General features: G+C 55.1%; 52 protein-coding genes (2 of these 52 cut by a window edge). 31 read left to right on the top strand and 21 right to left on the bottom strand.

From position 1 onward, the window contains the following. Both glyS and glyQ read right to left on the bottom strand, forming a co-directional pair. Positions 1-1,461, bottom strand: the 5' portion of a protein-coding gene (gene glyS / locus JWF83_RS03420) for a glycine--tRNA ligase subunit beta (RefSeq protein WP_413648684.1). Its footprint begins 609 nt before the window's first position; only the first 1,461 of its 2,070 coding nucleotides appear in the window; the start codon lies at positions 1,459-1,461; its stop codon lies beyond the left edge, outside the window. 9 nt (positions 1,462-1,470) lie between these two features. Beyond that, entirely contained in the window at positions 1,471-2,382 is a 912-nt protein-coding gene (gene glyQ, locus JWF83_RS03415) for a glycine--tRNA ligase subunit alpha (RefSeq protein WP_413648682.1), read from the bottom strand. 252 nt (positions 2,383-2,634) lie between these two features. Between glyQ and JWF83_RS03410 the strand changes: the two genes are divergently transcribed. Together JWF83_RS03410 and JWF83_RS03405 are read left to right on the top strand one after the other, a co-directional pair. After that, positions 2,635-4,035 carry a dihydroorotase gene (locus tag JWF83_RS03410; RefSeq protein WP_413648681.1) on the top strand — a complete coding sequence of 467 codons (1,401 nt, stop codon included), beginning with the start codon at positions 2,635-2,637 and terminating at the stop codon, positions 4,033-4,035. 136 nt (positions 4,036-4,171) lie between these two features. Continuing rightward, the gene (locus tag JWF83_RS03405; protein WP_413648679.1) at positions 4,172-5,167 is read left to right on the top strand and encodes an acyltransferase; all 996 of its coding nucleotides are present in this window, start codon (positions 4,172-4,174) and stop codon (positions 5,165-5,167) included. On the opposite strand, the gene JWF83_RS03400 is transcribed toward JWF83_RS03405, so the two are convergent. The 4 genes from JWF83_RS03400 to xylA form a co-directional block, all read right to left on the bottom strand. Then, the gene (locus JWF83_RS03400) at positions 5,168-6,088 is read right to left on the bottom strand and encodes a GlxA family transcriptional regulator (protein ID WP_413648678.1); all 921 of its coding nucleotides are present in this window, start codon (positions 6,086-6,088) and stop codon (positions 5,168-5,170) included. It abuts the gene before it with no gap. Position 6,089: 1 nt separating this feature from the next. Further along, the gene (locus JWF83_RS03395; RefSeq protein ID WP_413648677.1) at positions 6,090-6,632 is read right to left on the bottom strand and encodes a cysteine hydrolase family protein; all 543 of its coding nucleotides are present in this window, start codon (positions 6,630-6,632) and stop codon (positions 6,090-6,092) included. 166 nt (positions 6,633-6,798) lie between these two features. After that, positions 6,799-8,262 (bottom strand): xylulokinase, encoded by a 1,464-nt coding sequence (xylB, locus tag JWF83_RS03390; protein WP_413648676.1) that lies wholly within the window; start codon positions 8,260-8,262, stop codon positions 6,799-6,801. Between the two features lie 20 nt (positions 8,263-8,282). Continuing rightward, entirely contained in the window at positions 8,283-9,605 is a 1,323-nt protein-coding gene (gene xylA, locus JWF83_RS03385) for a xylose isomerase (RefSeq protein WP_413648675.1), read from the bottom strand. A gap of 311 nt (positions 9,606-9,916) precedes the next feature. On the opposite strand from xylA, the gene xylF reads away from it, so the two are divergent. From xylF to xylR, 4 genes are all read left to right on the top strand, one after another. After that, a complete protein-coding gene (gene xylF / locus JWF83_RS03380; protein WP_413649161.1) occupies positions 9,917-10,909 on the top strand; it encodes a D-xylose ABC transporter substrate-binding protein in 993 nt (330 codons plus the stop codon). A gap of 70 nt (positions 10,910-10,979) precedes the next feature. Further along, entirely contained in the window at positions 10,980-12,506 is a 1,527-nt protein-coding gene (locus JWF83_RS03375; protein WP_413648674.1) for a xylose ABC transporter ATP-binding protein, read from the top strand. Further along, a complete protein-coding gene (gene xylH, locus JWF83_RS03370; RefSeq protein WP_413648672.1) occupies positions 12,499-13,683 on the top strand; it encodes a xylose ABC transporter permease XylH in 1,185 nt (394 codons plus the stop codon). The genes JWF83_RS03375 and xylH overlap by 8 nt, the downstream gene beginning before the upstream one ends. Before the next feature lie 167 nt (positions 13,684-13,850). Further along, complete coding sequence (gene xylR / locus JWF83_RS03365) at positions 13,851-15,029, top strand: D-xylose utilization transcriptional activator XylR (RefSeq protein ID WP_413648671.1); 1,179 nt, start codon at positions 13,851-13,853, stop codon at positions 15,027-15,029. Here xylR and JWF83_RS03360 read toward each other — a convergent pair. Then, positions 15,024-16,010, bottom strand: coding sequence for a glycosyltransferase family 2 protein (locus JWF83_RS03360; protein ID WP_413648670.1), 987 nt, complete (start codon positions 16,008-16,010; stop codon positions 15,024-15,026). The genes xylR and JWF83_RS03360 overlap by 6 nt on opposite strands. A gap of 252 nt (positions 16,011-16,262) precedes the next feature. Here JWF83_RS03360 and ampH point away from each other — a divergent pair, with 252 nt between their 5' ends. Beyond that, positions 16,263-17,372 (top strand): D-alanyl-D-alanine-carboxypeptidase/endopeptidase AmpH, encoded by a 1,110-nt coding sequence (gene ampH / locus JWF83_RS03355; RefSeq protein WP_413649160.1) that lies wholly within the window; start codon positions 16,263-16,265, stop codon positions 17,370-17,372. A 119-nt stretch (positions 17,373-17,491) separates the two neighbouring features. Here ampH and dnaC read toward each other — a convergent pair whose 3' ends face one another. The 4 genes from dnaC to JWF83_RS03335 all read right to left on the bottom strand — a co-directional run bounded on the left by dnaC (position 17,492) and on the right by JWF83_RS03335 (position 21,674). After that, positions 17,492-18,232 (bottom strand): DNA replication protein DnaC, encoded by a 741-nt coding sequence (gene dnaC / locus JWF83_RS03350; protein WP_413648668.1) that lies wholly within the window; start codon positions 18,230-18,232, stop codon positions 17,492-17,494. A gap of 2 nt (positions 18,233-18,234) precedes the next feature. Then, positions 18,235-18,780 (bottom strand): primosomal protein DnaT, encoded by a 546-nt coding sequence (gene dnaT / locus JWF83_RS03345; protein ID WP_413648667.1) that lies wholly within the window; start codon positions 18,778-18,780, stop codon positions 18,235-18,237. 133 nt (positions 18,781-18,913) lie between these two features. Continuing rightward, positions 18,914-19,561, bottom strand: a complete 648-nt coding sequence (locus JWF83_RS03340; protein WP_413648666.1) for a hypothetical protein — start codon at positions 19,559-19,561, stop codon at positions 18,914-18,916. A gap of 115 nt (positions 19,562-19,676) precedes the next feature. Next, entirely contained in the window at positions 19,677-21,674 is a 1,998-nt protein-coding gene (locus tag JWF83_RS03335) for an autotransporter outer membrane beta-barrel domain-containing protein (RefSeq protein ID WP_413648664.1), read from the bottom strand. A 157-nt stretch (positions 21,675-21,831) separates the two neighbouring features. On the opposite strand from JWF83_RS03335, the gene JWF83_RS03330 reads away from it, so the two are divergent. The 11 genes from JWF83_RS03330 to JWF83_RS03280 all read left to right on the top strand — a co-directional run bounded on the left by JWF83_RS03330 (position 21,832) and on the right by JWF83_RS03280 (position 32,897). Then, positions 21,832-22,395 (top strand): DNA-3-methyladenine glycosylase I, encoded by a 564-nt coding sequence (locus tag JWF83_RS03330; RefSeq protein ID WP_413648663.1) that lies wholly within the window; start codon positions 21,832-21,834, stop codon positions 22,393-22,395. A 114-nt stretch (positions 22,396-22,509) separates the two neighbouring features. After that, complete coding sequence (locus tag JWF83_RS03325; protein ID WP_413648662.1) at positions 22,510-23,169, top strand: OmpA family lipoprotein; 660 nt, start codon at positions 22,510-22,512, stop codon at positions 23,167-23,169. A gap of 106 nt (positions 23,170-23,275) precedes the next feature. Then, complete coding sequence (locus JWF83_RS03320; RefSeq protein ID WP_413648661.1) at positions 23,276-24,298, top strand: LacI family DNA-binding transcriptional regulator; 1,023 nt, start codon at positions 23,276-23,278, stop codon at positions 24,296-24,298. A 188-nt stretch (positions 24,299-24,486) separates the two neighbouring features. Beyond that, positions 24,487-25,236 carry a sugar phosphate isomerase/epimerase family protein gene (locus tag JWF83_RS03315; protein ID WP_413648659.1) on the top strand — a complete coding sequence of 250 codons (750 nt, stop codon included), beginning with the start codon at positions 24,487-24,489 and terminating at the stop codon, positions 25,234-25,236. 4 nt (positions 25,237-25,240) lie between these two features. Then, positions 25,241-26,197 carry a sugar kinase gene (locus JWF83_RS03310; RefSeq protein WP_413648657.1) on the top strand — a complete coding sequence of 319 codons (957 nt, stop codon included), beginning with the start codon at positions 25,241-25,243 and terminating at the stop codon, positions 26,195-26,197. Between the two features lie 91 nt (positions 26,198-26,288). After that, the gene (locus tag JWF83_RS03305; RefSeq protein WP_413648656.1) at positions 26,289-27,572 is read left to right on the top strand and encodes an MFS transporter; all 1,284 of its coding nucleotides are present in this window, start codon (positions 26,289-26,291) and stop codon (positions 27,570-27,572) included. 73 nt (positions 27,573-27,645) lie between these two features. Next, positions 27,646-28,620, top strand: coding sequence for a glyoxylate/hydroxypyruvate reductase GhrB (gene ghrB, locus JWF83_RS03300; protein WP_413648654.1), 975 nt, complete (start codon positions 27,646-27,648; stop codon positions 28,618-28,620). Between the two features lie 73 nt (positions 28,621-28,693). After that, the gene (locus tag JWF83_RS03295; RefSeq protein WP_413648652.1) at positions 28,694-29,380 is read left to right on the top strand and encodes a helix-turn-helix transcriptional regulator; all 687 of its coding nucleotides are present in this window, start codon (positions 28,694-28,696) and stop codon (positions 29,378-29,380) included. A gap of 100 nt (positions 29,381-29,480) precedes the next feature. Continuing rightward, the gene (locus JWF83_RS03290) at positions 29,481-29,861 is read left to right on the top strand and encodes a VOC family protein (protein ID WP_413648650.1); all 381 of its coding nucleotides are present in this window, start codon (positions 29,481-29,483) and stop codon (positions 29,859-29,861) included. Between the two features lie 124 nt (positions 29,862-29,985). Continuing rightward, positions 29,986-31,239 carry a valine--pyruvate transaminase gene (locus tag JWF83_RS03285; RefSeq protein WP_413648648.1) on the top strand — a complete coding sequence of 418 codons (1,254 nt, stop codon included), beginning with the start codon at positions 29,986-29,988 and terminating at the stop codon, positions 31,237-31,239. A gap of 275 nt (positions 31,240-31,514) precedes the next feature. After that, positions 31,515-32,897, top strand: coding sequence for an amino acid permease (locus tag JWF83_RS03280; protein ID WP_413648646.1), 1,383 nt, complete (start codon positions 31,515-31,517; stop codon positions 32,895-32,897). Positions 32,898-32,934: 37 nt separating this feature from the next. Here JWF83_RS03280 and JWF83_RS03275 read toward each other — a convergent pair whose 3' ends face one another. Further along, positions 32,935-34,386, bottom strand: coding sequence for a PLP-dependent aminotransferase family protein (locus tag JWF83_RS03275; protein WP_413648645.1), 1,452 nt, complete (start codon positions 34,384-34,386; stop codon positions 32,935-32,937). Positions 34,387-34,586: 200 nt separating this feature from the next. On the opposite strand from JWF83_RS03275, the gene JWF83_RS03270 reads away from it, so the two are divergent. The 6 genes from JWF83_RS03270 to JWF83_RS03245 all read left to right on the top strand — a co-directional run bounded on the left by JWF83_RS03270 (position 34,587) and on the right by JWF83_RS03245 (position 40,377). Beyond that, complete coding sequence (locus JWF83_RS03270; protein ID WP_413648644.1) at positions 34,587-36,056, top strand: hypothetical protein; 1,470 nt, start codon at positions 34,587-34,589, stop codon at positions 36,054-36,056. A 17-nt stretch (positions 36,057-36,073) separates the two neighbouring features. Then, positions 36,074-37,351 (top strand): ATP-grasp domain-containing protein, encoded by a 1,278-nt coding sequence (locus JWF83_RS03265; RefSeq protein WP_413648642.1) that lies wholly within the window; start codon positions 36,074-36,076, stop codon positions 37,349-37,351. After that, complete coding sequence (locus JWF83_RS03260) at positions 37,339-38,046, top strand: class II glutamine amidotransferase (protein WP_413648641.1); 708 nt, start codon at positions 37,339-37,341, stop codon at positions 38,044-38,046. The genes JWF83_RS03265 and JWF83_RS03260 overlap by 13 nt, the downstream gene beginning before the upstream one ends. A 3-nt stretch (positions 38,047-38,049) precedes the next feature. Continuing rightward, the gene (locus JWF83_RS03255; protein ID WP_413648640.1) at positions 38,050-38,850 is read left to right on the top strand and encodes a hypothetical protein; all 801 of its coding nucleotides are present in this window, start codon (positions 38,050-38,052) and stop codon (positions 38,848-38,850) included. A gap of 90 nt (positions 38,851-38,940) precedes the next feature. Further along, positions 38,941-39,438 (top strand): YbaK/EbsC family protein, encoded by a 498-nt coding sequence (locus JWF83_RS03250; RefSeq protein WP_413648638.1) that lies wholly within the window; start codon positions 38,941-38,943, stop codon positions 39,436-39,438. A gap of 24 nt (positions 39,439-39,462) precedes the next feature. Next, positions 39,463-40,377: an EamA family transporter gene (locus JWF83_RS03245; protein WP_413648637.1), complete on the top strand. Its 915-nt coding sequence runs from the start codon at positions 39,463-39,465 to the stop codon at positions 40,375-40,377. 68 nt (positions 40,378-40,445) lie between these two features. Here the strand turns inward: JWF83_RS03245 and ibpA are convergent, their stop codons facing one another. After that, positions 40,446-40,862 (bottom strand): small heat shock chaperone IbpA, encoded by a 417-nt coding sequence (gene ibpA, locus JWF83_RS03240; RefSeq protein ID WP_413648635.1) that lies wholly within the window; start codon positions 40,860-40,862, stop codon positions 40,446-40,448. Positions 40,863-41,170: 308 nt separating this feature from the next. On the opposite strand from ibpA, the gene JWF83_RS03235 reads away from it, so the two are divergent. Further along, positions 41,171-41,539 carry a YceK/YidQ family lipoprotein gene (locus tag JWF83_RS03235; protein WP_413648634.1) on the top strand — a complete coding sequence of 123 codons (369 nt, stop codon included), beginning with the start codon at positions 41,171-41,173 and terminating at the stop codon, positions 41,537-41,539. Here the strand turns inward: JWF83_RS03235 and JWF83_RS03230 are convergent. From JWF83_RS03230 to dnaA, 6 genes are all read right to left on the bottom strand, one after another. Then, positions 41,520-42,788 carry a DUF3748 domain-containing protein gene (locus tag JWF83_RS03230; protein ID WP_413648632.1) on the bottom strand — a complete coding sequence of 423 codons (1,269 nt, stop codon included), beginning with the start codon at positions 42,786-42,788 and terminating at the stop codon, positions 41,520-41,522. The two genes, JWF83_RS03235 and JWF83_RS03230, sit on opposite strands and share 20 nt — an antisense overlap. Positions 42,789-42,883: 95 nt before the next feature. Then, the gene (yidA, locus tag JWF83_RS03225) at positions 42,884-43,693 is read right to left on the bottom strand and encodes a sugar-phosphatase (RefSeq protein ID WP_413648631.1); all 810 of its coding nucleotides are present in this window, start codon (positions 43,691-43,693) and stop codon (positions 42,884-42,886) included. A 157-nt stretch (positions 43,694-43,850) separates the two neighbouring features. After that, the gene (gyrB, locus tag JWF83_RS03220) at positions 43,851-46,259 is read right to left on the bottom strand and encodes a DNA topoisomerase (ATP-hydrolyzing) subunit B (protein WP_413648629.1); all 2,409 of its coding nucleotides are present in this window, start codon (positions 46,257-46,259) and stop codon (positions 43,851-43,853) included. A 17-nt stretch (positions 46,260-46,276) separates the two neighbouring features. Beyond that, positions 46,277-47,362 carry a DNA replication/repair protein RecF gene (gene recF, locus JWF83_RS03215; RefSeq protein ID WP_413648628.1) on the bottom strand — a complete coding sequence of 362 codons (1,086 nt, stop codon included), beginning with the start codon at positions 47,360-47,362 and terminating at the stop codon, positions 46,277-46,279. Positions 47,363-47,479: 117 nt separating this feature from the next. Continuing rightward, the gene (dnaN, locus tag JWF83_RS03210) at positions 47,480-48,580 is read right to left on the bottom strand and encodes a DNA polymerase III subunit beta (RefSeq protein WP_413648627.1); all 1,101 of its coding nucleotides are present in this window, start codon (positions 48,578-48,580) and stop codon (positions 47,480-47,482) included. 4 nt (positions 48,581-48,584) lie between these two features. Continuing rightward, positions 48,585-49,982 (bottom strand): chromosomal replication initiator protein DnaA, encoded by a 1,398-nt coding sequence (gene dnaA, locus JWF83_RS03205; protein ID WP_413648625.1) that lies wholly within the window; start codon positions 49,980-49,982, stop codon positions 48,585-48,587. Positions 49,983-50,583: 601 nt separating this feature from the next. Here dnaA and rpmH point away from each other — a divergent pair. From rpmH to JWF83_RS03175, 6 genes are all read left to right on the top strand, one after another. Further along, positions 50,584-50,724: a 50S ribosomal protein L34 gene (gene rpmH / locus JWF83_RS03200; protein ID WP_003849659.1), complete on the top strand. Its 141-nt coding sequence runs from the start codon at positions 50,584-50,586 to the stop codon at positions 50,722-50,724. A gap of 15 nt (positions 50,725-50,739) precedes the next feature. Continuing rightward, positions 50,740-51,099, top strand: a complete 360-nt coding sequence (gene rnpA / locus JWF83_RS03195; RefSeq protein WP_413648624.1) for a ribonuclease P protein component — start codon at positions 50,740-50,742, stop codon at positions 51,097-51,099. After that, complete coding sequence (yidD, locus tag JWF83_RS03190) at positions 51,063-51,320, top strand: membrane protein insertion efficiency factor YidD (protein ID WP_413648622.1); 258 nt, start codon at positions 51,063-51,065, stop codon at positions 51,318-51,320. Before rnpA ends, yidD begins: the two co-directional genes overlap by 37 nt. A 2-nt stretch (positions 51,321-51,322) precedes the next feature. After that, positions 51,323-52,969 carry a membrane protein insertase YidC gene (gene yidC, locus JWF83_RS03185; protein WP_413648620.1) on the top strand — a complete coding sequence of 549 codons (1,647 nt, stop codon included), beginning with the start codon at positions 51,323-51,325 and terminating at the stop codon, positions 52,967-52,969. Positions 52,970-53,105: 136 nt separating this feature from the next. After that, positions 53,106-54,470 carry a tRNA uridine-5-carboxymethylaminomethyl(34) synthesis GTPase MnmE gene (gene mnmE / locus JWF83_RS03180; RefSeq protein WP_413648618.1) on the top strand — a complete coding sequence of 455 codons (1,365 nt, stop codon included), beginning with the start codon at positions 53,106-53,108 and terminating at the stop codon, positions 54,468-54,470. Positions 54,471-54,620: 150 nt separating this feature from the next. Beyond that, complete coding sequence (locus JWF83_RS03175) at positions 54,621-55,754, top strand: Ldh family oxidoreductase (RefSeq protein WP_413648616.1); 1,134 nt, start codon at positions 54,621-54,623, stop codon at positions 55,752-55,754. Between the two features lie 19 nt (positions 55,755-55,773). Here the strand turns inward: JWF83_RS03175 and JWF83_RS03170 are convergent, their stop codons facing one another. Together JWF83_RS03170 and JWF83_RS03165 are read right to left on the bottom strand one after the other, a co-directional pair. Beyond that, positions 55,774-57,093, bottom strand: a complete 1,320-nt coding sequence (locus JWF83_RS03170; protein WP_413648615.1) for an MFS transporter — start codon at positions 57,091-57,093, stop codon at positions 55,774-55,776. Between the two features lie 433 nt (positions 57,094-57,526). Next, positions 57,527-57,671: the 3' portion of an FAD-dependent oxidoreductase gene (locus JWF83_RS03165; RefSeq protein WP_413648613.1), read on the bottom strand. It continues 1,445 nt past the right edge of the window; the window shows 145 of its 1,590 coding nt (coding positions 1,446-1,590); its start codon lies off the right edge, out of view; it ends in the stop codon at positions 57,527-57,529.

Here is a 57,671-nt window from a genome sequence, read left to right as displayed (position 1 = left end):
GACGCCGAGCGCTGCGCGACGCAGAGCAAACGGGTCTTTATCGCCTTTCGGATGCTGACCAATGCCAAAAATACCGGCCAGCGTATCCATTTTATCGGCGATCGCCAGCGCACAGGCGACCGGATTGGACGGCAGATCGTCACCGGCATAGCGCGGCTGATACTGCTCGTTCAGCGCCACCGCCACATCTTCTGCTTCGCCATCATGGCGCGCGTAGTGCATGCCCATCACGCCCTGGGTGTCGGTAAACTCAAACACCATATTGGTCATCAGGTCACACTTCGACAGCAGGCCGGCACGGGTCGCATGATTAACGTCGGCACCGGTCTGCGCGGCAATCCAGCCCGCCAGCGCCTGAATACGATCGGTTTTATCACGCAGGGTGCCCAGCTGTTTCTGGAACAGCACGGTTTCCAGACGCGGCAGATGATCTTCCAGCCGTTTTTTACGGTCCGAATTGAAGAAAAACTCCGCATCGGCGAGGCGTGGGCGCACCACTTTCTCGTTACCGGAGATAATCTGCTGTGGATCTTTCGACTCGATATTGGTGACGAAAATAAAGTGCGGCAGCAATTTGCCGTGGTCGTCATACACCGGAAAGTATTTCTGATCGCCTTTCATGGTGTAAACCAGCGCTTCTGCCGGCACCGCGAGGAATTTTTCTTCAAAGGTGGCGGTCAGTACCACCGGCCATTCCACCAGTGAGGTCACTTCTTCCAGCAGGCTTTCGCTCAGATCGGCCTTACCGCCAATCTTCCGTGCCGCCGCTTCCGCATCCGCTTTGATTTTTGCTTTACGCGTTTCGTAGTCAGCGACCACTTTGCCACGCTCCAGCAGGATCTGTGGATACTGGTCAGCGTTATCAATGGTGAATTCCGCCTCGCCCATAAAGCGATGGCCACGAATGGTGCGCGCCGACTCAATACCCAGAATAGTGGCGGCGATCGACTCGTCACCCAGCAGCAGGGTTACGGTATGTACCGGACGCACAAACTGGGTCTCTTTATCACCCCAGCGCATCAGTTTTGGAATCGGCAGCTTCGCCAGCGCCGTAGCGACCATCGCCGGCAGCAGCGCCTGGGCGCTTTCGCCGGTGCTTTTGGCACGATACAGCAGCCATTCGCCCTTGTCGGTGCTCAGACGTTCAGCCTGATCGACCGTGATACCACAACCACGCGCCCAGCCTTCGGCCGCTTTGGTGGCGACGCCATTGGCATCAAAGGCGGCGGCAATCGCCGGGCCGCGTTTTTCAACTTCACGATCCGGCTGTGCGGCGCTCAGCTGCGCCACTTTCAGCGCCAGACGACGCGGTGCGGCAAACCAGCTGACCTCGCCGTGCGCCAGTTCAGCGGCGTCCAGTTCGGCAGTAAAGTTGGCGGCAAACGATTCCGCCAGGTTACGCAGAGCCTTTGGTGGCAGCTCTTCGGTGCCGATCTCCACCAGAAAAGTTTTTTCAGTCATGGCCGCCTCTTATTTCTTGTTATTGCACATCGGGAAGCCCAGCGCCTCACGCGACGCATAATAAGCTTCAGCCACGGCTTTGGTCAGGGTACGAATGCGCAGAATATAGCGCTGACGCTCGGTCACCGAAATCGCTTTGCGCGCGTCCAGCAGGTTAAACGTATGACCCGCTTTCAGAATGCGTTCGTAAGCCGGTAGCGGCAGCGGTTTTTCCAGCGCCAGCAGGCTTTGTGCCTCTTTCTCGTAATGCTCGAAGCAGGTAAACAGGAAATCGACATCCGCGTGTTCAAAGTTGTAGGTGGATTGCTCCACTTCATTCTGATGGAACACGTCGCCGTATGTCGTCGTCCCCAGCGGACCGTCGCTCCACACCAAATCGTAAACGCTGTCCACGCCCTGGATATACATCGCCAGACGCTCCAGACCGTAGGTGATCTCACCGGTTACTGGCTTACATTCGAGGCCGCCAACCTGCTGGAAGTAGGTAAACTGCGTCACTTCCATGCCGTTGAGCCACACTTCCCAGCCAAGACCCCAGGCACCCAGCGTCGGGTTTTCCCAGTTATCTTCCACAAAGCGAATATCGTGGATGGTGGGGTCCATCCCCAGCTCTTTCAGGGAACCCAGATACAGCTCCTGAATGTTGTCCGGCGAGGGTTTAATAATCACCTGAAACTGGTAATAGTGCTGCAAGCGGTTCGGGTTTTCGCCATAGCGCCCGTCGGTAGGACGGCGTGACGGCTGCACGTAGGCGGCAGCGATTGGCTCCGGCCCTAAAGCACGCAGGCAAGTCATTGGGTGAGAGGTGCCGGCGCCCACTTCCATGTCCAGTGGTTGAACAATGGTGCAGCCCTGGCGCGCCCAGTAATCCTGCAAGGTCAGGATCAGGCCCTGAAAGGTCTTAGTATCAAACTTTTGCATGATGAATTCGCACGCGATACGGGTGGATGAAAAAAGTGTGCGCCAGTATACCCTTTGACCGGGTTGATTACCAAAATGGTAATCGCCATAAGTCACTTTCTTCTGTATTTCACGGCAATCTGCCGCCATAACCCCGCGTATGTTAACCACCTTGCGGCGAAATCAGGTGTATGCCGGATGTGGCGCGCGTCTGACGGATGATAGATATCTCTTATTGCTAACCGAACCCGGATGGCTACAGGAGAAACCACGATGAGAACATTGATCGTCAACGGCTTAGTCGTTACCCCCACCGGGGAGATCCGCGCTGATTTGCTGATTGAGCAGGGTAAAATTGCCGGCATTCTGACACCGGGCGGCCAGTTGCCCGCGGCAGATGAGCTGATCGATGCCAGCGGGCTGATAGTGATGCCCGGAACCATTGATGCTCATACCCACTTCACCGCCGCCCATGATTTTCCCGAACTGGAACTGCGCGAAGGTACGCAGGGTGCCGCAGCCCATGGCGTAACCACGATTATCGAAATGCCCCACTCGCTGCCACCGGTCACCACTGTCGATAGCTTTCTCGCCCGGCGCGAGATGCTGGCATCCAGCTGCTGCGTGGATTTTGCCCTCTGGGCGGGTCTGGACGGCAATAACGTCTCGCAGCTGGCAAAGATGCAGCAGGCTGGCGCTATCGCCTTTAAAGCCTTTTTGTGCAGCGATTCCGCGGATGGCGCCGCCAGTGATGAGAAAGGGTTGCCGAGGCTGAATGATGATAGTCTGCTGCGCGCCATGCGTGAGCTGGCCTGCTTTAACGGCCTGATCGGTGTGCATGCCGAGAACCATGACATTCTGATCGGCGCCAGCCGTGAATTACGCGCTGCCGGACGCAGCGATAACCGTGCTATTGCGCTGGCTGGCCCGGAGATTGCGGAGACCGAAGCCGTAGGTCGCGTGCTGCACTTCGCCAGGCAAACCGGCGTGCGAACGCATATTGTCCACGTCAGTTCCGCCGAGGCGGTACGCATGATTACAGCCGCAAGACCGGCGGCGCGCGTCACCTGCGAAACCTGTCCACACTATCTGCTACTTGACGTGGAGGATCTGGTGCGTATTGGCGCCAATACCCGTTGTAGTCCGCCGCTGCGTCCGCGTCCGGTGGTCAATGCCCTGTGGCAGCGGGTGCACAGCGGTGAAATTGACCTGCTGGCTTCTGATCACTATCCCTGTACCCCGGCACAGAAACAGACCGGGCAGCATGGCATCTGGGATGCCGTGAAGGGGTTAACCGGGGTGGAGACGCTTGGCCCGCTGTTTTTCAGTGAAGGTCATATCCGGCGCGCTTTGCCGCTGGCTGAAGTTGCGCGCATGACCGCCCGCGGCCCGGCGCAGGTTTTCCAGCTCTGGCCGCAAAAAGGCGCCATTGCGCTGGGTGCCGATGCCGATTTAGCACTGTATGACCCGCAGGCAAACTGGACGGTGAGCGGGGAAAAATTTCACGGACTGGGTAAGTGGAGCGCCTTTGACGGGATAAGATGCCGGGGAAACGTGGTGCGCACGCTGATCCGCGGCATCACCGTATTTCGTGCTGGCGAAATGCAGGTTGCCCCGGGGTTTGGGCAGTTCCTGACGCGCACTGGCTATAGTCCGGTTTTATCCGGCGGATAAATATTAACCACCCCGCCGTCTGCAAATCCTGTTGGCCATTAAACTGATTCCGCTTATCGGCGATAAGGGTTGTTGAACCCTGTGCGCCTGGCTAATCTCTGTCATGCAGCGAAAGGAAGGCAATATAGAGGATAAGATGTCGCAAAAGATTGGCTGGATAGATAATTTACGTGCGGTGGCCTGTTTAATGGTGATTATGATCCATACCACCACCTGGTATATCACCAACAGTCCACAAGTGGCTGAATACCATTGGGATATCGCCAATCTGCTGAACTCTGCCTCGCGCGTCTGCGTCCCGATCTTCTTTATGATTTCAGGTTATCTGTTCTTTGGTGAACGCAGCGCGCAACATCGCCATTTTCTGCGGATTGTGTTGTGTTTGCTGTTTTACAGTGCGGTAGCGCTGATCTATATCACCCTGCTGACGCCCATCAGCGAAATGATTTCCATCAAACACTTACTGCAAAAACCGGTGTTCTACCACCTGTGGTTTTTCTTCGCGATTATGGTGATTTATCTGCTGTCGCCGTTGATCGAGGTAAAAACGGTGCGCCCGGGCTATCTCGCCGTGCTGGTGCTGGTGCTGGCGGTGGTCGCCAATCCGAATACCGTCGATCAGTCTGTCGGGCCGTTTCACTGGCTACCGGTCAATCTGTATATCGGCGGCGACACCTTCTATTATGTCCTCTACGCCTTGCTTGGTCGCGCCATCGGCATGATGGACACGGGAAAGCGCGCGATCAGCTGGCTGGCGGGGCTGCTGTTTGCCGCCTGCGTGCTGGGGATTTCGGTCGGCACCAAAAAAGAGCTGCATATTAACGGCGCCTTCTCTGATACCTGGTATTTGTACTGCGGGCCGCTGGTGTTTATCGCGGCGGTTAGCCTGATGATACTGTTTAAAAACTGCCTGAATCAGCGCCCGTTGCCAGGTTTAGCCCTTATTTCGCGCCACTCGCTGCCGATTTACGGCTTTCACGCGCTGTTTATTCATTTTATGCGCACCCATCATCTCGACCATACCCGCCTGCCGCTGCTGGATATTCCGCTTATATTTGCCGTTACCCTCGCTGGCAGCCTGCTGCTGGCAATCGGCCTGCGGCGGATTGATAAATATCAGCTGGTGAGTTAGTTAATCCTGCCAGCGCTGCTCCGCACGGCGCAGCTGACGCGATGAGGAGAACCCGGCGGCCAGCGCCGCACGCTCCGCGCCTTCTCCCTGATTAACCCGCTGGCGCGCCACCGCCAGCCGCAGCTGTTCATGGTAGTCACGCACGCTAATGCCGAGATGCTGGCGGAACAGCCGCGTCAGATGACGTGAACTGACATGTACGCGCGCGGCGATCTCTTCCAGCTGCCAGCTTTTTTCCGGCTGCTGAATCAGCAGATCCTGGGCACGATGAATCGCCGGATTGAGATGATTTCGATGGGATAACCACGGCGATAGCTGCGGATCGTCGCCCGATCGGCGAAACCACACCACCATTTCGCGCGCAACGGCCAGCGCCACCGGTAAGCCGCACAGCCGCTGAATCAGATGCAGGGCGAGGTCAATACCGGCGGTAATTCCGGCGCTGGTCCAGATACCGCGATCTTCAATGAAAATGCGATTTTCTTTTACCAGCGCGCCAGGGGCAGCAGCACGCAGGCGCGCCAGCACATCGTGGTGAGTGGTGCATTGCACGCCATACATTAACCCGGCGCGCGCTGCCAGCACGGTGCCGGAACAGACACAAACCAGGGTAATTTTGCGGGCATGAATCGCAGGCTGCAGCCGCGACAGCCAGTGTTGCGCTGTCAGCGCCTGCGGCGTGTCATAGCAGACGGAGGAGTCATACGACCCCGGCACCACTAAAATGCTGCCGTCAGGTAAAGCGTCCGGCAACGGTTCGATATTGCCGATAGCCATATCGGTTGAGGAGATGACCGTTGCCTGCGGGCCGATATAGCGCAGGGAAAATGCCCCCGCCGCCAGCTTCAGCGTTTCCGCCGGACCGGTAACATCCAGCGCCATTACCCCGGGTAATGTTAAAAACCAGACCGGTATCGACATATCAGGCAAGCTCCTGCAAACAGCTCTCCACCGTATGGATCGCCGCAAAGCGGTTAATTAATACACTCTCGGTGCGGTGACGAAGATCGGCAACGCTGAGTGTTATACCGTTATGGGTGATCGGGAACGTCATGGTCGCTTCGGTGACAAAGGTCACCTTATAGCCCAAATCTGAGGCCACGCGCGCGGTAGTTTCGCAACACTGTTCGGTGCAGATGCCGCCGATAATCACATCGGTCACCTGCTGCTCACGTAACCAGCCGTCCAGACCCGATTCGGTCAGGGCATTATGCACATTTTTATAAAAAGTGTTATCCGCCTGATGCTGCAAAAATGGCATCCGCTCGACTAAGCCTGACGCACGCGAAAATGGCCCTTGGGCGGAGACGTGAAACACATCGACCAGCAGTATCCCCTGTTGCCGACAGCCGGCAATCAGCGCATTCAGCCGCTGCTCAAAAGCGCGGGTTTCTGCTGAGGCAACATAGCCGCGATGGTAAAAAGATTGCTGGATATCGATCAGTAACAGTGCAGTTTTTGACATTTCAGGACACCTCATCATAAAGACCAGAGTCAATAATGACGGTAACTGGTGCGCAACTGAAGGCCAAAACAGGACATTACAGATGAGGATAGGGACAAGCTGAACTTCGCCATGCCGATATGCAGAGGGAGCCAGTAATGGCTCCCTCCGGATGGTTTCAGATAACTTAGCCGCCCGCAGACATTAACGGTTCCAGCTGTTGATAAATGCGGGCAAATATCTCGCGCTGCTGCAAATAGTGCCGGTGACGCAGCGCATCCGGCTGATGACGCTGTTCCAGTGGCAGAGCAGGCAATAGCTCCGCCAGCGGCCGGTGCGGATGCAGGGCGATTAACGCCAGCCGCGCCGCGCCGAGCGCCGGGCCGACATCGCCCCCGGTGCAGTAATCCAGCGTCTGGCCACTGATATCGGCCAGCATCTGCCGCCAGAACGGACTACGTGCCCCGCCGCCAATCAGCATAATCCCCTGTGGCTTCACCCCGGTGGCATGCAGCACATCCATGCCCTGCGCCAGCGCAAACCCCACCCCCTCCAGCACCGCACGCGCCAGTTCAGGACGGCCATGCTGATGGGTAAAGCCAAAAAATACCCCTTTGGCTTGCGGATTATTATGCGGCGTACGCTCACCGGACAGATAAGGCAAAAACCAGACCGGCGGGATATCGCTGCGCGCGCTCTCCGCTTCAGCCAGCAGTTCAGGCACATCTTTACAGCCGCTAAGTTGCGCCGCCCAGTCAAGACAGGAGGCGGCACTCAACATCACCGACATCAGATGCCAGCGATCCGGCAGCGCATGACAGAAACTGTGCACCGCGCTTTCCGGGTTGCTGCGAAAACCGTCGCTGACGACAAAATAGACGCCCGAGGTTCCCAGCGACAGCATCGCCTGTCCGGGCTGAAACATGCCCACCCCCAGCGCACCGGCGGCATTATCACCGCCACCGGCAACCACCGGCACCGGCGCCATTCCCCAGCGCTGCGCCAGCGTCTCACTCAGCTGCCCGGTGATCTGGTTGCCCTCAAACAGCGCCGGCATCTGGTCACGGCTTAAACCACAGGCCGCCAGCAGCCGGTCATTCCAGTCTCGTGCCGCCATATCCAGCCACAGGGTACCGGCAGCGTCAGACATATCACTGGCAAATTCACCGGTCAGACGAAAACGCAGATAATCCTTCGGCAGCAACACTTTCGCCAGCCGGGCAAAAATTTCCGGTTCATGCTGTTTCACCCACAACAACTTGGGAGCGGTAAAGCCAGGCATCATCAGATTGCCGGTAATCTGACGTGAATCAGTTACCTGCAGTTCCAGTTCACGGCACTGTGCCGCGCTGCGACCGTCATTCCACAGGATCGCCGGACGCAATACCCGATTCTGCGCATCAAGCAAGGTGGCGCCATGCATCTGACCAGTCAGCCCGATAGCCTGTACCTGGCTCAGATCCTGCTCTGCCGCCAGCGCCAGCAGCGCCTTATCGGTCGCCAGCCACCAGCTTTCGGGATCCTGCTCGCTCCAGAGCGGCTCAGGTCGCGAGACGCTGAGCTTTTCCGTTTTGCTGGCCAGCACCTGCCCCTGCGCATCCAGCAACACCACTTTGACCCCCGAGGTGCCTAAATCGATGCCGATTACCATGATGCCTGCCTCTCTCCGGGTTATTTGTCGAACAGATAGTGATTCACCAGATTTTCCAGCTGCTCCTGACGTCCGCTCTGATGCTGCGGATTAAGCTGCTGCTGCTGTGCGTGCTGCGCCAGAGCGGCCAGCGAGAATTCACCGCTCAGGATCTGCTGGCCGAACTCGCCATTCCAGCCGCTGTAGCGTTGCGCCACACGTTTATCCAGCTCACCGTCGGTAATCATGCGCGCCGCTACTTTCAGCGCCAGCGCCATGGTATCCATCGCGCCAATATGGCCGTAGAACAGATCATATTTATCGGTACTCTGACGGCGGATCTTGGCGTCAAAGTTTAAACCGCCGGTGGTAAATCCGCCCGCTTTGATAATTTCATACATCACCAGCGCATTCTCTTCCACACTGTTAGGGAACTGGTCGGTATCCCAGCCAAGTTGCGGATCGCCGCGGTTGGCATCGACAGAGCCAAAAATACCGAGGGCGATAGCACTGGCGATTTCATGATGGAACGAGTGCCCGGCGAGGGTGGCGTGGTTAGCTTCCACATTCACATTAATCTCTTTTTCCAGACCAAACTGTTTCAGGAAGCCATAGACCGTCGCCACATCGTAATCATACTGGTGCTTGGTCGGCTCCTGCGGTTTTGGCTCAATCAGCAGCGTGCCCTGGAAGCCAATCTTATGTTTATGCTCCACCACCATCTGCATAAAACGGCCAATCTGCTGGCGTTCCTGGCGTAAATCGGTATTCAGCAGAGTCTCATAACCTTCACGTCCGCCCCACAGCACATAGTTTTCCCCGCCCAGTTGATGGGTGGCATTCATCGCACTGTTAACCTGGGTCGCCGCCCAGGCAAAAACTTCCGGATCCGGATTGGTAGCGGCCCCGGCGCCATAACGCGGATTAGTGAAACAGTTCGCCGTGCCCCACAACAGCTTCACGCCGCTCTGCTGTTGTTTCTCCAGCAACACATCGGTCATCACAGCAAAATTATTGAGATAGCTTTGCAGTGAGTCCCCTTCCGGTGACACATCAACATCATGGAAGCAGTAGTAAGGCACATTCAGCTTCTGGAAGAATTCAAAGGCGACATCGGCTTTGCGCTTCGCCAGCTCCAGTGCATCCCCGGCCTTTTGCCATGGCCGATCAAACGAACCAACACCAAACATATCGGCGCCGTTCCAGCAGAAGCTGTGCCAGTAGCAGGCGGCGAAACGCAGATGATCGGCCATGCGTTTCCCCAGAATCATTTCATCTGGATTGTAGTGACGAAACGCCAGCGGATTACGGGTTTGTGATCCTTCGTAGCGAACACTCTCTAGCTGATCAAAATAAGCGTGCATGTCAGGCTCCTCAAGGTTGCCATTTAATAAAAACGTAAACTTGCGCTGATTGTGGTAGCGCAATGACATCCGCTCAATTATGTTATTTCACACCGGCGTTAAGATAATTATCAAATGTGCGCCAGCTCGCAAAATAAGCGCAACCGCAGCTTTAACGGTGAAAATTAGATCGCCGTCATAATTCCACAAATAAACCAAAAAACATAACGGCAGGAGGAAAATCTGTAATTGCCGTTACCCCGGTCTGTGATAACAATTCATCCGCCTGACAGTGCGAATGTCAAAAGCAGCCAACCTACAAGGTGACGATGATGAAGATGAAACAAGCTTTACTGGCGGTATGCGCCGCGCTGGCTCTGGTCAGCCACGCGGGTTTTGCAAAAGAAGTTAAAATCGGTATGGCCATCGATGACCTGCGTCTTGAACGCTGGCAAAAAGATCGTGATATATTTGTCAGCAAAGCTGAATCGCTGGGAGCAAAAGTATTTGTCCAGTCAGCGAACGGCAATGAAGAAACACAGATGTCGCAAATAGAAAATATGATTAACCGTGGCGTTGATGTACTGGTCATTATCCCTTACAACGGTCAGGTATTAAGTAACGTTATTGCCGAAGCCAAACGCGAAGGCATTAAAGTATTAGCCTACGACCGTATGATTAATAATGCGGATATCGATTTCTATATCTCTTTTGATAATGAAAAAGTCGGCGAAATGCAGGCCAAAAGCATTATTGACCGCGTCCCGCAGGGTAATTATTTCCTGATGGGCGGCTCACCGGTAGATAACAACGCCCGGCTGTTCCGCGACGGACAGATGAAGGTGCTGAAGCCGCTGATTGACTCCGGCAAAATCAAAGTTGTGGGCGATCAGTGGGTCGATGCCTGGTTACCGGAAAACGCATTGAAAATTATGGAGAATGCGCTTACCGCTAACGGCAATAAAATCGATGCGGTGGTGGCTTCCAATGACGCTACCGCTGGCGGGGCCATTCAGGCATTAAGCGCCCAGGGTCTGGCAGGCAAGGTGGCGATTTCCGGTCAGGATGCCGATTTGGCCGCCATCAAACGCATCAACAGCGGTACCCAGACCATGACGGTGTATAAGCCGATCACGAAACTGGCGAATGAAGCCGCCCAAATCGCGGTGGAACTGGGTAACGGTAAGCAGCCGAAGTCCAATGCCAAACTGAATAATGGCCTGAAACAGGTACCCGCCTGGCTACTGGAACCGATTGCCGTCGATAAAACCAATATCGACAGCACGGTGGTCGCCGATGGTTTCCACAAGAAAAGCGATCTTTAATCCCTCACCCCCGTGGCCGCCAGCCTGACGCTGGCGGTTCTCTCGTGCTATGCGATCTCCGGAGGTAACAGTGACAACGCTGCTGGAAATGAAAAACATCACCAAGATGTTTGGCGCGGTCAAAGCGGTCGATGATGTCAGTCTCAGTCTGCAGCCCGGCGAGGTGTTATCGCTGTGCGGCGAAAACGGTTCCGGCAAATCGACCCTGATGAAAGTGCTGTGCGGTCTTTATCCCGCAGGCGAATATCAGGGCACTATTGTGTTTGCCGGTGACGAAATCCAGGCAAGCGGCATTCGCGATACCGAGCGCAAAGGTATTGTGATTATTCATCAGGAACTGGCGCTGGTGCGTCAGCTGACGGTACTGGAAAATATCTTTCTTGGCGCCGAGCTGACCCGCTTTGGCATCGTCGATTATGAAACCATGACCCTGCGTTGCCAGCAGTTGCTGGCGCAGGTCAAACTTGATGTCTCTCCGCATACCCGCGTTGGTGAACTCGGCCTCGGTCAGCAGCAGTTAGTTGAGATTGCCCGCGCGCTGAATAAGCAGGTGCGTCTGCTGGTGCTTGACGAACCCACCGCTTCGTTAACCGAGCAGGAAACCGAAGTGCTGCTGGCGATCGTCAATAACCTGCGCGATCACGGTATTGCCTGCGTCTATATCTCGCACAAACTCAACGAAGTGAAAGCCATCTCTGACACTATCTGCGTGATCCGCGACGGCAGGCATATCGGTACCCGTCCGGCCGCAGGTATGAGTGAAGACGAGATCATTACCATGATGGTGGGTCGTGAGCTGACTTCACTCTACCCCAGCGAACCACACCAGATCGGCAGCGAAATTCTGCGCGTGGAGAACCTGACCGCGTGGCATCCGGTTAACCGTCATGTGAAGCGGGTCAACGATGTCTCCTTTAGCCTGCACCGTGGCGAAATCCTCGGTATTGCCGGGCTGGTGGGGGCCGGACGCACGGAAACCGTCCAGTGTCTGTTTGGCGTCTGGCCAGGCCGCTGGCAGGGGAAAATAGTGATTGATGGTCAGCCGGTGACGATTGCTGACTGTCAGCAGGCGCTGGCGCAGGGCATCGCCATGGTGCCGGAAGATCGTAAAAAAGATGGCATCGTGCCGGTAATGGCGGTAGGGAAAAATATTACCCTGGCGGCGCTCGATCAGTTTAGCGGCGCCCTGTCGACCCTCGACGATGCGCAGGAACAGCAAGCCATCCAGCAGGCGATCAAACGGTTAAAAGTGAAAACCTCATCGCCGGAACTGGCGATTGGTCGTCTGAGCGGCGGCAACCAGCAAAAAGCGGTGCTGGCAAAATGTCTGCTGCTCAATCCACGCATTCTGATCCTGGATGAACCCACGCGCGGCATTGATATTGGCGCGAAATATGAGATCTACAAACTGATCAATCAGCTGGTGCAGCAGGGCATCGCCATTATCGTCATCTCCTCTGAATTACCGGAGGTGCTGGGATTAAGCGACCGCGTGCTGGTGATGCACCAGGGACAAATTAAAGCCGACTTAATTAACCAGAACCTGACCCAGGAACAGGTGATGGAAGCGGCACTTCGGAGCGAACACTATGTTTAAGACTGATTTGACTCAGCGCAGCCTGTTGTCACCGGCGGCGAGCGCTGCAACCGGTAAATTCCGTCTGCTTAATTTCCAGGTGCTGGTGATGCTGGCGGCAATCCTGCTGATTATGCTGTTTTTCACCTGGATGACAGACGGCGCCTACCTCAGCGCACGTAATATCTCCAACCTGCTGCGTCAGACGGCAATCACCGGCATTCTGGCGGTGGGGATGGTGTTTGTGATTATCTCCGCCGAGATCGATCTGTCAGTCGGTTCGATGATGGGACTGCTCGGCGGCGTGGCGGCCATTTTTGACGTCTGGCTCGGCTGGCCGTTACCGCTGACCATTGCGGTCACGCTGGTACTCGGGCTGCTGCTCGGCGCCTGGAATGGCTGGTGGGTGGCGTATCGTAAGGTGCCGTCGTTTATCGTTACCCTCGCCGGGATGCTGGCATTTCGCGGCATTCTGGTCGGGATTACCAACGGTACCACGGTAGCGCCAACCAGCCCGGCGATGTCGCAAATTGGTCAGAGCTACCTGCCGGATGGTATCGGCTTCGGCTTTGGCGTCCTCGGGCTGTTGCTGTTTATCTTCTGGCAGTGGCGCTTACGTCAGCGTCGCCAAAGCATGGGGCTGCCGCAAAGCTCCGCCAGCGGTTCCGTCACCCGTCAGTCATTAACCGCGCTTCTGGTGCTGGGCGCCATCTGGATGCTGAATGACTATCGCGGTGTGCCGACGCCGGTGCTGCTGCTGGCTCTGCTGCTGCTGGCCGGGATGTTTATGGCCACACGCACCGCTTTTGGCCGGCGTATCTACGCCATCGGCGGCAATCTCGATGCCGCCCGGCTGTCGGGGATTAACGTGGCGCGCACCAAAATGGCGGTGTTTGCGATTAACGGTCTGATGGTGGCGATTGCCGGTTTGATCCTCAGTTCACGCCTCGGGGCTGGCTCGCCGTCGGCGGGTAATATCGCCGAACTGGATGCCATCGCCGCCTGCGTGATTGGCGGCACCAGCCTGGCAGGGGGGATCGGCACGGTTGCCGGGGCAGTGATGGGGGCATTTATTATGGCCTCGCTGGATAACGGCATGAGCATGATGGATGTCCCGACCTTCTGGCAGTACATCGTCAAAGGCGCCATCCTGCTGCTGGCGGTATGGATGGATTCGGCCACTAAGCGCCGCGTCTGATTATTCCCTTCGCCCGATTGCCGCAGCGCGGGCGGCATCAATAACGCCCGCGCCGCGGCAATGACGGTGCGATATAGATACCGATCACATGGCTCGCTAATTTTTTTCTGCCCGCTGGCGCGGCGTGTTATTGAAATGGCATGCCTGACTTCGTGGGGGGAAGCGCCATGACGGAAAAACGTTTTCGCATCACACTGCTGTTTAATGCCAATAAAGTCTATGACCGCCAGGTGGTTGAGGGCGTGGGGGAATATTTACAGGCATCCCAGACCGACTGGGATATTTTTATTGAAGAGGATTTCCGCTGTCGCATCGACAATATTCGCGAATGGCTGGGCGATGGGGTGATTGCCGACTACGACGATAAACAGATTGAGTCACTGCTGCAGCACGTTAATGTGCCGATTGTCGGCGTCGGCGGATCTTACCATCGGCCGCAGGACTATCCGCCGGTGCATTACATCGCTACCGATAACACCGCGCTGGTGGAAAGTGCCTTTTTACATTTAAAAGAGAAAGGAGTACATCGCTTCGCCTTTTACGGCTTGCCCCTGTCGAGCGGCAAGCGCTGGGCGCAGGAGCGGGAATATGCCTTTCGCCAGCTGGTGGCGCAGGAGCGCTATCAGGGGGTGGTGTATCAGGGCATGGAGACCGCGCCGGAAAACTGGCAGCATGCGCAGAACCGTCTGGCCGACTGGGTACAAACCCTGCCGCCGCAAACCGGGATTATTGCGGTCACTGACGCGCGTGCGCGCCATCTGTTGCAGGTGTGCGAACATCTGAAAATTCCGGTGCCGGAAAAGTTGTGTGTTATCGGCATCGATAACGAAGAGCTGACGCGCTATTTATCACGGGTGGCGCTGTCGTCGGTGGCGCAGGGGTCGCGGCAGATGGGGTATCAGGCGGCAAAATTGCTGCATCGCCTGCTGGATAAACATATTCTGCCGCTACAGCGCATTTTGGTTCCACCGGTCAAAGTGATTGAACGCCGTTCCACCGATTATCGTTCGCTGCATGACCCGGCGGTGATCCAGGCGATGCACTATATCCGCTTTAATGCCTGCAAAGGCATTAAGGTGGAGCAGGTGCTGGATGCGGTCGGCATGTCGCGGTCGAATCTCGAAAAACGCTTTAAAGATGAGACCGGAGAGACGATTCACGCGCTGATCCACAGTGAAAAGCTGGAGAAAGCGCGCACTCTGTTAATCTCCTCGTCAATGTCGATCAATGAGATTTCGCAGATGTGCGGCTATCCATCGTTGCAGTACTTTTACTCGGTGTTTAAGAAGAGCTATGCCAGCACCCCTGGCGAGTATCGCGAACGTTTTGGCGAAGTGACGCTATAGCCCGCCATCTGGCGCGATGATAGCAATAATTTCGCGCATCAGGCCGCCGCTTACCGGACCGGGACCGGCGGATTCAGACGCGTGCCACCGATCCAGCAGTAGCTGGATCAGTTCCTGCGGCGCCAGGCGGCCGCTATCCAGTAGCTTATTTTTCGCCAGCAGATTTAGCACTAACCATTTCAGGTTATAACGCAAGCAATTAAGGGTGACCGGATTATCCAGTTTATCCGCCAGCGGTAATAGCGCGGCCAGCACGCTGACCTGCTCAGAAATATTCGTCAGCGTTATTCTGCTGGTGGTTAACGAACCGGGATGTATGCTGTGGATATGCAGCCTGGTCTTCAGGACCTTTACCCGCGCCAACGGCGCAGAGAGCAACATATCGGTGGTAAATAACTCATCTTCATAGATCCGCTGGCGGAATCTTTTCGTCTGATATTTCAGGCGATCAAACATATAGCCCCAGACCACCACCGGATAACCATGGCCTTGTTTTTCCAGCGCCTCAAGACACTCCTGATACATCTGCTCCGCGCTCAGCACGCGGCCGTGGAGCGCTTGCGGATACTGATAATAGGCCGCCAACCCCATACTTTTCAGCAACGGCGAAAAGTAGTGCAACTGAGTGGAAAAAAACAGTAAATCGAGCTGGTGCGCGCGCATCTGTCCAACGCAGGTTTCCAGGCAGAGAGGTTTCAGCTTATCGTCGGCATCAAGGAACAGAATATAGTCTCCCCGCGCATGATCCAGACCGATATTGCGCGCTGCTCCCGGCCCGCCGTTGGCGGAGGTCAGCACGCTGATCTGCTGAAACCGGGCGGTATATTTTTGCAGAATCGCCGCCGAGCCATCGCAGGAACCATCGTCAACCACGATCACTTCATAGTCGGTAAAGGTTTGCTTTAGCACCGAGTTCAGACACCCCGGCAAATACTCTTGTGCATTAAAGGCGGCGATAATAATAGTAACGACAGGTTTCACAGAGGGTTACCTTTTGAGACCAGACGGACGACATTATTGCCATAGCGACACAACACCGCCGCCAGTTAAGCGCGGTATAGTTGCTGTCTGCTGACCGCGGGGAGATAGCAGCGGGGTAAAGAAAAATTGCGGTCAGCTAAGATATGATTAGTGCCAGAAATAACAGAAATGATTACTATGCAGAGTATCCCCTTGTTAACCGTTCTGGATAATCTGCCGTTGAAATCACCCATCCCTTATTTGCTGGCGCTGATGGTTATCGCACTACCGATGCGCAGCATGGCGCAGAGTTCGCCCGATCCGCTGCTGGCTTCGCAAATTGTTGATCGTTATGCAGAACATATTTTCTATGGCACCGCGGCTACCGGCATGGCGCTGGTGGCGATTGATGGTAATCAGCGGGTATTCGCCAGCTTTGGTGATACCCGTCCCGGCAATAATGTGCGCCCGCAGCAAGACTCGCTGATTCGTATTGCCTCACTGAGTAAGCTGCTAACCAGCGAGCTGATGGTGAAACTGGCCGAAGAAGGCCGCCTGCGTCTTGACGATCCGCTCAGCAAATATGCGCCGCCCGGCACTCGTGTTCCCTCTTATGGCGGTCAGTCGATTAAACTGATTAACCTGGCGACCCATACCAGCGGCCTGCCGCGCGAGCAGCCCGGCGGTAAAGCGCTACGTCCGGTGTTCGCCTGGCCTGACCATGCCGAACGCTGGAGCTGGCTGAAAACCGCGCAGCTTACCACGCCGCCAGGCGCCCGCGCCTCTTACTCTAACCTGGCCTACGATCTGCTGGGTGATGCGCTGGCGCGCGCCTCCGGCATCCCTTACCCGACGCTGCTGAACAGCAAAATTACCCGTCCGCTGGGGATGAAGGACACCACTTTTACCCCATCGCCTGAGCAGTGCGCGCGCCTGATGGTGCCGGAGAAAGGGGCCAGTCCGTGCAACAATACGCTGGCCGCCATCGGTAGCGGCGGCGTCTATTCCACGCCGGATGATATGGCCCGCTGGATGCAGCAATTTCTCTCTTCGGATGTTTCCCGGCGCAGCCCGCAGGCCGACAGATTACAGACGCTGATCTATCGCCGCAGCCAGCTGGCCAAAGTTGACGGTATGGATGTGCCAGGCAAGGCCGACGCCCTCGGTATGGGCTGGGTATATATGGAGCCGAAGAATGGGCTACCGGGCATTATTCAGAAAACCGGCGGCGGCGGCGGCTTTATTACCTATATCGCAATGGTGCCGCAGCATAATGTTGGCGTATTTGTGGTGGTCACCCGTTCACCATTAAGCCGCTTTACTCCGATGAGCGATGGGGTAAATAGTTTGCTGGCTGAGCTGGTGAATAATACGGCGGGTTAAATGCACCGGCGGCATACATGTCGCCCCTATCGGTGCGGAGATAAAAATAGAGCAACCAGCTTTACTGGTGGTTGCTGAAACGCTGTAGGGGCCGGATTTATTCGGCCCGTCCTTCGCTATTAATACTCTTCCCCGGTCACACGGCTGCGATAACTATCCCAGGTAAAACGGACCCATAAGCTTTTGCCAAGGCGCATACGATCCATCACCCGTTCGCCCAGCAGGCTATTCATTCCGGCGATATCAAGGTTAGACAGCATGCCGGTCGGACGTTTCGAAGAGGAGCGACGGTCGACAATCTGATTGATAATCACCTTCTCGTAACGCGATTCGGTCTGCATGCCAATCTCGTCAATAACCAGCAGGTCGACGGTGCTCAAATCATGGATCAGACTCTCTTCCGTTACCCCGCTACCGCCGCTAAAGGTGCCTTTCATATTGGACATCAGGTCGGCAACTGTTACCACCAGCACACTTTTACCACGTAAAATCAGGTCATTACCAATGGCTGCCGCCAGGTGGTTTTTGCCGGTGCCGGGTTTGCCGGAAAAGACAAAACTGGCGATGCTGCCATCAAACTCTTCCGCATACTGGCGTGCACGATCCAGCGCCAGCTGTTGCCCTTCGCACTCGACGCGGTAGTTATCAAATGAGCAGTTGATATGCAGCTCGCGGATGCCGGAACGGCCAAGAATACGCTGCATTTTCATCGCACGGTTTTCGCGGGCAATATCCTGGGAGCGGATGCGCCCCTGTTCCTGGTTCCAGGCAAACAGTTCAGCGCTATCCTTAAACTTCGGCTTAATATGCGCTGGCATTAAGCGCTGCATACGTTTCAGCAAGTCGGCACTGTTTTTCATTGCTAACCTCGAAAACCATCAGGAATGGATTGGTCAGGCTCAGGAAGATGGGTAAGATCCCGTTTCTGCTGACCACCGTTGGCCGCCCGGCTTAACTGGATACTGCGCGCCAGTTTCTGCTGCCACTGTACATGGTGGAACACGCGCCCTTCGGCCTGCCAGTAGGTCACAAAGGAGGCCAGTTCCGCTGGCGTGACCGCCGCGCTTAGCGCCACCCCCCATACCGCCGCCAGCCGGACAAAATCGGCATCCGGCTGCCAGCCCTGATACATGGCGAATTTGCCGCCGGGCACCGGGATCGCCTCAGGATGCGTCAGATCGTCATCAAACAGACTCTCCTCAAGCGCCACATCGGAACGCGCCTGATGCGATGCCGCTTCAATCGCCAGCAGCTGAGCCAGTCGATCCGGTGTCAGCGCGTACAGCACCGGCACGTTATTATCGAACACGGCGACAGCGCCCTGCTCAGCTGAAGCCAGTGCGGCAAGCGGCTGTTGGCGAAATGCATCCAGGCCAATGATGGTTGAGGTTAAGATTTTGACAGACATGGCTCAGTCTCTGGTTGATGTTGATTCTCAGCAACAGGAAGGGAGAAAGGTCTCCGCCCCGATGCGATTCTAACAATTTTAGAGAGAGAGATCGCATAAATCCGCCGCAGAAGGGCGCAATTGCAACAATAAATCAGTTTTGCTGCTGTAGCACTAATAGCGGTTGTTGTTGCCTGATGCTTTTCAGCGCCCGGAGATAGCGTACGCTGGCAAACAGGCAGAAACTGTAACCCAGCAGTTCACAGCTCTCTTCCGCCATATTCTTCACCGCACGCTGATAGCCCTCCTGTAGCAGATGCTGCCACAACGCTTCCACGCCGAACAGGCGGGAAAACACCAGAATGATCAGTAATCCGGCCGCCATCATATTCCACGCTGGATGCAGCAGCAGATGCGCCAGCCCGGAAACACTGCTCTGCCAGTGCAATACCGCGTAAGTCAGGCAAACAGTCGCCAGCGCCAGCGCAAACCACAACCAGGCGCCGTGGTGAATGTCATCGAACAGAAAGTCCATTTCACGAATCAACATGCAGGCAAAAAAGCCGCCGACCAGCTGCAGACTGGAACGAGATTCAGCGTGGCGCGCAGCCGCGATAAAAAATAGGCCGGCGATTAACCCGAGGATGACTTCCTGTGCGCCTTCGGTAAAAGAGGTTTCGTGCAGGGCGTTATTCATCCAGTTCACATCGATATAAACCAGCCCCATCATCAATCCGAGGAAAATGGCCGCGGCGATAAAAGCCAAAAGTTTGTTGCGGAGTACGACAAGATCGGACTGCATAAAATTCCCACTATCATAATTAGCAAGGTAATTATATTTATCCGCCATTTTTTAACTTCACGTTTGATGCCATCAGTAGCAGCGAAGCGGCATGGCAACTGGCCTGAGCGGAAAATCAGAAGCGGGCGCTGACGCCAAGACTGTACATAAATTGCTCGCCAGAACTGAGACCGCCGGTCTGTGATAGCGCGGCAAAAGCCGCCAGATTACTCCCCAGTGGAACATGCGCGCCGACGCTGACATCCACCCAGTTGCTGTCCTGCTGTGCGCTTTCGCGGGTAAAAGAGGTTTGCGTTGATTTCAGGCCGCCACCGGCACGCCAGACGTCATCGCCAAATTGATGGTTATAGCTCACTTCAGCCCATGGGCTGACCCAGCCAAGTTGCGAATCAAGACGCCAGCCCACCGCGCCAATTTGCGAATGGTAGGTCTGATCGTTAAAACGCATCGAGGTGCTGCTATCGTTCTGTTCACTGTAGCCCGACACCCTGCTGTAATCGACCGCGTACTGTAGCGCCGGACCGGTAGTCAGCCAGCTGGCGACCGGGAAATCCCAGCCAGCCGCCAGACGCGCGCCCAGCTGTCTACCGTCAGTGCTGCCATTTTCCGTACGGGTTGCCGGACCTAAGGTCATACGGCGTTCGATATCATCGTAGTCTGCCGCAGCAAAGTGCAGATCGGCATTCACCCAGCCTCCACCCTGAAACGCCAGCTCGCTATAGGCCGCCACCAGCCAGCCGCGCATCTTGTAGTCATACTCCGCCGTGGGACGCTGATTATCGTCCGATGCGGACGCCAGCACGCCTGCCAGCCAGTTATCCGTCAGCTTATAATCCACGCCAAGCGTCAGATTATGGGTGGTGGCATCGCCATCTCCACCGCCGCTATTAACAGCATAGTGATCATGCTGGCCGGCATAGCCGCCATAGACACTGAGCGTTCCGCGCGGATTGTCACTGTGGCGTTGCTGCTGCAGCCGGCTGTCGAGGGTATTGCGCATATCCCGCGCCAGCGCCAGCGTGGCCTGATTCAGCGCCATCACCTGGGTCGGCGCGTCCAGTACCGACTGAATATAGTCACCGATTAACAGGTGAACATTCGGGCTGGGATGCAGCGGATCGGCAAACAGAAAGGTCTGCGCGCTGGAGAAACCCGCGGTCGAGACGCTACAGACCGCAGCCGAAACCCCTGGCGGACAGGCCATGCCGGCGGTGTTGCTCAGGCCATAGCGCACCGGATCGGCCAGTACCTCATTAAACAGCGAATTGACGTCAACCCGCACGATATTGCCGTTAAAAGTCGCTAAATAACGCTCTTCCTGCTGGTTATAACTTTCGGTCAGCGCCCCCGCCTGGCTGCTTAACTGTTGCCAGCTGGCGAACAGCCGATCGGCCAGCGCCTGCCGCAGCGCTGGCACCGTCGTGACGACACCGGCTGCAGCCCAGAACGCTTGCTGGATCGCCTGTTGCCGCGCCGTCGCATCTAAGGTGGTCTGGCTGTTCAGCGACTGAAAAGCGGCGGCCGTTGCCGCATCCGCCACCGGTAATAATCCCACGTCGATCACCGCCTCCAGCAGCGCTGGCGTCGCCCCGATATTCGGTACCGTTGGCACAATCACCGTATCCGCGCCGGCCGCCAGCAGCGACTGTACCTGACTGGCGGCGGCAAACGCACTGGCGCTGACAATTTCCGTCGCCGCTTCCGGATTCAGGGCAGCCGCGGCCAGGTCGTTCCCCCCGACCCAGTGAATATACAGACCCTCGCTATCCGCGCGTCCGCCGCTGGCCGACAGATAGCTTTGCACCTGTTGCCGGGTATTATTATCGGCATCCAGCGCAGGCAGCGCCACCGCATCGCCAGCGGCGTAGTTGGTACCGCCTTCAGCGGACGGGCTCAGCGTCTGATTAATTTTTGCCGCCAGGATATCATCGTACAGCGGGTGCGAACTGCCATCCCAGGTATAACGGCCGTGATTGCCGCTATCACTCAGGCTGTCACCAAATACATACAGCTGATCCCAGGCATCTGCCTGCGGCGCATGGCATAGCCAGCAAGCCGCCAGTAGCGCCCCAAACGCTAAACGGCGACCTGTACTCTCGGTTTTTTGCAGCATTTTTCGACTCCAAAAATAGAGCCAAATCGGCAAGGTATTTGTATTATTTATGGGTTACGGTTGTACATTATCCCACTGGTTAACTATTGACCGATTAAGTGACACGTCAAGGATAAATCCAACAAATTTTGCGCCTCTATTGATAAGGGATTCACAAATGCAAAGATGCGGCTGGGTAACACAGGATCCTCTCTACCTTACCTATCACGATGATGAATGGGGCATTCCGCAAACCGAGGGGAAAAAACTGTTTGAAATGATCTGTCTGGAGGGGCAACAGGCAGGTCTGTCGTGGATTACGGTATTGAAAAAACGCGAAAACTATCGCCGCGCCTTTCACGGTTTCGATCCGCACGCGGTGGCGCTGATGGGAGAGGAACAGCTTGATGTGCTGATGCAGGACAGCGGATTGATACGCCACCGCGGTAAGCTGGCGGCGATTATCGCCAATGCCCGCGCCTATCTGGCGATGGAAGCCCGTGGCGAGGATTTCTCACGGTTTATCTGGAGTTTTGTCGATCATCAGCCACAGATTAATCATCTGCACAGTCTCGCCGGCGCGCAGAGTAAAACCGCCGCTTCCGATGCGCTGTCAAAAGCGCTAAAAAAGCACGGCTTTAAATTTGTCGGCTCCACCACCTGCTACGCCTTTATGCAGGCCTGCGGCCTGGTCAATGATCACGTTATCGACTGCTTTTGCCACCCTGATAACCTTTCGTAGTTCAGATTTACAATTTAAGACTTAACCTTAAGTATTTTCCTCACATTTAAGCGGCATAATTGTGCCGCTTATGGATGCATGTGCGTCTACCGAGATAAGTCTGAGGGAAAACCCATGAAAAAAAGCTTTATCACCATCGCCTTGTTACTGAGCGGCACTATTGCCCTTTCCGGTTGTACCACCAATCCTTATACCGGCGAGTCCCAGGCGGGCAAAGCCGGTATCGGTGCCGGACTGGGCGCCGCCCTCGGCGCTGGCGTCGGCATGCTCTCTTCCTCGAAGAAAGATCGCGGCAAAGGCGCGCTGATTGGCGCCGCCGCCGGAGCCGCACTGGGTGGTGGCGCGGGTTACTATATGGACGTGCAGGAAGCCAAACTGCGCGACAAGATGAAAGGCACCGGCGTCAGCGTGACGCGCAGCGGTGACAATATCATTCTGAATATGCCCAATAATGTCACATTTGACTCCAGCAGCAGCACGCTGAAACCGGCAGGCGCCAATACCCTGACCGGCGTAGCGATGGTGCTGAAAGAGTATCCGAAAACGGCGGTCAATATTGTCGGTTATACCGACAGTACCGGTACCCGGGCGCTGAATATGACGCTATCACAACAGCGCGCAGACAGCGTCGGCAGTGCGCTGATTACCCAGGGTGTGGCGGCGAACCGTATCCGCACCAGCGGCATGGGACCAGATAATCCCATTGCCAGCAACAGTAGCGCCGAAGGTAAAGCACAGAACCGTCGCGTAGAAATCACCCTGAGCCCGCTTTAAGCCCTCAGCTGACAGGGGCGGCGCACTGCCCCTGTCAAATCCGCGCTTAACGCCGGCTAAAAAGCTGTGCTAGTCTCTGGCTCAATCTGAACGCCAAAGGACAGCTATGAAGCGCAAGGCCGCACGAGCAACCATCAGCGATGTCGCCAGGGCAGCAAACACCGGAAAAACCAGTGTTTCACGTTATCTTAACGGCGAACAACATGCGCTTTCCCCGGATCTCAAACAGCGCATCGAAGATGCCATTGCCGCTCTCGACTATCGTCCCAGCCAGATGGCGCGCGGGCTGAAACGTGGCCGTACCCGTCTGATTGGCCTGATCATTGCCGATATTACCAACCCCTATTCGGTGGATGTACTTTCCGGTATTGAAGCCGCCTGCCGTGCGCAGGGTTTTACGCTGCTGGTTTGTAACACCAACAACGAAGTGGATCAGGAGCGCCATTACCTGCAGTTGCTGAGCAGCTATCAGGTTGAAGGCATCGTGGTCAATGCGGTGGGTATGCGGGAAGAAGCACTGAATATGCTACAGCAGTCGCTGCTGCCAATGGTGCTGATTGACCGCAAAATCCCCGATTTCGCCTGTGATGTGGTCGGTCTGAATAACGCCGAAGCGGCTACTGCCGCCACCGAGCATTTACTGGAAAACGGTTATCAGGCGATTTTGTTTCTCAGTGAACCACTGGGGCTGGTCAATACCCGCCTCGAACGCCTGCAGGCGTTTAAAGCCTGCGCCCGGCGGCATCAGCTGACAGATGCCGAACAGGCGGAAGCCAGCCTGGACCAGGAGGTTAAACTCGACGGCCTGCTGCTCGATTTTTACCGCCGCCATCAACACCATCCCTGTGCGGTGATGGTGGCCAATGGTGCGCTGACGCTGCAGGTGGCGCGCTCGCTACGTCGTCTCGGACTGCGCTGGGGGGCGGATATCGGCCTGCTGGGCTTTGATGAACTGGAGTGGGCGGAGCTGGCGGGTGTCGGCATCACCACCTTAAAACAACCGACCTGGCAGATCGGCTATGCCGCCCTGGAGCAGGTGATCCGTCGCATCAACGGTAGCGAAGAACCGCTGGCCGAGCAGATGTTTTCTGGCGAACTGGTCATCCGCGGCTCCACTTCTCCGCAATAATCGGTTTCCCCGGGCGGCATTTTGCCGCCCTGCGGCGCAGTCCTTTCCCCTTCCTGTCCAGCGCAAAACCGACAAAAAAATGCTCACATCGTGAGCGCGATCATAAATTCACACTCTGTCGCTTTTCTTTGGAACCGGTTCCATTTAACGTTTTTGTAACGACGAAGTACCGGGAGCCGGAGGAAAGGATGAAACGAGAAATAATGGTAGTGACCGCCGCTTATGGTCAGCAACAGGTTAAAGCGGCAGGTGGCCAACAGGGTTTACTGCCGGTGATTGCGCAGGCGGGCGCCGATGGCGTTGAAATTCGCCGCGAACTGCTCAGCGCCGATGAACTGCTGAACTTAACTGACCTCGGCAAGGCGATTGCGCAGCACCAGCTCATCGCCTTTTATTCGGTACCGGAAGCGCTGTTTATGGCCGATGGTTCCCTCAATCCGCAGCTCGATCAGCGGGTTGCCGAAGCCCGCCAGCTGAACGCGCAGTTACTGAAATTTTCGCTGGGTAATTATTGCCGTGGTTTTGACTGCCAGGCGCTACAACAGCGGCTGGCTGCCTTACCACTGCATGTGGTGGTGGAAAACGATCAGACCGAATGCGGCAAACGCCAGGCGCTGCAGGATTTCTTCGCCGACTGCGCTGCGGCGCGGATGCCGAATAGCATGACCTTTGATATGGCCAACTGGCTGTGGGTCGGTGATGACCCGCGCGCAGCGGCAGATAATCTTGGCCGCTTCGTCAGCTATATCCATATCAAAGCCGCCGCGCCGCACCACGATAGCTTCCGCGCCATTGCCCTTGATGAGGCTGACGGCACCTGGCGCGATCTGCTGAAACTGCTGCCGGCGAATGCGCCGCGCGGTATCGAATTTCCGTTAGCAGGGGACGACCTGGTCGCCGTCACCCGCCACTACGTTAACCTGTTGCGCGAGGAGTGATCGGATGACAACCCATCTACAGAACACCACACTGGATGCCGTCACTATCGGTGAGGCCATGGCGATGTTTGTCGCCCGGGAAACCGGCGATCTGGCCGCGGCAGAGAGTTTTATTAAGCGCATTGCCGGCGCCGAACTGAATGTCGCCATCGGGCTGGCGCGCCTCGGCCTGAAAGTGGGCTGGGTCAGCCGCGTCGGTGATGATTCCTTTGGTCGTTTTACCTGTCAGCAACTGGAAAAAGAGCAGGTCGATCATCGTCAGGTGACGGTAGACCCGCGTTATCCCACCGGTTTTCAACTGAAATCAAAAGTGGAAGATGGCTCCGACCCGCTGGTGGAGTACTTCCGTAAAGGTTCTGCCGCCAGCCATCTGTCAGTGGAGGATTTTAACCCTGACTACTTTGGCGCCGCCCGTCATCTGCATCTGAGCGGGGTAGCCGCAGCGCTTTCCGACAGTTCGCTGGAACTGTGCAAGTTTGCCGCCAAAGAGATGAGATCGCGCGGAAAAACCATCTCCTTCGATCCAAACCTGCGCCCGGTGCTGTGGTCCGGCGAACGAGAGATGGTGAAACAACTGAATCTGCTGGCGGAATATGCCGACTGGGTGTTGCCGGGTGAAAAAGAGGGCAGGATCCTCACCGGTTACAGCCAGCCGGAAGCGATGGCCGACTTCTGGCTCGATAAGGGCGTGAAGGCGGTAATTATCAAAACCGGTAGTGACGGCGCCTGGTATAAAACCGCGCAAGGAGAGAAAGGCCAGATCGCCGCCGTCAGAGTGGAGAACGTGGTGGATACCGTTGGCGCAGGCGATGGCTTTGCGGTCGGCGTAATCAGCGCGTTACTGGAAGGCAAAACCCTGCCGCAGGCAATTAAACGCGGCAATAAAATCGGTTCACTGGCGATTCAGGTGATCGGCGACAGCGAAGGGCTGCCGACGCGCGCTGAGCTCGGCGACGCTTAGCGCCGCCCAGAATTGTCGTGCCCTGCAGATAATTAAACCGCATCGATCTCCCTGAGACCAGAATGCGACCACCTCAACAGAGGAGAAGATGATGAAAAAGCATACGATCGCGCCGAAACGCTGGTGGTATATCATGCCCATCGTGTTTATCACCTACAGTCTGGCGTATCTGGACCGGGCAAACTTCAGTTTTGCCTCGGCGGCAGGAATTAATACCGATTTAGGTATTACCAAAGGCATGTCATCGCTGCTGGGCGCCCTGTTTTTCCTTGGTTATTTCTTTTTCCAGATCCCCGGCGCGATTTACGCCGAACGCCGCAGCGTGAAAAAGCTGATTTTCTGCTGTCTGATTCTGTGGGGCGGCTGCGCGTCACTGACCGGCGTGGTGAGTAATATTCCGATGCTGGCCGCCATCCGTTTTGTGCTCGGCGTGGTGGAAGCGGCAGTGATGCCGGCGATGCTGATTTATATCAGTAACTGGTTTACCAAATCGGAACGTTCGCGCGCTAATACCTTCCTGATCCTCGGGAATCCGGTGACGGTACTGTGGATGTCGGTGGTGTCCGGTTATCTGATCGAATCCTTCGGCTGGCGTGAAATGTTTATCTTCGAAGGTATTCCGGCGGTAGTCTGGGCCATCGCCTGGTGGTTTATGGTGCAGGATAAACCTGCCGAGGCCAGGTGGCTGAGCGCTGAAGAGAAAGCCGCGCTGCAGGCCGAGCTGAAGAGAGAACAGGAGAGCATTAAAGCGGTGCCGAATTACCGCGCCGCCTTTAAATCACGCAATGTGATCCTGCTGTGCATGCAGTATTTCGCCTGGAGTATCGGCGTTTATGGCTTCGTGCTGTGGTTGCCATCAATACTGCGTAACGGCACGCAAATGGGTATGGTAGAAGCAGGCTGGCTCTCAGCGGTGCCCTATCTGGCCGCGACCATTGCGATGATAATCGTCTCCTGGGCGTCCGATAAGTTACAAAACCGCAAATTGTTTGTCTGGCCGTTACTGCTAATCGGCGCGCTGGCATTTTTAGGTTCATACCTGGTCGGCCCGGGGCATTTCTGGATCTCCTATGCCCTGCTGGTGATTGCCGGCGCGGCCATGTATGCCCCTTACGGTCCGTTCTTCGCTATTATCCCTGAGATGTTGCCGCGCAATGTATCCGGGGGCGCGATGGCGTTGATTAATAGTATGGGGGCGTTAGGTTCCTTTACCGGTTCCTGGTTCGTTGGCTATCTTAATGGAGCCACCGGCAACCCGTCAGCGTCCTATATTTTTATGGGTGCGGCGCTGCTGATCGCCGTCTGGTTAACGCTTATTGTTAAACCCGCCGGTAATAAACTGCCGGAAGTGGGCCACGGCGCTAAACACGCCTGACCGCAGCCCCGTCGTTTACACTATCCCGGGCGGTGATCTTACCGCCCAACATGCTTTTCACAGGGAGACACGCATGAAACCTTCAGTGGTGCTGTATAAGTCCTTACCCGACGATTTACGCCAGCGTCTTGATCAACACTTTACCGTGACCGAAATCAGCGGCCTGACCGCGGAAAATATCGCGAAATACGCTGAGGTGTTGCAGTCAGCAGAAGGGATTCTCGGTTCCGGCGGTAAAGTGGACGGCGAGTTTCTGGCGAAAGCGCCAAAACTGCGCGCAGCGTCCACCGTCTCCGTGGGTTATGACAACTTCGACGTCGAGGCGCTGAATCAGCGCGGGGTACTGCTGATGCATACCCCGACCGTACTGACCGAAACCGTTGCCGACACCATGATGGCACTGGTGCTGACTACCGCCCGTCGCGTGGTAGAAGTGGCTGAACGGGTAAAAGCCGGAGAGTGGCAAAGCAGCATCGGCCCGGACTGGTTTGGCATCGATGTGCATCATAAAAAGCTGGGGATCCTCGGTATGGGTCGCATCGGCCTGGCGCTGGCACAGCGCGCCCACTTCGGTTTTAGCATGCCTATTCTGTATAACGCGCGGAAACATCATCAGGAAGCAGAACAACGCTTTGATGCGCAATATTGCGATCTCGATACCCTGCTGCAGGAGTCCGATTTTCTCTGCATCAGCCTGCCGCTGACGGAGCAGACCCACCACCTGATTGGCCGCGAGCAACTGGCGAAAATGAAACCGGGCGCGATTCTGATCAATGCCGGACGGGGCCCGGTGGTGGATGAACAAGCACTGATCGCGGCGCTTCAGGACGGCACTATCTATGCTGCAGGACTGGATGTGTTTGAGCAGGAACCCCTGCCGGTTGACTCCCTGCTGCTAAAATTACCCAACGTGGTGGCTCTGCCGCATATCGGCTCCGCAACCCATGAAACACGCTATGGTATGGCGCAGGACGCGGTGGATAACCTGATTGCCGCCCTGACCGGCAAAGTTGAGAAGAACTGCGTTAACCCACAGTTGCTGCAGTAAATTCATCCGGGGAGCCATTAACGCTCCCCGGCGTCGGTTCTGTGCCCTGCCAATATTGCCAGAGAAAACGCCCATGTCTCGTGCGCAACGTCTGTTAAATTTGATCCAGATTTTACGCGGCCACCGCTTTCCGGTTACCGGGGCGCAACTGGCTGCGCAGCTCAATATTAGTCTGCGTACGCTCTACCGTGATATTGGCACCCTGCAGGAACAGGGCGCCAGTATTGAAGGCGAAGCCGGGCTGGGCTATGTATTACGTCCTGGTTTTATGCTTCCGCCCCTGATGTTTTCCGGGGAGGAGATTGAGGCCCTGGCGCTGGGATCGCGCTGGGTGGCAGCGCGTGGCGATCAACGACTTAGTGCTGCCGCGAAAAGTGCCCTGACAAAAATCGCCGTCGTGTTGCCGGATGATCTTCGCCGGTCACTGGACGCATCCACGTTACTGGTCGGCCCGCCCGGCAGTCACGGCGGAGAGGAAACGCTGCCGCAAATCCGCCAGGCAATCCGCGCCGGACGAAAACTGGATATTCATTACCTCGACCTTAACGGTACTGATACACAACGCATTATCTGGCCCTTCGCGCTGGGATATTTTGACCATGTTCGCGTACTGGTGGCATGGTGTGAACTGCGGCAGGGATTTCGCCATTTTCGTACCGATCGCATCTCCGCACTGGCGATGCTGGAGCAGCGCTACCCGCGTCGGCGCCAGCTATTGTTAAAAGAGTGGCGCGAAAGCGAAGGGATCGCCGCGCAGTAGCGCTCTGCTACTGACAGAAACTGGCAGTAGGGCGACTTAGCATTGAAAACGCCGGGCACTCCTGCTCCGGCCTGTTTATCAACCAATGCGGAGTATTCCTGTGACAGAGCCAAACTTAATCATTTTGTACGTCGACAGCCCGGCGATCAGTGCTCAGTTCTATAGCGCCTTGCTGGGGAAACCCCCGGTGGAATCTTCCCCTGTCTTTGCCATGTTTGTGCTGACAACCGGCGTAAAACTGGGGTTGTGGGCAAGGCATACCGTTGAGCCTGCCGTCGCGCCAGATAATCACTTCGGTGGCGGCGGAGAGCTGGTCTTTTCGGTGAGTCATAACGATATTGTCGATGCGCTATATGCCGACTGGCGCCAGCGCCAGTTGCCGGTTGTGCAGACACCTTCGGTAATGGATTTCGGCTACACCTTTGTTGCCCTCGATCCGGATGGCCATCGTCTGCGTGTTTTCGCCCCCTCAACAACCTGATCGCTAACGAAATCACTACCGCACCGGGGCAAAGTTAACATCCCGCCACATGATAGCCATTGCACGCCATTTAGCAGGGCGTTATGGTGATTGCCCCTGTGCGCTAACAAATGATTTACACGTTATGACCTTTTCTGCTTTTGGTGACAAATTTACACGCCATTCAGGTATTACCCGCCTGATGGAAGATATGGGTGAAGGCTTACGCACGCCCGGTGCGGTGATGCTGGGCGGCGGTAATCCGGCGCAAATTCCGGCAATGAATGACTATTTTCAGCAGCTGCTGCAGCAGATGCATGAGGAAGGCAAACTAACCGAAGCGCTGTGCAATTACGATGGCCCACGCGGCAAAGCCGTGCTGCTGGAAGCGCTGGCGGAAATGTTGTGCGAGCAGCCTGGCTGGCAAATTACACCGCAAAATATCGCCTTAACCAACGGCAGTCAGAGTGCATTTTTCTATCTGTTTAACCTGTATGCCGGCCGCCGTGCCGACGGCAGCAAAAAGCGCGTGCTGTTTCCGCTGGCGCCAGAATATCTCGGCTATGCCGATGCCGGCCTTGATGAACAGATGTTTGTCTCGGCAAAACCCAATATTGAGTTGCTGCCAGAGGGGCAATTTAAATATCACGTCGATTTCGGCCATTTACAGATCACCGACGATACCGGTTTAATCTGTGTCTCACGCCCGACCAACCCCACCGGTAATGTGATTACCGACGAAGAGTTGATGAAACTCGATGTGCTGGCGCAGCAGCATGATATTCCGTTACTGATTGATAATGCTTACGGCGTCCCCTTCCCCGGTATTATCTTTAGCGATGTGCGGCCGCTGTGGAATCCCAATATTATCCTGTGTATGAGTCTGTCCAAACTCGGCCTGCCCGGCGCGCGTTGCGGCATTATTATTGCGGATGAGAAAGTGATCGCGGCGATCAGCAATATGAACGGCATTATCAGCCTCGCCCCCGGCAGCATCGGACCGGCTATCGCCACGGAAATGATTAAACGTGGCGACCTTTTGCGTCTGTCGGAACAGGTGATTAAACCGTTCTATCAGCAACGCGTTAAACAGACTATCGCCGTTATTCGTCGCTACTTGCCCGAAGATCGCTGCCTGATTCATAAACCGGAAGGGGCGATTTTCCTCTGGCTGTGGTTCCAGGATCTGCCGATTAGCACTGAATTGCTCTATCAGCGTCTGAAGCAGCGCGGTGTATTAATGGTGCCAGGCCACTTTTTCTTCCCCGGACTGGAACAGGAATGGCCGCACACTCACCAGTGTATGCGCATGAACTATGTGCCGGACAGCGAGACCATCGAGAAAGGCATCCGCATTCTGGCGGAAGAGATTGAACGCGCCCACGCCGAAGCGCAGTAACCCCCTCGCCGATCACAGCGGGAGGGAAACCCGCTGCTGCACCATAACGGGTCATTTTGCTAATACATTTCGCTCACTTAGCGCACCATTGTGGTGAATAAAGCACAAAACCGCCAAAAAGATGCATTTTATGCACAATCCGTGAGCGCACTCCCTTCTGATAAATTTCAAAATATTTCAATAAGTTAATCAGACGCACCGCCACTCCACTCTGACACTGGCCCGATAATTGCTTTTCCTCAGTCGACCTGTATTTATACTTTTTTGGAACATTCATGGATACGCACCAGTCAGAACAACAGTTAAAAAGAGGGTTAAAAAACCGTCACATACAGCTGATCGCCTTAGGGGGCGCCATTGGTACCGGTCTGTTTCTCGGTATCGCCCAGACGATAAAAATGGCCGGACCCGCGGTGCTGCTGGGTTACGCGATTGCCGGCATTATCGCCTTCCTGATTATGCGCCAGCTTGGTGAAATGGTGGTGGCAGAACCGGTTGCCGGATCCTTTAGCCATTTTGCTAACAAATACTGGGGGGGATTTGCCGGGTTTATGTCGGGCTGGAATTACTGGGTACTGTATGTGCTGGTAAGCATGGCGGAACTGACGGCCGTGGGCATCTATGTCCAGTACTGGTGGCCTGAAATACCGACCTGGCTGTCCGCGGCGGTATTTTTTGTCGCCATTAACGCTATCAACCTCACCAACGTTAAAGTCTACGGCGAGGTGGAGTTTTGGTTTTCGATTATTAAAGTCGCCGCCATTGTCGGCATGATTGCCTTCGGCATCTGGCTGTTAGCCAGCGGCAATGGCGGCGCGGAAGCCAGCGTGGCGAATCTGTGGCAGTTCGGTGGCTTCTTCCCCAACGGCATCAGCGGGCTGGTGATGGCCATGGCGGTGATTATGTTCTCCTTCGGTGGGCTGGAGCTGGTGGGAATTACCGCCGCCGAGGCAGATAACCCGGAGAAAAGTATTCCGAAAGCCACCAATCAGGTGATTTATCGCATTCTGCTGTTCTACGTTGGCGCACTGGCGGTATTGCTGTCGCTGTACCCGTGGCAGAAGGTGGTGGAAGGTGGCAGCCCGTTCGTGCTGATCTTCCATGCGCTGAACAGTAATATGGTGGCGACCATACTGAATCTGGTGGTGCTGTCGGCGGCGCTCTCGGTTTATAACAGCTGTGTCTTTTGCAATAGCCGGATGTTATTTGGGCTGGCGCAACAGGGCAATGCGCCTGCGGCGTTGCTAAAAGTTAACCGTCGCGGTATTCCTCTGACTGCCCTCGGCATTTCAGCGCTGGCAACCGCGCTGTGTGTGGTGATCAATTACCTTATGCCAGGCAAAGCCTTTGAGCTGCTGATGTCGCTGGTGGTCTCTGCGCTGGTGATTAACTGGGCGATGATCAGTATCACGCATCTGAAATTCCGTCGCGCAATGCGCCTTGCGCGCAAATCAACCGGTTTCCCGAGCCCGTTCGCTCCGTTAACCAATCTGATTTGTCTGCTGTTTCTGGCCGGGGTGCTGGTCATTATGCTGCTGACGCCGGGTATGGCGATCTCGGTCTGGCTGATCCCGGTCTGGCTGCTGGTGCTGGCCGCAGGCTATCTGCTGAAGAAAAAGCGCCGCCGGACAATGGCGCCGGCAAATATTCTTAGCTAAACCGCCGGGGCCCGTTAATGCGGGCCTTAGTGCGGCATCAGGCACCGCCCGGCGCCAGCGATTGTCTGCACCACTGCGCCAGCTGTTTAATCGCCTGCTCCACTTCCTCATTCCAGCCAAAACCGGCATTCAGCCGGAAGCAGTGATCATAGCGATGATCGGTGGCGAAAATATGGCCGGGAGCAATACCGATACCGGCATTACGCGCCTTAATAAATAACGCCCGCACATTAAGCGCCTGCAGCGGCATCTCGACCCATAACACATAACCCCCTTCAGGGTCGGAAACCCGGGTGCCGGGCGGGAAATAGCGCACTACTGCGCGGCGCATCTGACCTATCTGATTCGCCAGCTCACGCCGCAGTTTGCGCAGATGGGCATCATAGCCACCATTGCGCAACAGCTCGGCTATCGCCGCCTGCGACAGTACCGAAGTCCCCATCGTCGAGGTATATTTTAGCGAGGCGATTTTACGCATATAGTTACTGCTGCACACCCAACCAATACGCATCCCCGGCGCCACAGTTTTTGAGAAACCGCTGCACAAAATGGCATTCGGCGTAAAGGCGCGCATCGGAAAGGGGCGACGCTCACCAAAGGCGGTGTCCCCAAAAATATCGTCCTCAATAATAATCACGTCATTTTCGTCAGCCTGACGCGCAATATAAGCTTTCTTCTCATTAGGAATAGACTTACCCAGCGGATTATTAATGTTCGCCAGCGTCACAAACGCCTTTACCGCTTTGCGCTGAAACAATGTGGTTAATTTCTCAACATGAATATAACCTTCAGGCCCGGCTTCAACTTCGATCACCCGCAAGTCTAAATTATGCAGCATTTGCAGCAGCACAAAATAACAGGGTGACTCTACCGCCACCACATCGCCGGGTTTAACGGTGGCGCGTAATGACAGCGATATCGCCTCAATACAACCATTAGTAATTAAAATATCATCAGGGTTAATATTGCAGCCATAATCGAAAGCGCGCCGCGCAATTTCAGCTTTCAGCGGTGAGTAGCCGGTTCCTTTGACGGTATTGCCCAACAAAAAAGGTTTGGTGTAACCCAACTGGCGCATCAGCAGACCAATCTTTTTGATCGGATACAACGAACTGGCGCCGTTAGCCAGATCGAGCCGGATACGGCAATCGGTACCGACCATCGCCAGATGCAGTTCAGTCTGCTCATCCAGCTGGGCAATTTGTCGTGACTGCTCAATCACCACCGGTTTATCGCGCTGCGGACGGATTAATGGCGCGACAAAGAATCCCGATTTGGGCCTGGCCACCGCGTAATGCTCATCCTCCAACGAACGCAGGGTTTTTAGCGCCGTCGTCAGGCTGACATTGTACTGGGTTGCCAGCGTGCGTACCGAGGGCAACCGTGTATCAGGCAGCAGTGTACCCTCGTGGATGGCCTGCTTAATCTGTTCGGCAATCTGGCGGTAGCGGCTTCCCTGACTCTCCTGATCTGTTCCAGCAATGGACATCTGTTCCACCCCACATCGATCTGATCTGTACATATTCATGAGATTACTTTGATAGTAGTTTAACTATCAAGCGCTTAATAATAATGAATTTTAATCACCGGTTCTTTTGCAACTTTGCGACTTTTTTTGGACGTGGACGCACTTATTGCTTATCCCGTATGGGGCAATCCTGTATTTATTATCCAAAGGAAAAAGGCAAAATGAATAACCTGTCAACCATGATGAAAGATATAGAACATTATCTTTCTGAAAAAATTATCGCTTCGGCCAGGCAGTGCGCAAAACGCTTAATCCGTTCATTACCCGATCAATCTGATATCAGCAATAACAAGGTATTACTTGCCTATGGCGGTGGCAAGGACAGCAGCTATATGGTGGCATGGGTACGCTATATTCAGGGGCTACTCTGGCAGGAAACAGGGGAAACCTTTCGGTTACGCATTAGTACTAATCGCCATGCCGGTATGAATGATCAAGTGATGGCAAATATTGACCGCGTCTATCAGGCATTAAATATTTATGATGACGATTCGGTCGAGTGTTTACTGATTGATGGCTTATTAATTCGGCGCTTTGCACGCCATTTACTCATGCCAGATTCGGTGCGCCGTCAGAATCGCTCTGATGTGCTGATGAATGGTCACCGCTTTCAGGCCGATGCGCGATCGACCTTCTGTAATGCCTGTAATCTCAGCATGGTGAACTCCTTTGGTCTGGCCGCTCACTATGACGGCGGGGTGGATATCATTATTACCGGCGACTCCCCCGAAGAGCAGACCGCTTATCTCGCCTGGGCGCGTCACCTTGCACGACTGTTTTCCGCCCCCGAAGTGGAAAAAGGACGCGGTTTTAGCGGCTTTCTGCAAACCCTTGATGGCGTGGCCGAACGTTATTTTAGTCATATCTATGGCGCCGATAATATTACCCCAGGCCATCGTATTACCCACCAGCTGACGCGCGACCCGCTGTTTTTCAATATCTATCAGGATACCGCCTATCAGGCGGGCGAACACTGGGCGCTGCTCAGCGAGTTTATGAATTTCCGCTTTGACGAGCTGATGTTCAGTTTTTCCGAATCCGACTGCGGTAATCCGACGCTGATGGCCCATATTCGCGGCCTGCGCGCAGAAACCTTACTGCAACGCAGCTATGGCGAAGGGATTCGCGAATATGTGCGCTTTGCACTCGGGCTGATGCAACAGAAGGACTTTCCGCCGCATCTGATCGCCGAAATGGCCGCCCGTTATCAGAATGATGATGCCATTGCCGTGCAGCGTGAACGTGCCACGCAGTTTGCCCTTGATGCCTTCGGTCTCTCCACTCAGCAGCTGATCTGTATGATCTGGTCGCCATTTACCGCTGGCGGCAAACACCTCGATCGTTATCTCAGCCAGCAGAATATCAGCATCTCCGCGGACGCCATTCACGCGCTGTTGCGCGGCGAAGAGACGCCGAACCTGCAGCTGTGCAGCCAGCTGGCGCAGCTGTCCGGACTGACGTTTGAGCAGCTGCGCCAGTGTTACCGTAACCCGCTGGTCACCTCATTGTTGGATCGTAAACCACAGGATCCTCTGTCGCGCATCCTGCGCTTTGATCCGCACAAAGCAATTATTCAGGTTAATAACGGTGTCCTGCAGGACACCATCAGTGAAGTGATCTCCGGACGCTAATGCGCTAAGGCTGAATGATGAAAAAAATATTTCTGCAAATTGGTGCCACACGAGACGGGCAAAACCCTTACTGCGACGTTGCTCAGCGCGAGGGGTATTTTACCGTGCTGGCTGAAATGGGGGATTTTATTGATTATCAGTCCATTTGCCTCGATCTGCCGTTCGATATGATCCTGCGAATCAACCGTCCGGAGAGCCCGTTTGAAGTGATGCAGGCATATATGAATGCCGGTTTACTTGAGCACCCACAGGTGGTGCTGGCGGGTTTTGAAGCTTACAACCAGAGCGCCGGGCGCGTCAGGGAGATACTCGGCGACCCGCTTGATCGCCGGAGTTTTATTCCGCTGGATAAATATGCTCAGCGCATGGCGCTTAACAAAGCGCACAGCCCCTTCCCTCAGCCTGAGTTCCGATTCTTTGCCTCGGCGCTCAGTATTCGTGATGCGCGCGACGCACTGCTCTATCCCTGCGTAATAAAACCGGTGGATGGCGGCGGCGGCCTCGGCGTCTGGCTGGTGAAATCGGCGCCCGAGCTGGATAAAGCCGTTGATAAACTGGTGACCACCATGAACTACGGCGGCCGGTGCTTTTCCGGTTTTATCGTCGAAAGCAGCTTACAGGGCGATGAGTTTTCACTACAGGGAGTGGTGTGCAACGGCGTCCCCCATGCGCTGACCTGCTGCCAGAAGCTGATTGAACAGGTAAAAAATCCGGACGGTATCACCAGCTTTTATGAATCGGGGCATGTGGCTATCGCCGCCCATCATCTGCCGCCGGCCTTTAGCGCGTTTATGAAACTGTGCTGCAACACTTTTGACTATCGCCAGGGGGCATTTCATATCGACTTTATTGTGGTCGATGGCATGCCGCACTTCCTTGAGATGGGTTTTCGCCTCTCCGGTATGGGTGTGGTTAACCTGGTGAAAGAGGTGACCGGTGTTAACTGGGCAGAAATTGCTTTTAATATTGAGCAGGGGAAATCCTTTTCTGGCCTGGGGCAAACCGGCGACAACAAGGCGGTGGGACAGCTGCGTCTGCGCCAGGCCAGCCAGCTGACGGCGGCTGAATTTTGGGTGCACCAGAATCAGCGCGGCTGCGTGCTGGCGCCGCTGAAATTACCGCAGATCAGCGTATCAAGAGACTCGACGTTATACGCCGACTTAACGCGCCATGCCGGTATTCTTGGCACCCTGCGCCTCTCCGCCGCCAGTCAGCACGAAATTATGTCGGTATTTCATGCCGTTTCAACCATTAGTCCACTGCCGCTGCGGGAGAGTTTACGATGTGCAGGATGATTATGGCGCAGGGGCACTTTTCCGTGGCTGCCGTGATGAATGCGGCGCGGGCGATGAGCTGCGGCGAAACCGCGCAACATGACGGCCCAATCAGGCAGCATCCCAATGGCTGGGGATGTTTATGGCTGGATAACGGTAAAGTGCGCACCCTGCGAGGCACCGGCACCTTTGCCGATGCGCTACCCAGTATTGATATCGACAGTATCCGTGGTCAATTTCTGGCGGTGCATGTACGTCATGCCACCCTGAGTAAAAATACCGGCGGGCAATTTTCACACCCGCTGCTGCACACCAGCGGCGGTACTCAGTGGTACATGATGCATAACGGTTTTCTGCCCACCATTTATCAGCACCTGGGGATGGAGTCTTCCCGTTTCGATTCATCCGAATATTTGCAGTATATCGTCGACCCGATCACTCCCGCCGGGATGAGTCGCCACTATTTGCAGCAGAAGATGGCGCAGATTGCGCCGGGTGGCAGTTCAGGAAATGCTTTTTTTATTACGCGGGAAAAAGCCTGGGCCTGGCAATGGTATCCCGATGATAGCCCTTTCCCTCACTACTTCACCCTGCACTGTTATGAAGATAACCACACCAAATACATTTCATCAGAAATCATCCCGGGCCTTGCTACTGCCGGCGGATGGCGTCGAATGAATAATCATGAGCTTCAAGAATTAACTTTTGCGGAGTAAATCATGGCCATTTTTAATCAAATTCGCGTTATTAATCCCACTATGTTTGTTGAGCGGACCTGGCTCGACGATATCGTTACCGCGCGCGTCCCGTTACTGGTGCTACGTGGTTTTCTGACCGCCGATGCCAGCCAGGCGGTGGTTGAAGACTTAACCCGTTGTCGGGAAAAAGTCCGGGTATCGCACTACCCGAATGGCGCGTTAACCACGCTCGGTCCCTATCTGGCGAAATACACCTCCGCGCCGGAAAATTACTTTACCGAACTGCGTGATATCCAGCCGTCGCTACCGGATTCGCTAATGACGCTGAAGGAGAATGTTTATCGGTGGGTACAGAGGGCGCTGCAGCTGGAAACCCTGCAAACCGCGCAGGAGCCGGGACTGGGAGCCTATTCCGGCTCGATTGTGCGCTTTCACGCCAATGGCGTCGCCAACCCGCTGCATAACGATCATATCGTGCGTGATGCCGCCGATAGCGGGCTGGCGGTGACGCATATCCTCCATCAACTCAGCTGCGTGGTCTGTTTGCAGGAATGCGACAGTGGCGGCGTGCTGCGCGTGTATAAGAAAAAGTGGCGTCAGGAAGATGAGCTGTTTAAGACCCCGGGAGAACTGGGCTATCAGAGCGGCGTGGTCGAAGAGTGCGAAACCTGCGAGTTCAGCCCACGCAAGGGCGATATCTATATTTTTAACCCGGTGTACTACCACGAAATCGATCGGGTCGCCGGGGATACCCGGATCACCATGGGATTTTTCTTCGGTTTAACCGATAAGAAAATGAAGAATGCCATCGCCTGGAGCTGACTGTAGCGGCGGTAATTTGCCCCACACGATTGCCGGGGCGGCAGTAATGCCGCCTCTGCCGGTAATTTTCATCCATGTAAGGAGTAATACATGAAAACGTTTGAAAAAATTGTCACGTTACTGAACCAGCATCAGGCGGACTTTCGGGTGATTGAACACCCGCCAGAAGGTCGAACTGAACTGATCAGCGCAATTCGCGGCAATCTACCGGAGCAGGCTGCAAAAGCCATGGTACTGCAGGTGATTGCTGGCGCCGCGCCGGTGAGCTATGTGCTGGCCATCATCCCCGGTGACAGCAAAGTCAATTTTAAAGCCGTCGCCAGGCTGGCGGGCGGCAAAAAGTCGAGCTTTGCACCGCCGGAGGTGGCGCAGGAGTTGACCCAGTGCGTAATGGGCGCCGTTCCGCCGTTCAGTTTCGCCAGTCAGTTAACGCTACTGGTTGATGAACGGATGGCTGCCGCCGGTACGCTGTTTTTTAACGCCGGTGAACTGGATAAGTCGATCGCGCTTGGCGTCGGAGATTATTTCCGCATCGTCGGCACAGATTGTTGTGGTGAGATTTCCACGCCGGTTACCGTAAACGCCTGACGCGTGTCGAAGAAGGAAAGTGTTATGTCGGTCAAAGATATGTTGCTGGCTCTCTGTGTGGTGATTGCCTGGGGGGTGAATTTTGTTGTTATTAAAGTGGGTCTACACGATATGCCGCCATTTCTTCTGGCCGGGTTGCGTTTCGCGCTGGTTGCACTGCCCGCGATTTTTTTCATCAAACCGCCCAAAATCCCGCTCAAATGGCTGTTCGTTTATGGCATGACCATCAGTTTTGGTCAGTTCGCCTTTCTGTTTCTGGCGATTAAGCTGGGAATGCCGGCGGGCATTGCTTCGCTGGTGATTCAGGCGCAGGCCTTTTTCACTATTCTGCTCGGCGCGCTAATGCTGTCGGAAAAACTGAAGTGGAACCATATCGCCGGTATCCTGGTGGCTTCAGCAGGTATGCTGGTGCTGGCGAAAGCCGGGCTGGAGACGCAGGGCGGCAGCGGCATTACGATGGTCACCCTGTTGCTGACGCTGGGCGCGGCACTCTCCTGGGCGCTGGGAAATATCACCAACAAAGTGATTATGCGTAATACCCAGGTGCCGGTAATGTCGCTGGTAGTCTGGAGCGCGCTGGTGCCGGTGGCGCCCTTTTTTGTCTGCTCGTGGCTATTTGAAGGACCACAGGCCATTGTGCTAAGCCTGGTTAATATCAATACCACAACCATTCTGGCACTGATTTACCTGGCGTTTATTGCCACCATCATCGGTTATGCCATCTGGGGCAATCTGTTGAAACGCTATGAGACCTGGCGGGTTGCGCCGCTGGCGCTGCTGGTGCCGGTGGTGGGTATGCTAAGCGCCGCGCTGCTGCTGGATGAAACCCTGTCGGCAATGCAGCTTACCGGTGCGGCGATTATTATTGCGGGGTTACTGCTGAATGTATTTGGCGGCTTTCTGACCTCAGCGCTGATGGTACGCCAACAGCATCTGTGATCAAACGGGGCCAGCCTGATGCTGACCCCGTATACGCCCTGACGCCGCGGCTTAGCGCGGCGTTGCCATTAGTTGAGAATTTCAATCCGGCGTGGCTTCATCGACTCCGGCACCACCCGCTCCAGGTCGATATACAGCAGGCCGTTCTCCAGCCGTGCATCACGCACATGCACATGTTCGGCAAGCTGGAATTTACGTTCAAAATTACGCTCGGCGATACCCTGATACAGGTACTGACGCTCAGCGGGTTCCTCCGCATGGGCACCGCGCACAATCAGCAGATTGTCGTGGGAAGTAATATCCAGTTCGCTCTGGGCAAACCCCGCCACGGCAATGGTAATTCGGTAATGATTTTCATCCACCAGCTCCACATTGTAGGGAGGGTAACCGCCGTTGCTCTGGCCCTGATTGGATTCCAGCAGGTTAATCAGACGATCAAAACCGATGGCTGAGCGGTAAAGTGGTGAGAGATCAAAATTACGCATAGTAAAAAGCTCCTGATTTTCAGCGAGTGACAATAACAACCTTCCACAATGGACAGGTCGACGGTCAGCAACTCATACCCTGTCGGCGTACTCTTTTGTGACCGTAACTTAAAAATGGAGATGATCCTGACGCTTTCAAGCGTTGGCGCTGTAATTTTTTTAACCATATCGCTGCGAATGACATACACTCAGCAGAGATTCCGTCGGGAATCGGGCAAGAGTTACCACAGAGTAACCGGGACGTTTCCCTGCTCGTCGACGGTGAAGCTCAGCCAGGCATTACGTCCATGACTGAAGGGATAGCAAAAATGAAAGTAATTAAGACTTATCGTTTAGCCGGTTTATTCGCTTGCTGTTCACTGGCAGGCACCACAGGTTGTTCCAGCGTGATGTCCCATACTGGTCCAGGCCAGGGCTATTATCCCGGCACCCGCGCCAGTGCCGCCATTATCACCGACGATCAAACCAGCTGGGCGTTGAAACCTCTGGCGGTGATTGACCTGCCTTTCTCGGCGCTGATGGATACGGTGCTGCTGCCCTGGGATTACATGCGCTCCGGTGATGACAAAAGTGTCGATTCACCGCGCGAGCGTGTGCTGCGCAGTGAAAAGTTGACGCATCCCGAGGAGAGTATGAGCGGGAATGCGCCAGTCGCGGCTAACGCAATGCAACCGTGAAAATCTGACGATAACCAGCGATATCGCGCATAAAGGCCACCTGCTGGCCATCGGGCGATATCACCACCGCATCACCACTCGGTGCCCGATCGCTGCGCGCCGTAAGTCTTCGCATTTTTCCGCTGGCAATTTCACATAGCATTACACTGTTATCACAGATAAACGCCAGGGCGTGCCCGTCCGGGTGCCAGCTAAATGCCGACTGAATATCACTGCCACTCTGGGTGATCTGCTGCGGGGCGCCGCCGTTCGGAGAAATGGTCCACAGCTGGACAACGCCAGCCTCATCTTTCATCAGAAAGGCAATGGCGCTGCCATCCGGCGACGCGCGCAACCAGTGGCGCGGCTGGCTGACCACTCCGGGATAGCGGCGGTCGGCGGTACTGGTCAGACGCCGCTGGCGGACGCCCTGCGGCGGTGCCGGTAAGCGGTTTTCACTGCCCTCCAGCGGCAGATCCCCCGCCAGGGCGAAATCCTGCATCCTCGCCGGCAGATCGACAATAAACACCTCAGACAGCTTCCCGCCATTACTCGCCAGGGTGTCGCCAATAAATGCCAGCGCCCAGCGCTGCCGGCTGCCGTCCGGGCGGCGGTAGCCCTCAGTGCCGACCCATCCCTCTTCATAAGCGCGGTTAATCTCATCGCTACCCGGCGCCGGTCTGGCCGTGGTCTGACTGACCAGCACGCAGAAATGGCTGCCATCATATTCACGCGGATGCTGTTTCGGCGGACAAACCGCATGCAGCGGCACGGCAACGCCAACGTTACGCAAATCCTCGGCGCTATCCCATTCATGCATCACATGGTCGTTATAGGTAAAGCTCAGGCGCGATCCATCCGGGCTGAAAACATGCACATGCGAACCGCCGCGCAGAGCGCCGGGGGTGAATGGTGGCGTGATATCGCAGGCATCGAGATTCTCCGCGACCCCATGCTGGACGATCACGCCGCGCCGATGATGGAAATCATACTGCCAGTGACTGTCCGGATTTTCCGGGCCGTGGATACAGACGTAGCGTGGCGGTAAATCGGGGCTGGCGGTCACCACTCCCACATGCGCACCCTGGCTGGCCTGATACAGCACTTCCGTAGCGGCGGTGCGGGTATTGACGCGCTCAATGGTCAGGCTGGTAAAGGAGGCGCCGGAAGGTCGCAGATCGTACACCAGCCACTGGCTGTCGGCGGTCCAGACGTTAATATTGGTGAGCTGATGGCTCCGGTCATCAAAAGTAAGCTGTTTTTCCGTCATCGGGGAAACCCTTAGCGAGGCAGGTGCTCAGGGTAAAACATTCGCTGCCGTTAGGATATTGCGGGCCATAATAGTGGCCCGAAAAAAATGCAGAATTACAGGACGAACTTCTCGATGGCATACGCAACACCATCTTCCATATTGGTTTTGGTGACAAACTGGCTGATGGCTTTCACCGCATCAATAGCATTGCCCATCGCCACGCCGGTACCGGCAAACTCCAGCATCGCCAGATCGTTCTCCTGATCGCCAATTGCCATCACTTCTTCACGCGCGAGGCCCAGCTGATCGGCCAGCGCTTTCACACCCGCCCCTTTATTTACCTGTTTATTGAGGATCTCCAGGTAGTAAGGCGCGCTTTTCATAATGGTATATTTTTCATACGCTTCCGCCGGAATACGGGCAATGGCGCGGTCGAGTAATTCAGGCTTATCGATCATCATCACTTTCGGGAAGGTCAGGTTGCGGTCCATCTCTTCCACCCGGCGATAGCGCAGCGGTATACCGGTCAGCGCGGCCTCATGCACCGTGTACTCACTGATATCCTGATTAGCGGTATAGAGCTGTGATTTATCCAGCGCGTGCAGATGGACGCCGAGTTCACGGGAAAGCTGTTCGAAATAGAGATAATCATCAAAGGATAAGGTGACTTCGGCGATACAGTCACCACTTTCGGCACGCTGTACCAGCGCGCCGTTATTGGTGATACAGAACTGACCTTCCTGCTGCAAATCCAGCTCCAGCAGATAACGCTCCACGCCGATATGCGGCCGGCCGGTTGCCAGTACCACGTACACCCCTTTTTCACGTGCGCGGGCAATAGCCTGTTTCACGCCTGGTGTAATGTTGTGCTGATGATTAAGCAGCGTGCCATCCATATCGATTGCAATCAGTTTTATCGCCATAACATCCTCGTCAGATTACGGTTTGCCTCCCATGCTAGCGCGATTCAGCTCACATTGACCAGCCGTAACGGCCTCAGAGGGTGAAATGAACCGGGTTCCGTCATAAAAAAAGGAACGGCCAACGCCGTTCCTTTTTTATCCGCCAACACGCCGCTAATCAGATATCGATATTCGCCGCACGCAGGGCGTTTTCTTCGATAAACGCACGACGAGGTTCCACCGCATCACCCATCAGGGTGGTGAACAACTGGTCAGCAGCGATAGCATCCTTCACCGTCACGCGCAGCATGCGACGGCTGCCTGGATCCATGGTAGTTTCCCACAGCTGTTCCGGGTTCATTTCGCCCAGACCTTTGTAACGCTGTACCGACAAACCACGACGCGATTCTTTCACCAGCCAGTCCAGCGCCTGCTCGAAGCTGGAAACCGGCTGACGGCGCTCGCCACGCTCGATAAAGGCATCTTCCTCGATCAGGCCGCGCAGCTTCTCACCCAGCGTACAGATTTTGCGATACTCGCCGCCCAGCATAAACTCGTTATCCAGCGAATAATCGGTGTCCACACCGTGGGTACGAATGCGCAGAACCGGCTCGAACAGATGCAGTTCGCGGTTTTCACGCACTACGGCACTGTAGCTACTGCCGTGCTGATCTTTCTCATTGAGATAAGTGACCAGGCTCTCGATCCAGCTCTGAACGTCGGTCTCGCTGTTAAGCTCACTCAGCGTCGGGTGATAAATCAACGCATTAAGCAGCGCCAGCGGGTAGCGACGCTCCATACGCTTGATCATTTTCTGCGTACTGTTGAATTCAGAGACCAGCGCCTCCAGCGGTGCGCCGCCGAGAGCCGGGGCATGAGCGTTGGTGTGCAGCGTGGCGCCGTCAAGAGCGATGGCGATTTGATACTGGTCCATCGCGTCATCGTCTTTAATATACTGTTCCTGCTTGCCTTTTTTCACTTTATACAGTGGTGGCTGCGCAATGAAAATATGGCCGCGCTCAACGATTTCCGGCATCTGACGATAGAAGAAGGTCAACAGCAGCGTACGGATATGCGAACCATCGACGTCGGCATCGGTCATGATGATAATGCTGTGATAACGCAGCTTATCCGGGTTGTACTCGTCACGGCCAATGCCGCAGCCCAGCGCGGTGATCAGCGTCGCCACTTCCTGCGAAGAGAGCATCTTGTCAAAGCGCGCTTTCTCCACGTTAAGGATTTTACCTTTCAGTGGCAGAATCGCCTGGTTTTTACGGTTACGTCCCTGCTTGGCGGAGCCGCCTGCAGAGTCCCCTTCCACCAGGTAGATTTCAGACAGCGCCGGGTCGCGTTCCTGGCAGTCGGCCAGTTTGCCTGGCAAACCAGCCAGATCCAGCGCGCCTTTACGGCGGGTCATTTCACGCGCACGGCGCGCAGCTTCACGCGCGCGCGCGGCATCAATGATTTTACCGACGACGATTTTCGCATCTGAAGGGTTTTCCAGCAGGTATTCCACCAGACGTTCGTTCATCTGTGTTTCAACTGCGGTTTTCACTTCAGAGGAGACCAGTTTATCTTTGGTCTGTGAAGAGAACTTCGGATCCGGCACTTTTACCGATACCACGGCAATCAGGCCTTCACGCGCATCGTCACCGGTGGCGCTGACTTTCGCTTTCTTGCTATAGCCTTCTTTATCCATATAAGCGTTCAGCGTACGGGTCATTGCGGCACGGAAACCCGCAAGGTGCGTACCGCCATCACGCTGTGGAATGTTGTTGGTAAAGCAGTAGATGTTTTCCTGGAAACCATCATTCCACTGCAGCGCCACTTCCACGCCAATGCCGTCTTTCTCGGTGGAGAAATAGAATACATTCGGGTGAATGGGCGTTTTATTCTTGTTCAGATACTCCACGAACGCTTTGATACCGCCTTCGTAGTGATAGTGATCGTTTTTGCCGTCGCGCTTATCTTCCAGCCGGATAGAAACGCCGGAGTTCAGGAAGGAGAGCTCGCGCAGACGCTTCGCCAGAATCTCATATTCGAACTCAATGACGTTGGTAAAGGTCTCGTAGCTTGGCCAGAAACGTACCCGGGTACCGGTGGTTTCAGTTTCACCAGAGACGGCCAGCGGCGCCTGTGGCACGCCATGCACATAAATCTGCTGATGGACTTTGCCTTCACGACGAATGGTCAGCTCCAGTTTTTGCGACAGGGCGTTAACCACAGAAACACCTACGCCGTGCAGACCACCGGAAACTTTATAGGAGTTGTCATCGAACTTACCACCGGCATGCAATACCGTCATGATAACTTCGGCAGCAGAGACACCCTCTTCTTCATGGATACCAGTAGGAATACCACGGCCATCATCCTGTACGGATACTGAATTATCAGCATGAATCGTAACGAGAATATCTTTACAGTGCCCGGCGAGTGCTTCGTCGATGGAGTTATCCACTACCTCGAATACCATGTGATGCAGACCGGTGCCGTCATCCGTATCGCCGATATACATGCCCGGGCGTTTGCGTACCGCATCAAGCCCTTTCAGAACTTTGATACTTGAGGAGTCATAAGAATTCGACATCAACGTTTCTCGCTCATTTAATCTTCAGGTTGAACCGCTATTTTACCCTGTTCTACGTGGAACATCTTGCCCTTTTCGTCAGTCATATCGATGACGTGTTCTGCGCCGATGGTACTGACGAAAACCTGGGCCTGAGTGGCTTTCAAACGCGCCGCTAACAGGCGGCGACGACTCTCATCCAGCTCAGAGGCAAAATCATCTATCAGATACAGGCAACGTCGCCCGTTCTGTCGGGTGAGAAACTCACCCTGCGCCAGGCGTAAAGCACACATCAGTAGCTTTAGCTGCCCGCGCGACAGTAAATCTTCCACCGGCGTACCCTCGGCACGAATGCGGAAGTCCGCTTTGTGCGGGCCGCTGGCGGTATAAGTTAACGCACGATCGCGCTCGAACTGTCTTTCCAGCAGTTCGGCATAGTCGCTCTCTTTATCCCAGCCGCGCTGGAAAGAGAAATGCAATTGAAACTCCGGCAGAAACTGCGCGCAGGTGGCGGTAATATCCGCCGCGATCGCTTCGCTGTATTGCGCACGCCACTGGCTGATCTGATCGGCCAGCGGCGCCAGCTCCTGATCCCATGCGCGAATCTGCTGGTAACGTGATACCTGGCGCAACGCCGCATTGCGCTGTTTCAGCAGGCGACGCAGATTGCTCCAGGCGGTAAAGAATCCCGGTTCGTTATGAAAACAACCCCAGTCAATATAGGCCCGGCGGTACTTTGGCCCGCCATTCAGCAGGGTAAAACCTTCCGGGGTGATCAGCTGCATCGGCAGTAACTGCGCCAGTTCCGCCACTTTGTGGCCGTCACTGCCATCGATACGCACTTTACTGTCGCCCTGACGATTTTTGGTCAAACCGACCGGAATTTCGCGTTCCGCGCTGTCAATACGCCCATGCAGTACAAAAGCATCCTGATCGTGGCGGATAACGCGCCCGGCCTGCAGGCTGCGAAAGGCACGCCCGTGGCCAAGGGTATAGATGGCTTCCAGCACGCTGGTTTTGCCACTGCCATTGGCACCCACTAAAAAGTTAAAACCAGGGGCAAGCGCGAGATCCGCATGTTCGATATTGCGGAAGTCTTTGATAAGAAGGCGGGTTAAAGCCATTAATCAATCCAGGGCTAGCGGGATTCCAGGGGAGCCGTTACCGGCTCCCGTCGCAATGATCTGCACAGCGCGGGCGGAATTAATCCCGCCCCTACGGTAGGGTGATAAATCCGGCAATTATAAGCGCATCGGCATCACGACATAGGCCGCCGACTGACTGGCCGCATCTTCGATCTGCACACTGGAGACTGAATCGGTCAGCAGCAAACGTACATTTTCACATTTCAACGCGTTTAGCACATCCAGCACGTAACTGACGTTGAAACCAATTTCCAGATCGGTGCCGCCATAGGTGACATCGAGGATCTCTTCCGCTTCTTCCTGTTCAGGGTTATTTGCGGTAATTTTCAGCTGATTCTCGCTGATATAGAGGCGAACACCGCGGAACTTCTCATTCGACAGGATCGCCGCGCGGGCAAACGCCTGCTTCAGCAGATCGCAGCCGGCATCCAGGGTTTTATCCGGATTTTTCGGCAACACCCGACGGTAATCAGGGAAGCGGCCATCCACCAGTTTCGAGGTGAATATAAAATCGCCAACATGCGCCCGGATATTATTGCTGCCAATCTGCACCTGCAGCAGCGTTTCGCCACCGTCGAGCAAACGAACCAGCTCAATCACCCCTTTACGCGGCACGATCACCGAATGGTTAGGCAGCGCCTGACCTACCGGCATCGAGCAGACCGCCAGGCGGTGGCCGTCGGTGGCGACGGTACGCAGCTCTTCGCCTTCGGTTTCGAACAGCATACCGTTCAGATAGTAACGTACGTCCTGATGCGCCATAGAGAACTGCGTGGCTTCAATCAGACGTTTCAGGGTGGCCTGCGGCAGGGTGAATTCGACTTCACTCTGCCAGTCGTCCAGGTTCGGGAAATCACTGGCCGGCAAGGTGGATAATGAGAAGCGGCTACGGCCTGAGCGCACCAGCATTCTGTCACCTTCCAGCACCACAGTAATCTCCGCCCCTTCAGGCAGACCACGACAGATATCAAAAAATTTGCGCGCCGGCACGGTAGTGGCTCCCGGCTCATGCGGCTGCGATAGCGCCACCCGCGCTACCATTTCCATCTCTAAATCAGTGCCGGTCAGCAGCAGGCTACCTTCATTCACCTGCAACAGCAGGTTACCCAGAATAGGCAGGGTTGGACGGCCGCCCAGTGGGCTGCTGACTTGCTGTAATGGCTTGAGTAAATGCTCGCGTTCTACAATAAATTTCATAGCGTCAGGAAGATAATGTTCTGATTAAATTTGAGAAATCTTCTTTAATGTCGTGACTCTCTTCGCGTAGCTGCTCTATTTTACGGCAGGCATGCAGCACGGTCGTATGGTCGCGACCCCCGAAAGCATCACCGATTTCCGGCAAACTGTGGTTGGTCAGCTCTTTTGCCATCGCCATCGCCATCTGGCGCGGACGCGCCACTGAACGAGAGCGGCGCTTGGAGAGCAGATCGGCCACTTTGATTTTATAATACTCGGCCACCGTTTTCTGAATATTGTCGATGGTGACCAGTTTTTCCTGCAGCGCCAGCAGATCGCGCAGCGCTTCGCGCACAAAATCGATAGTAATCGCCCGGCCGGTAAAGTTAGCGTTGGCAATCACGCGGTTCAGCGCGCCTTCCAGCTCACGCACATTAGAGCGCAGGCGCTTGGCAATAAAGAACGCCACTTCGCCCGGCAGACGAATGTCGTTTTCATCGGCTTTTTTCATCAGGATCGCAACGCGGGTTTCCAGCTCCGGCGGCTCGATCGCCACCGTCAGGCCCCAGCCAAAGCGCGATTTCAGACGATCTTCCACCCCATTGATCTCTTTCGGATAACGATCCGAAGTGAGAATGATCTGCTGATTGCCTTCCAGCAGAGCATTAAAGGTGTGGAAAAACTCCTCCTGCGAACGCTCTTTATTAGCAAAGAACTGAATGTCATCGATCAGCAGCGCATCGACTGAGCGATAATAGCGCTTGAACTCTTCAATGGCATTATTTTGCAGCGCCTTCACCATATCCTGCACAAAGCGCTCGGAGTGCATATACACCACTTTAGCATTTGGCTTGCGCGCCATAATGCCATTCCCTACCGCGTGCAGCAGGTGGGTTTTGCCGAGGCCGGTGCCGCCATACAGAAACAGCGGATTGTAAGCGCCACCCGGATTATCAGCGACCTGCCGCGCTGCCGCGCGCGCCAGCTGGTTCGATTTACCTTCAACAAAGTTGTCAAAGTTATGTTTGGTATTGACGTTCGAACGGTACGACAGCTCTGCCGGCGCCGGAACATTGTCCCAGCTTGGGCGTGATGGCGCCGGGCGCAGGCCGGCCGGCGCTGGCGGCACACTGAAGCTCGCGCTGGCGGCAACCGGCTGACTAATGGTACGCGTCACCGGCTTACTACCGACTTCAAAACGCAGCAACGGCGTGTCGGCGCCGCAAAATTCATTTAGTAGTCCGTTGATATTATTCAGATACTTATCACGAACCCAGTCGAGTACAAACCGGTTCGGTGCATACAAGGCCAGTGTATTGTCATTCAGTTCAGCCTGTAATGGACGGATCCACATGCTGAATTCTGTGGCAGGTAGCTCATCCTGCAGGCGGGCAAGACACTGTTGCCAAAGCGAAAGTGACACGGCGGACTCCACTCGAACAAAATCGATAAGAAAAAGGCGCTGAAACGATAATTTAATCATTGTTGACGCATGCAGACGATACGCATGCGAACCGCTATCTGCGGTTAATCCGATCGCGATCGACGGGAGGATCGTTAGCGGAAGGGCGGATCATAGCGCAAAGCGCGCCAGAGATCTTCACTTTCTCAAGAGTATTGATCCATTTTATCCACAGGGCAGAATAGCGCAGATAAGTTTACGCCTCCTTGCTTAAAAGACATTCAGGATCGTCTGTATTCGGTGATTTTTCTCGGCGCCATCACGTTATCGACGCAACCTTCCTGCAAACGATCGCGAGAAGATCCGGTCCGATCCTTGCGCTTTATAATGGACGCCGTATAATTCTTGCCCCGACGTGTTGCGCTCTGGCCCGATTTGGCTGGTTTTACGGGTCAACCCGGGACATCAGGACGTGCCATAGTGCGAAGTGAATTGACTCTGGACTGTACAATTATTACAATCCCGCCTCTTTATTAAAGACACACTGAGGCGTCGGTCATTTTTACTGGCCCATAAACGCGTCACCAAGTGAAATTTTTTTCAAGTTTAGGTAGAAATCGCCATGAAACGCACTTTTCAACCGTCCGTACTGAAGCGCAACCGTTCACATGGTTTCCGTGCTCGTATGGCAACAAAAAATGGTCGTCAGGTTCTGGCACGTCGTCGTGCTAAAGGCCGTTCTCGTCTGACCGTTTCTAAGTAATAAAGCTAACCCTGAGTGGTTAAGCTCGCATTTCCCAGGGAGTTACGTTTGTTAACTCCCACTCATTTCACTTTCGTCTTCCAGCAGCCACAACGGGCTGGCATGCCGCAAATTACCATTCTCGGCCGCCTTAACGCGCTGGGGCATCCCCGCATCGGTCTTACCGTCGCTAAAAAAAATGTTAAGCATGCGCATGAGCGTAACCGGATCAAGCGATTGACCCGCGAAAGCTTTCGCCTGCGACAACACGAACTCCCCGCAATGGATTTTGTGGTAGTGGCGAAGAAAGGGGTTGCTGATCTGGATAATCGTGCGCTGGCGGAAGCGTTGGAGAAACTATGGCGTCGTCACTGTCGCCTGGCTCGCGGCTCCTGATTGCGCTGATACGCGTGTACCAGCGCGTCATCAGTCCGCTGTTAGGACCCCACTGTCGCTTCCATCCGACCTGCTCTCAATACGGTATTGAGGCATTGCGCAGGTTTGGTGTGATAAAAGGCAGTTGGTTGACGATGAAACGCGTATTAAAATGCCACCCTTTGAACCCAGGTGGCGACGATCCGGTGCCGCCAAAAACCGACGATAACAGAGAACATTAACGATGGATTCGCAACGCAATCTTTTTCTCATCGCTTTTCTGTTCGTGTCTTTTATGATCTGGCAAGCCTGGCAGACGGACAATGCTCCGCAGCCACAGCAGACCCAGACCACACAGAACACGACCAGCGCAACCGGTGAAGCCGCCAACCAGGGCGTTCCAGCCAGCGGTCAGGGTAAGACGATCACCGTTAAGACTGATGTCCTGTCTTTAAACATCAACACCCGCGGTGGTGATATCGAACAGGCTTTGCTGCTGACTTACCCGGATAAACTGGGTTCAGTTCAGCCGTTCCAGCTGCTGGAGACCACGCCATCGTTCCTGTACCAGGCACAGAGTGGCCTGACAGGGCGTAACGGTCCGGACAATCCGGCTAACGGCGCGCGTCCGCTGTTTACCACGCAGCAGGATCACTTCGAACTGGCCCAGGGTCAGAGCGAGTTGCGTATCCCGATGACCTTCACGGCGGAAAACGGCGCGGTCTACACCAAGACCTTTGTGCTGAAGCGCGGTGAATATGCGATTAACGTCGACTATCAGGTGAACAACACCACCCAGCAGCCGCTGGAAGTGGCGATGTTTGGTCAGTTGAAACAAACCATCGACTTACCTAAGCATCGTGATACCGGCAGCAACAACTTTGCATTACATACTTTCCGCGGTGCGGCTTACTCCACCAGCGAATCAAAGTATGAAAAATACAATTTTGATAAAATCGCCGATAACGAAAACCTGAGCGTCACTACCGCTAACGGTTGGGTTTCAATGCTGCAGCAATATTTTGCTACCGCATGGGTACCGATGACCGCCGGCAACAACTCACTGTACACCACTAACCTGGGCAACGGTGAGGCAGCTATTGGCTTCAAATCTACGCCGGTAACCGTTGCGCCTGGTGCGCAGCAGAGCCTTGCGGCAACCCTGTGGGTTGGCCCGGAAATTCAGGACAAGATGGCGGCAGTCGCACCGCATCTCGATCTGACCGTGGATTACGGCTGGCTGTGGTTTATCTCTCAGCCGCTGTTTAAGCTGCTGAAATTCCTGCACAGCTTTATCGGTAACTGGGGCTTCTCCATTATCGTTATCACCTTTATCGTGCGCGGCATCATGTACCCGCTGACCAAAGCGCAGTACACCTCGATGGCAAAAATGCGCATGCTGCAACCAAAAATGCAGGCGATGCGTGAGCGTTTAGGTGACGACAAGCAGCGTATGAGTCAGGAGATGATGGCGCTGTATAAAGCGGAAAAGGTTAACCCACTGGGTGGCTGCTTCCCGCTGGTTATCCAGATGCCAATCTTCCTGGCGCTGTACTATATGCTGATGGGCTCGGTAGAACTGCGTCATGCGCCGTTTGCACTGTGGATCCATGACCTTGCCGCACAGGACCCGTACTACATCCTGCCGATCCTGATGGGCGTGACGATGTTCTTCATTCAGAAGATGTCACCAACCACCGTGACCGACCCGATGCAGCAGAAGATCATGACCTTTATGCCGGTGATCTTCACGGTATTCTTCCTGTGGTTCCCGTCAGGTCTGGTGCTGTACTACATCGTCAGTAACCTGGTAACCATTATCCAGCAGCAGCTGATTTATCGCGGCCTGGAAAAACGTGGTCTGCATAGCCGCGACAAAAAGAAAGCGTGATTAGCTAGCTAATCACTGCAAAACGAGTAAGGGCGGCATTTATGCCGCCCTTACTATATGCGTCACCAGCCACAATGGTTACTATAAGGCGGTCAAATTGACCGCCTTATTTTTTGCATCAAAAAGAGAGTTAAACATGAGCCATAGCGATACGATCGTAGCCCAGGCGACACCTCCGGGACGCGGCGGCGTCGGCATTCTGCGCGTTTCCGGCGCGAAAGCCGCCGAGGTCGCCCAACAGCTGCTTGGCAAACTACCGAAACCCCGTTACGCCGACTATTTGCCGTTCCGTGATGCTGACGGTAGCGCGCTCGATCAGGGTATCGCGCTGTGGTTTCCCGGCCCGAATTCCTTTACCGGCGAGGATGTTCTGGAGCTGCAGGGCCATGGCGGCCCGGTAATTCTCGATCTGCTGCTAAAGCGTATCGTTGCGCTAGCGGGCGTGCGCATTGCGCAGCCGGGCGAGTTCTCAGAACGCGCCTTCCTCAATGACAAACTCGATTTAGCCCAGGCAGAAGCGATTGCCGATCTGATTGATGCCAGCTCTGAGCAGGCGGCGCGTTCGGCGCTCAACTCGCTACAGGGGGCTTTTTCCATGCGGGTTAATCACCTGGTGGAAGCACTTACTCACCTGCGAATCTATGTCGAAGCGGCAATCGACTTCCCCGATGAGGAGATCGACTTCCTTTCTGACGGTAAAATCGAAGCTCAGCTGCATACGGTAATCGCCGATCTCGACGCGGTACGCGCAGAAGCGCGCCAGGGCAGCCTGCTGCGCGAAGGGATGAAGGTGGTGATTGCCGGCCGGCCAAATGCCGGAAAATCAAGTCTGCTCAATGCATTAGCCGGACGTGAGGCTGCGATTGTCACCGATATCGCCGGCACCACCCGCGACGTGCTGCGCGAACATATCCATATCGACGGTATGCCGCTGCATATTATTGATACCGCTGGCTTACGTGAAGCCAGTGACGAAGTCGAGCGCATTGGTATCGAACGCGCATGGCAGGAGATTGAACAGGCGGATCGCCTGCTGTTTATGGTGGATGGCACCACCACCGCGGCCACCGAACCGGCAGACATCTGGCCGGATTTTATTGCCCGCCTGCCTGCCAGCCTGCCGATTACCGTGGTGCGCAATAAAGCCGATATAACCGGAGAAACCCCCGGAATCACCGAAGTAAGCAACCACTCACTGATTCGCCTGTCAGCGCATAGCGGTGAGGGTATTGAATTGCTGCGCGACCATCTGAAGCAGAGCATGGGCTTCGCCGGTAATATGGAAGGCGGTTTCCTGGCGCGACGCCGTCATTTGCAGGCGCTGGAACTGGCGGCGCAACACCTGCAGCAGGGTAAACATCAGCTGTTAGGCGCCTGGGCCGGAGAGCTACTGGCGGAAGAGTTACGTCTGGCCCAGCAGGCACTGAGTGAAATCACCGGTGAGTTTACCTCCGATGACCTGCTGGGACGTATTTTCTCCAGCTTCTGTATCGGCAAGTAACGGGTTCGGCCAATAGCCAAATTGTCCAACAGATGGTTGGACAATTATCCTTTACCATTTTCCCTATAACCTATTGCCATATCCGCATATAAAAGCCAAAAAAATCAATGTTATTCTTGCGTTTTATCCTCTTTCATTACTCAGCGCATAATGACAAAACTGGCCTGTTTTCCCGCAACACTTCTGCTGCAACAAACTGAAGTAATCCTGACCGGCTGGGGCATGGCCGCACCGGTGGCGCAGCAAACCGCAAAGTTAATCGTCGAAACCGATCTACTCGGTATCGACTCCCATGGCATATCCATGCTGCCGCACTATGACCGCTTACTACGTGCAGGACAGTGGCAGCCCGCGGGTAAAACGCGCCTGCTCACGGAAACACCGACAACCGCCGTTCTTGATGGCGGTCATTCGCTGGGACATGCCACCGCCCGCCGGGCAATAGAGCTGGCTGTCGATAAAAGTGAACAGTACGGCCTCGGCTGCGTGGTAGTGCGTAATGCCAACCACTTTGGCGCTGCCGGTTTATATGCCCGTTACGCCGCTGCCAGAGGCAAAATCGCGCTGGTTACCAGTACTACTCGCAACCGCATGCTGGTGCCGTCACGGGCTGCACAGCCGGTATTGGGCACCAATCCGATCGCTTTTGCCGCCCCGGCTGGCAGTAATGAGGATTTTGCGCTGGATATGGCCACCACCACCGTCGCCGCCAATAAAATCAAAGTGTATGACTATCAGGATCAAGAGCTGCCTGCCGGCTGGGTGGTGAATGCCAGGGGCGAAGCGGTAACCAATAGTCGTGAGGGTATGAGTACGGTGTTTGAGCAGGCGGAAGGCGGGCTTACCCCGCTGGGTGGGCCGGAACAGAATGGCGGGCATAAAGGTTATGGCCTGGCGATGATGGCGCAAATTCTGGCGGGCACCCTGGCAGGATCCGCATTTGCCGCCACCCGCCCGGCTGGAGAAATAGCGGATATCGGCCACTTTTTCCTCGCCATCAACCCAGGTGCATTTGGCCCGCTGGCACAGTTCCGCCAGGGTCTTGATGAGATTATCGATACCCTGCATACCACTCCCGCCAGCGATCCGGCTTCCCCGGTACTGGTTGCCGGTGAACCGGAAAATAACACCCGCCGCCAGCGCGAGGCACAAGGCATTCCTTTACCCGCTTCCTTACTGCTGCAGTTGCGGGAGATCTGTCAGCAGCATGGCTTTACTGACCTGCTTACGCCGTACGCCAGTCAGTGGCAGCCCCCGATAGCTGGCAGGCGGCTGCGGGTTTAGTCGCCGGCGATAATAGCTGTTACTGCTTTTTAATATGCAGCATGGAAAGAGCATTTTTTTGCTGCTGGTTACTTTGTTGCCGGCTGCGATTCAGGATCATCGCCAGTACAAAGCCGGCCAGTGCGACCAGCACAATAATATTGATATTGGTAAGGTAAGTACCGGTAGCCGCCAGGGCCCGCGCAGATACGAACAGGCCCACCGTCCCGCCAAATGAGCCAATACCCAGCCACAAGCCATTCATGCGCCCGACGACGCGGGAAGGATAAGATTCGGCGATTTTTGCCTGCAACATTGGCATTAGCATCCCAATACCGATGCCCGGCAGGATCAGGAAACAGACAAACAATGGCCGCAGGCTATAGATTTGCTGGAATTGCAGCGCGCCATAAGTGACGATTAAAACCATCGCGGCCACAATGATGCCACCCGGTCGGCCATTGAAATACTTGCCGGCAACAAATCCACCGATCACCGGGGCAATAACCGAGGCAACCTGCAGGATAGTCGTCAGGCTACCGCCGGTCATCGGGCCAAGCCCTAAACCGGTTGGCGCGGGTTCGGAAAAATAGGACGGCGTCAGACTAAACACGGTTTGCATAATCCAGTTTGCCGCGAAAGTGACCGCGATGCCGTACCAGGTGAATCGGGAGGTAATGGCCTGTTTAAACAACCCTTCTCCCGTAGCGGCCGTTTCCTGGACATCCTGGAGATCGACGTTCGGTGTCGGTGCCGGTGCTTTACCACGGGCGAGGGTAAAGATAATCAGGCAGTAAATCAGCGACAGACAGGGAATAAACGAAATAACTGCCATCGTTAATCTCCAGTTCCCTACGCTGCTAAATACCGCTGGGGCAATAACGACGCTCAGCATGGCGCCCAGAGGAATAAAGGCGCCGGTGATACCTAAAGCGAAGGATCGCTGTCTGGCAGGAAACCATTGCATTATCAGCGGTACCATTCCCGCCATACAAAAACCAACCGAGCATCCTTGCAACACACGCAGGAAGGCGACGGCTAAATAAGATTGTCCGACCCAATAAGTCGCCAGCGTCGGAAAAAATGACAGCGCGATACTGACCGTAATCGATATCACCGGACCGAAACGGTCAACGAAGGGGCCGCTGATAAAAAAAGAAAGAGAAGAGAACAACATAAAGCAGGTCATCAATTGCACTGCCTGAGGCAGCTCGACACTAAGATCTTTTGCGATTATGCCAAGTAATGGCGCATAGGACATAGCGGCAAGCTGGAAACAGGCGCCAGCTAAACAGCATCCGGCGAGAATAGCCCAACGTATCGTCGGGTAAGTGGCCGGTGATGGTGTGGTATTATTCATGTTATTTAATCCCTACAGCACCTTTTCAGGTGATATCATCGCTATTCACAGTAACCGGTCGCAATATTTATAAATATCCGTTATATCATGGTTTATTTATAATCAGCAGGTTACATTCCACCGTGCGGGGGTAAATCACCGCCGTCGGTTATCAGGCCAGAATTGCCGAATCGAATATTTAAGCAATAATGACGCCAGTTATAATTAATATATTTTGTAGTGAGAGATGTGTTTTGTTTCCGCGTCGCGCAATGGTATTAACCGGTAATACAACAAACATGTTGAATAACCATGTTTATTACGCCTGAAACCAGAGTGCCACCACCACGGCGGCTGTCGGATAGTTATTCGCCCGGCATCAACATCGGCAATCGGTTGATTCCGGGCATTTCACTGTTTAAAAATATCCTCCCTTCTCAGGGAATTTATTTTATTAAACACAAAGCTGCTGTTTAGCCTTTGGCGCCAGCGTTTTATTTTCCGCCAGCCTTTCGCCAAGCACATAACTCAGGGTGATGGCCCGACCGTGACTTAAACCCGGCGCCATCAGCGGATATTCATTGGCGAAGAAGTTACCC

The sequence above is a fragment of the Pantoea sp. B65 genome (assembly GCF_047308185.1).
GTDB lineage: Bacteria > Pseudomonadota > Gammaproteobacteria > Enterobacterales > Enterobacteriaceae > Erwinia.
Note: the sequence above shows the minus strand (reverse complement) of the source record. Positions and strands in the feature narration are given on the sequence as shown.

Excerpts from the sequence above, each read along its gene's own strand:
- JWF83_RS03295 (WP_413648652.1), top strand. The coding sequence starts at position 28,694 with ATGTCTCGTGCGCAACGTCTGTTAAATTTGATCCAGATTTTACGCGGC.
- JWF83_RS03410 (WP_413648681.1), top strand. The coding sequence starts at position 2,635 with ATGAGAACATTGATCGTCAACGGCTTAGTCGTTACCCCCACCGGGGAG.
- JWF83_RS03395 (WP_413648677.1), bottom strand. The coding sequence starts at position 6,632 with ATGTCAAAAACTGCACTGTTACTGATCGATATCCAGCAATCTTTTTAC.
- JWF83_RS03275 (WP_413648645.1), bottom strand. The coding sequence starts at position 34,386 with ATGTCCATTGCTGGAACAGATCAGGAGAGTCAGGGAAGCCGCTACCGC.
- ibpA (WP_413648635.1), bottom strand. The coding sequence starts at position 40,862 with ATGCGTAATTTTGATCTCTCACCACTTTACCGCTCAGCCATCGGTTTT.
- JWF83_RS03330 (WP_413648663.1), top strand. The coding sequence starts at position 21,832 with ATGCAAAGATGCGGCTGGGTAACACAGGATCCTCTCTACCTTACCTAT.
- JWF83_RS03230 (WP_413648632.1), bottom strand. The coding sequence starts at position 42,788 with ATGACGGAAAAACAGCTTACTTTTGATGACCGGAGCCATCAGCTCACC.
- gyrB (WP_413648629.1), bottom strand. The coding sequence starts at position 46,259 with ATGTCGAATTCTTATGACTCCTCAAGTATCAAAGTTCTGAAAGGGCTT.
- xylR (WP_413648671.1), top strand. The coding sequence starts at position 13,851 with ATGACGGAAAAACGTTTTCGCATCACACTGCTGTTTAATGCCAATAAA.
- JWF83_RS03320 (WP_413648661.1), top strand. The coding sequence starts at position 23,276 with ATGAAGCGCAAGGCCGCACGAGCAACCATCAGCGATGTCGCCAGGGCA.
- dnaT (WP_413648667.1), bottom strand. The coding sequence starts at position 18,780 with ATGTCTGTCAAAATCTTAACCTCAACCATCATTGGCCTGGATGCATTT.
- JWF83_RS03400 (WP_413648678.1), bottom strand. The coding sequence starts at position 6,088 with ATGTCGATACCGGTCTGGTTTTTAACATTACCCGGGGTAATGGCGCTG.
- mnmE (WP_413648618.1), top strand. The coding sequence starts at position 53,106 with ATGAGCCATAGCGATACGATCGTAGCCCAGGCGACACCTCCGGGACGC.
- glyQ (WP_413648682.1), bottom strand. The coding sequence starts at position 2,382 with ATGCAAAAGTTTGATACTAAGACCTTTCAGGGCCTGATCCTGACCTTG.
- JWF83_RS03310 (WP_413648657.1), top strand. The coding sequence starts at position 25,241 with ATGACAACCCATCTACAGAACACCACACTGGATGCCGTCACTATCGGT.
- JWF83_RS03255 (WP_413648640.1), top strand. The coding sequence starts at position 38,050 with ATGGCCATTTTTAATCAAATTCGCGTTATTAATCCCACTATGTTTGTT.
- JWF83_RS03250 (WP_413648638.1), top strand. The coding sequence starts at position 38,941 with ATGAAAACGTTTGAAAAAATTGTCACGTTACTGAACCAGCATCAGGCG.
- JWF83_RS03260 (WP_413648641.1), top strand. The coding sequence starts at position 37,339 with ATGTGCAGGATGATTATGGCGCAGGGGCACTTTTCCGTGGCTGCCGTG.
- yidD (WP_413648622.1), top strand. The coding sequence starts at position 51,063 with ATGGCGTCGTCACTGTCGCCTGGCTCGCGGCTCCTGATTGCGCTGATA.
- JWF83_RS03305 (WP_413648656.1), top strand. The coding sequence starts at position 26,289 with ATGAAAAAGCATACGATCGCGCCGAAACGCTGGTGGTATATCATGCCC.
- JWF83_RS03170 (WP_413648615.1), bottom strand. The coding sequence starts at position 57,093 with ATGAATAATACCACACCATCACCGGCCACTTACCCGACGATACGTTGG.
- xylF (WP_413649161.1), top strand. The coding sequence starts at position 9,917 with ATGAAGATGAAACAAGCTTTACTGGCGGTATGCGCCGCGCTGGCTCTG.
- JWF83_RS03405 (WP_413648679.1), top strand. The coding sequence starts at position 4,172 with ATGTCGCAAAAGATTGGCTGGATAGATAATTTACGTGCGGTGGCCTGT.
- JWF83_RS03265 (WP_413648642.1), top strand. The coding sequence starts at position 36,074 with ATGAAAAAAATATTTCTGCAAATTGGTGCCACACGAGACGGGCAAAAC.
- JWF83_RS03280 (WP_413648646.1), top strand. The coding sequence starts at position 31,515 with ATGGATACGCACCAGTCAGAACAACAGTTAAAAAGAGGGTTAAAAAAC.
- JWF83_RS03270 (WP_413648644.1), top strand. The coding sequence starts at position 34,587 with ATGAATAACCTGTCAACCATGATGAAAGATATAGAACATTATCTTTCT.
- JWF83_RS03325 (WP_413648662.1), top strand. The coding sequence starts at position 22,510 with ATGAAAAAAAGCTTTATCACCATCGCCTTGTTACTGAGCGGCACTATT.
- JWF83_RS03285 (WP_413648648.1), top strand. The coding sequence starts at position 29,986 with ATGACCTTTTCTGCTTTTGGTGACAAATTTACACGCCATTCAGGTATT.
- yidA (WP_413648631.1), bottom strand. The coding sequence starts at position 43,693 with ATGGCGATAAAACTGATTGCAATCGATATGGATGGCACGCTGCTTAAT.
- dnaC (WP_413648668.1), bottom strand. The coding sequence starts at position 18,232 with ATGAAAAACAGTGCCGACTTGCTGAAACGTATGCAGCGCTTAATGCCA.
- JWF83_RS03335 (WP_413648664.1), bottom strand. The coding sequence starts at position 21,674 with ATGCTGCAAAAAACCGAGAGTACAGGTCGCCGTTTAGCGTTTGGGGCG.
- recF (WP_413648628.1), bottom strand. The coding sequence starts at position 47,362 with ATGGCTTTAACCCGCCTTCTTATCAAAGACTTCCGCAATATCGAACAT.
- ampH (WP_413649160.1), top strand. The coding sequence starts at position 16,263 with ATGGTTATCGCACTACCGATGCGCAGCATGGCGCAGAGTTCGCCCGAT.
- xylB (WP_413648676.1), bottom strand. The coding sequence starts at position 8,262 with ATGGTAATCGGCATCGATTTAGGCACCTCGGGGGTCAAAGTGGTGTTG.
- rpmH (WP_003849659.1), top strand. The coding sequence starts at position 50,584 with ATGAAACGCACTTTTCAACCGTCCGTACTGAAGCGCAACCGTTCACAT.
- xylH (WP_413648672.1), top strand. The coding sequence starts at position 12,499 with ATGTTTAAGACTGATTTGACTCAGCGCAGCCTGTTGTCACCGGCGGCG.
- xylA (WP_413648675.1), bottom strand. The coding sequence starts at position 9,605 with ATGCACGCTTATTTTGATCAGCTAGAGAGTGTTCGCTACGAAGGATCA.
- dnaN (WP_413648627.1), bottom strand. The coding sequence starts at position 48,580 with ATGAAATTTATTGTAGAACGCGAGCATTTACTCAAGCCATTACAGCAA.
- ghrB (WP_413648654.1), top strand. The coding sequence starts at position 27,646 with ATGAAACCTTCAGTGGTGCTGTATAAGTCCTTACCCGACGATTTACGC.
- yidC (WP_413648620.1), top strand. The coding sequence starts at position 51,323 with ATGGATTCGCAACGCAATCTTTTTCTCATCGCTTTTCTGTTCGTGTCT.
- JWF83_RS03315 (WP_413648659.1), top strand. The coding sequence starts at position 24,487 with ATGAAACGAGAAATAATGGTAGTGACCGCCGCTTATGGTCAGCAACAG.
- JWF83_RS03175 (WP_413648616.1), top strand. The coding sequence starts at position 54,621 with ATGACAAAACTGGCCTGTTTTCCCGCAACACTTCTGCTGCAACAAACT.
- JWF83_RS03235 (WP_413648634.1), top strand. The coding sequence starts at position 41,171 with ATGAAAGTAATTAAGACTTATCGTTTAGCCGGTTTATTCGCTTGCTGT.
- JWF83_RS03340 (WP_413648666.1), bottom strand. The coding sequence starts at position 19,561 with ATGCAGTCCGATCTTGTCGTACTCCGCAACAAACTTTTGGCTTTTATC.
- JWF83_RS03245 (WP_413648637.1), top strand. The coding sequence starts at position 39,463 with ATGTCGGTCAAAGATATGTTGCTGGCTCTCTGTGTGGTGATTGCCTGG.